The sequence below is a fragment of the Streptomyces thermoviolaceus genome, from assembly GCF_045209695.1.
In the GTDB taxonomy this organism is placed as follows: domain Bacteria; phylum Actinomycetota; class Actinomycetes; order Streptomycetales; family Streptomycetaceae; genus Streptomyces; species Streptomyces thermoviolaceus.
Map to the genome: position 1 here is coordinate 5,887,091 of NZ_CP109280.1, position 57,283 is coordinate 5,944,373.

At 71.6% G+C, this 57,283-nt stretch carries 51 protein-coding genes, 2 pseudogenes and 2 CRISPR repeat arrays (2 of these 55 cut by a window edge); of the genes and pseudogenes, 31 read left to right on the forward strand and 22 right to left on the reverse strand.

Going from position 1 to position 57,283, the window contains the following annotated elements:
• Both OG899_RS25715 and OG899_RS25720 read left to right on the forward strand, forming a co-directional pair.
• Positions 1-1,211, forward strand: partial view of a SpoIIE family protein phosphatase gene (locus OG899_RS25715; protein ID WP_125500709.1) — the 3' portion only. The gene continues 907 nt to the left of window position 1, outside the view; 1,211 of the gene's 2,118 nt are visible here — the last part of the coding sequence; its start codon lies beyond the left edge, outside the window; its stop codon occupies positions 1,209-1,211.
• A gap of 273 nt (positions 1,212-1,484) precedes the next feature.
• Positions 1,485-1,760, forward strand: coding sequence for a hypothetical protein (locus OG899_RS25720; RefSeq protein ID WP_125500710.1), 276 nt, complete (start codon positions 1,485-1,487; stop codon positions 1,758-1,760).
• 30 nt (positions 1,761-1,790) lie between these two features.
• Here the strand turns inward: OG899_RS25720 and OG899_RS25725 are convergent, their stop codons facing one another.
• The 5 genes from OG899_RS25725 to rpmG all read right to left on the reverse strand — a co-directional run bounded on the left by OG899_RS25725 (position 1,791) and on the right by rpmG (position 4,766).
• Complete coding sequence (locus OG899_RS25725) at positions 1,791-2,603, reverse strand: alpha/beta fold hydrolase (protein ID WP_168132407.1); 813 nt, start codon at positions 2,601-2,603, stop codon at positions 1,791-1,793.
• Positions 2,604-2,796: 193 nt separating this feature from the next.
• Positions 2,797-3,039 (reverse strand): 30S ribosomal protein S18, encoded by a 243-nt coding sequence (gene rpsR / locus OG899_RS25730; protein WP_125500813.1) that lies wholly within the window; start codon positions 3,037-3,039, stop codon positions 2,797-2,799.
• A gap of 148 nt (positions 3,040-3,187) precedes the next feature.
• Positions 3,188-4,342, reverse strand: coding sequence for a GTP-binding protein (locus tag OG899_RS25735; protein ID WP_125500812.1), 1,155 nt, complete (start codon positions 4,340-4,342; stop codon positions 3,188-3,190).
• On the reverse strand, positions 4,339-4,596 hold the full coding sequence (locus OG899_RS25740) for a type B 50S ribosomal protein L31 (protein ID WP_125500811.1): 258 nt from the start codon (positions 4,594-4,596) through the stop codon (positions 4,339-4,341). The genes OG899_RS25735 and OG899_RS25740 overlap by 4 nt, the downstream gene beginning before the upstream one ends.
• Positions 4,597-4,601: 5 nt before the next feature.
• Positions 4,602-4,766 (reverse strand): 50S ribosomal protein L33, encoded by a 165-nt coding sequence (rpmG, locus tag OG899_RS25745; RefSeq protein WP_125500810.1) that lies wholly within the window; start codon positions 4,764-4,766, stop codon positions 4,602-4,604.
• A 73-nt stretch (positions 4,767-4,839) separates the two neighbouring features.
• Here rpmG and rpmB point away from each other — a divergent pair, with 73 nt between their 5' ends.
• Together rpmB and rpsN are read left to right on the forward strand one after the other, a co-directional pair.
• Positions 4,840-5,076: a 50S ribosomal protein L28 gene (gene rpmB / locus OG899_RS25750; protein WP_125500809.1), complete on the forward strand. Its 237-nt coding sequence runs from the start codon at positions 4,840-4,842 to the stop codon at positions 5,074-5,076.
• Entirely contained in the window at positions 5,076-5,381 is a 306-nt protein-coding gene (gene rpsN, locus OG899_RS25755; RefSeq protein WP_125500808.1) for a 30S ribosomal protein S14, read from the forward strand. Before rpmB ends, rpsN begins: the two co-directional genes overlap by 1 nt.
• A gap of 51 nt (positions 5,382-5,432) precedes the next feature.
• Here rpsN and OG899_RS25760 read toward each other — a convergent pair whose 3' ends face one another.
• The 8 genes from OG899_RS25760 to OG899_RS25795 all read right to left on the reverse strand — a co-directional run bounded on the left by OG899_RS25760 (position 5,433) and on the right by OG899_RS25795 (position 14,638).
• Positions 5,433-6,377 (reverse strand): NAD-dependent protein deacetylase, encoded by a 945-nt coding sequence (locus OG899_RS25760; RefSeq protein WP_125500807.1) that lies wholly within the window; start codon positions 6,375-6,377, stop codon positions 5,433-5,435.
• Between the two features lie 113 nt (positions 6,378-6,490).
• Positions 6,491-7,033, reverse strand: a complete 543-nt coding sequence (locus OG899_RS25765) for a hypothetical protein (protein ID WP_125500814.1) — start codon at positions 7,031-7,033, stop codon at positions 6,491-6,493.
• A gap of 225 nt (positions 7,034-7,258) precedes the next feature.
• A complete protein-coding gene (locus OG899_RS25770; RefSeq protein WP_168132406.1) occupies positions 7,259-9,154 on the reverse strand; it encodes a DUF2264 domain-containing protein in 1,896 nt (631 codons plus the stop codon).
• Between the two features lie 11 nt (positions 9,155-9,165).
• Positions 9,166-10,146 (reverse strand): hydroxyacid dehydrogenase, encoded by a 981-nt coding sequence (locus OG899_RS25775; protein WP_125499808.1) that lies wholly within the window; start codon positions 10,144-10,146, stop codon positions 9,166-9,168.
• A gap of 23 nt (positions 10,147-10,169) precedes the next feature.
• Positions 10,170-11,033 carry a carbohydrate ABC transporter permease gene (locus OG899_RS25780; protein WP_125499809.1) on the reverse strand — a complete coding sequence of 288 codons (864 nt, stop codon included), beginning with the start codon at positions 11,031-11,033 and terminating at the stop codon, positions 10,170-10,172.
• Positions 11,030-12,013, reverse strand: a complete 984-nt coding sequence (locus OG899_RS25785) for a carbohydrate ABC transporter permease (RefSeq protein WP_168132405.1) — start codon at positions 12,011-12,013, stop codon at positions 11,030-11,032. Before OG899_RS25785 ends, OG899_RS25780 begins: the two co-directional genes overlap by 4 nt.
• A gap of 31 nt (positions 12,014-12,044) precedes the next feature.
• Positions 12,045-13,397, reverse strand: coding sequence for an ABC transporter substrate-binding protein (locus tag OG899_RS25790; protein ID WP_125499811.1), 1,353 nt, complete (start codon positions 13,395-13,397; stop codon positions 12,045-12,047).
• 131 nt (positions 13,398-13,528) lie between these two features.
• On the reverse strand, positions 13,529-14,638 hold the full coding sequence (locus OG899_RS25795) for a substrate-binding domain-containing protein (protein WP_125499812.1): 1,110 nt from the start codon (positions 14,636-14,638) through the stop codon (positions 13,529-13,531).
• A 387-nt stretch (positions 14,639-15,025) separates the two neighbouring features.
• Between OG899_RS25795 and OG899_RS25800 the strand changes: the two genes are divergently transcribed.
• A complete protein-coding gene (locus OG899_RS25800) occupies positions 15,026-15,604 on the forward strand; it encodes a TetR/AcrR family transcriptional regulator (protein ID WP_125499813.1) in 579 nt (192 codons plus the stop codon).
• A 625-nt stretch (positions 15,605-16,229) separates the two neighbouring features.
• On the opposite strand, the gene OG899_RS25805 is transcribed toward OG899_RS25800, so the two are convergent.
• Positions 16,230-16,910 (reverse strand): GntR family transcriptional regulator, encoded by a 681-nt coding sequence (locus tag OG899_RS25805; RefSeq protein WP_125499814.1) that lies wholly within the window; start codon positions 16,908-16,910, stop codon positions 16,230-16,232.
• 169 nt (positions 16,911-17,079) lie between these two features.
• Between OG899_RS25805 and OG899_RS25810 the strand changes: the two genes are divergently transcribed.
• The 3 genes from OG899_RS25810 to OG899_RS25820 are packed head-to-tail and all read left to right on the forward strand — an operon-like array spanning position 17,080 to position 19,927.
• Positions 17,080-17,859 (forward strand): (Fe-S)-binding protein, encoded by a 780-nt coding sequence (locus tag OG899_RS25810; RefSeq protein WP_125499815.1) that lies wholly within the window; start codon positions 17,080-17,082, stop codon positions 17,857-17,859.
• Entirely contained in the window at positions 17,856-19,295 is a 1,440-nt protein-coding gene (locus OG899_RS25815; protein ID WP_406311177.1) for a LutB/LldF family L-lactate oxidation iron-sulfur protein, read from the forward strand. The genes OG899_RS25810 and OG899_RS25815 overlap by 4 nt, the downstream gene beginning before the upstream one ends.
• Positions 19,292-19,927: an LUD domain-containing protein gene (locus tag OG899_RS25820; protein WP_125499817.1), complete on the forward strand. Its 636-nt coding sequence runs from the start codon at positions 19,292-19,294 to the stop codon at positions 19,925-19,927. Before OG899_RS25815 ends, OG899_RS25820 begins: the two co-directional genes overlap by 4 nt.
• 662 nt (positions 19,928-20,589) lie before the next feature.
• Here the strand turns inward: OG899_RS25820 and OG899_RS25825 are convergent.
• Positions 20,590-20,880 (reverse strand): annotated as a pseudogene (locus tag OG899_RS25825) (MFS transporter); the annotation flags it as partial.
• Positions 20,881-21,951: 1,071 nt separating this feature from the next.
• Positions 21,952-23,051: a CRISPR direct-repeat array (repeat unit 29 nt; unit sequence CGGAACACCCCCGCGTCGGCGGGGAGAAC).
• A 189-nt stretch (positions 23,052-23,240) separates the two neighbouring features.
• On the opposite strand from OG899_RS25825, the gene OG899_RS25830 reads away from it, so the two are divergent.
• From OG899_RS25830 to OG899_RS25880, 11 genes and pseudogenes are all read left to right on the forward strand, one after another.
• Positions 23,241-26,084: an HD domain-containing protein gene (locus OG899_RS25830; protein ID WP_168131684.1), complete on the forward strand. Its 2,844-nt coding sequence runs from the start codon at positions 23,241-23,243 to the stop codon at positions 26,082-26,084.
• Between the two features lie 665 nt (positions 26,085-26,749).
• On the forward strand, positions 26,750-27,286 hold the full coding sequence (locus tag OG899_RS25835) for a type I-E CRISPR-associated protein Cse1/CasA (protein WP_406311178.1): 537 nt from the start codon (positions 26,750-26,752) through the stop codon (positions 27,284-27,286).
• Positions 27,171-28,349 carry a type I-E CRISPR-associated protein Cse1/CasA gene (gene casA / locus OG899_RS25840; RefSeq protein WP_406311200.1) on the forward strand — a complete coding sequence of 393 codons (1,179 nt, stop codon included), beginning with the start codon at positions 27,171-27,173 and terminating at the stop codon, positions 28,347-28,349. Before OG899_RS25835 ends, casA begins: the two co-directional genes overlap by 116 nt.
• A 161-nt stretch (positions 28,350-28,510) precedes the next feature.
• Positions 28,511-29,059 carry a type I-E CRISPR-associated protein Cse2/CasB gene (gene casB / locus OG899_RS25845; protein WP_189428089.1) on the forward strand — a complete coding sequence of 183 codons (549 nt, stop codon included), beginning with the start codon at positions 28,511-28,513 and terminating at the stop codon, positions 29,057-29,059.
• On the forward strand, positions 29,056-30,183 hold the full coding sequence (gene cas7e, locus OG899_RS25850; RefSeq protein WP_125499820.1) for a type I-E CRISPR-associated protein Cas7/Cse4/CasC: 1,128 nt from the start codon (positions 29,056-29,058) through the stop codon (positions 30,181-30,183). Before casB ends, cas7e begins: the two co-directional genes overlap by 4 nt.
• Positions 30,180-30,971, forward strand: coding sequence for a type I-E CRISPR-associated protein Cas5/CasD (gene cas5e, locus OG899_RS25855; protein ID WP_125499821.1), 792 nt, complete (start codon positions 30,180-30,182; stop codon positions 30,969-30,971). Before cas7e ends, cas5e begins: the two co-directional genes overlap by 4 nt.
• On the forward strand, positions 30,968-31,618 hold the full coding sequence (locus OG899_RS25860) for a type I-E CRISPR-associated protein Cas6/Cse3/CasE (protein ID WP_125499822.1): 651 nt from the start codon (positions 30,968-30,970) through the stop codon (positions 31,616-31,618). The genes cas5e and OG899_RS25860 overlap by 4 nt, the downstream gene beginning before the upstream one ends.
• Positions 31,619-31,674: 56 nt before the next feature.
• Positions 31,675-32,628: a type I-E CRISPR-associated endonuclease Cas1e gene (gene cas1e / locus OG899_RS25865; RefSeq protein ID WP_168131683.1), complete on the forward strand. Its 954-nt coding sequence runs from the start codon at positions 31,675-31,677 to the stop codon at positions 32,626-32,628.
• Positions 32,628-32,945 carry a type I-E CRISPR-associated endoribonuclease Cas2e gene (gene cas2e, locus OG899_RS25870; RefSeq protein ID WP_125499823.1) on the forward strand — a complete coding sequence of 106 codons (318 nt, stop codon included), beginning with the start codon at positions 32,628-32,630 and terminating at the stop codon, positions 32,943-32,945. Before cas1e ends, cas2e begins: the two co-directional genes overlap by 1 nt.
• Positions 32,946-32,962: 17 nt before the next feature.
• A CRISPR array of direct repeats spans positions 32,963-33,784; the repeat unit is 29 nt; unit sequence GTCCTCCCCGCCGACGTGGGGGTGTTCCG.
• Positions 33,785-34,488: 704 nt separating this feature from the next.
• Positions 34,489-34,614 (forward strand): annotated as a pseudogene (locus OG899_RS25875) (coenzyme F420-0:L-glutamate ligase); the annotation flags it as partial.
• 70 nt (positions 34,615-34,684) lie between these two features.
• Positions 34,685-35,380, forward strand: coding sequence for a coenzyme F420-0:L-glutamate ligase (locus OG899_RS25880; protein WP_268249210.1), 696 nt, complete (start codon positions 34,685-34,687; stop codon positions 35,378-35,380).
• Positions 35,381-36,351: 971 nt separating this feature from the next.
• Here OG899_RS25880 and OG899_RS25885 read toward each other — a convergent pair.
• The 3 genes from OG899_RS25885 to OG899_RS25895 form a co-directional block, all read right to left on the reverse strand.
• A complete protein-coding gene (locus OG899_RS25885) occupies positions 36,352-36,594 on the reverse strand; it encodes a hypothetical protein (protein ID WP_229814567.1) in 243 nt (80 codons plus the stop codon).
• 179 nt (positions 36,595-36,773) lie between these two features.
• Positions 36,774-37,109: an MFS transporter gene (locus tag OG899_RS25890; RefSeq protein WP_206345495.1), complete on the reverse strand. Its 336-nt coding sequence runs from the start codon at positions 37,107-37,109 to the stop codon at positions 36,774-36,776.
• Positions 37,110-38,054: 945 nt separating this feature from the next.
• On the reverse strand, positions 38,055-39,287 hold the full coding sequence (locus tag OG899_RS25895) for an FAD-dependent oxidoreductase (protein ID WP_125499485.1): 1,233 nt from the start codon (positions 39,285-39,287) through the stop codon (positions 38,055-38,057).
• A gap of 730 nt (positions 39,288-40,017) precedes the next feature.
• Here OG899_RS25895 and OG899_RS25900 point away from each other — a divergent pair.
• Complete coding sequence (locus OG899_RS25900) at positions 40,018-41,145, forward strand: ricin-type beta-trefoil lectin domain protein (protein WP_406311179.1); 1,128 nt, start codon at positions 40,018-40,020, stop codon at positions 41,143-41,145.
• A gap of 175 nt (positions 41,146-41,320) precedes the next feature.
• Here the strand turns inward: OG899_RS25900 and OG899_RS25905 are convergent, their stop codons facing one another.
• Entirely contained in the window at positions 41,321-42,247 is a 927-nt protein-coding gene (locus tag OG899_RS25905) for a LysR family transcriptional regulator (protein ID WP_168131675.1), read from the reverse strand.
• Positions 42,248-42,505: 258 nt separating this feature from the next.
• Here OG899_RS25905 and OG899_RS25910 point away from each other — a divergent pair, with 258 nt between their 5' ends.
• Both OG899_RS25910 and OG899_RS25915 read left to right on the forward strand, forming a co-directional pair.
• Entirely contained in the window at positions 42,506-43,249 is a 744-nt protein-coding gene (locus OG899_RS25910) for an alpha/beta hydrolase family esterase (RefSeq protein ID WP_406311201.1), read from the forward strand.
• A 392-nt stretch (positions 43,250-43,641) separates the two neighbouring features.
• A complete protein-coding gene (locus tag OG899_RS25915) occupies positions 43,642-44,817 on the forward strand; it encodes a sialidase family protein (RefSeq protein ID WP_229814135.1) in 1,176 nt (391 codons plus the stop codon).
• A gap of 183 nt (positions 44,818-45,000) precedes the next feature.
• On the opposite strand, the gene OG899_RS25920 is transcribed toward OG899_RS25915, so the two are convergent.
• Positions 45,001-45,438 (reverse strand): hypothetical protein, encoded by a 438-nt coding sequence (locus tag OG899_RS25920; protein WP_229814137.1) that lies wholly within the window; start codon positions 45,436-45,438, stop codon positions 45,001-45,003.
• 756 nt (positions 45,439-46,194) lie between these two features.
• On the opposite strand from OG899_RS25920, the gene OG899_RS25925 reads away from it, so the two are divergent.
• From OG899_RS25925 to OG899_RS25960, 8 genes are all read left to right on the forward strand, one after another.
• Complete coding sequence (locus OG899_RS25925; protein WP_168131674.1) at positions 46,195-47,217, forward strand: LacI family DNA-binding transcriptional regulator; 1,023 nt, start codon at positions 46,195-46,197, stop codon at positions 47,215-47,217.
• Between the two features lie 80 nt (positions 47,218-47,297).
• Complete coding sequence (locus tag OG899_RS25930) at positions 47,298-48,596, forward strand: sugar ABC transporter substrate-binding protein (RefSeq protein WP_168131673.1); 1,299 nt, start codon at positions 47,298-47,300, stop codon at positions 48,594-48,596.
• Positions 48,593-49,528, forward strand: coding sequence for a carbohydrate ABC transporter permease (locus OG899_RS25935; RefSeq protein WP_125499479.1), 936 nt, complete (start codon positions 48,593-48,595; stop codon positions 49,526-49,528). The genes OG899_RS25930 and OG899_RS25935 overlap by 4 nt, the downstream gene beginning before the upstream one ends.
• A 1-nt stretch (position 49,529) precedes the next feature.
• A complete protein-coding gene (locus OG899_RS25940) occupies positions 49,530-50,432 on the forward strand; it encodes a carbohydrate ABC transporter permease (RefSeq protein WP_229814139.1) in 903 nt (300 codons plus the stop codon).
• 8 nt (positions 50,433-50,440) lie between these two features.
• A complete protein-coding gene (locus tag OG899_RS25945) occupies positions 50,441-51,517 on the forward strand; it encodes a glycosidase (protein ID WP_125499478.1) in 1,077 nt (358 codons plus the stop codon).
• Complete coding sequence (locus tag OG899_RS25950; RefSeq protein WP_168131672.1) at positions 51,514-52,731, forward strand: Gfo/Idh/MocA family protein; 1,218 nt, start codon at positions 51,514-51,516, stop codon at positions 52,729-52,731. The genes OG899_RS25945 and OG899_RS25950 overlap by 4 nt, the downstream gene beginning before the upstream one ends.
• Positions 52,728-54,350, forward strand: coding sequence for a glycoside hydrolase family 13 protein (locus OG899_RS25955; protein WP_125499476.1), 1,623 nt, complete (start codon positions 52,728-52,730; stop codon positions 54,348-54,350). The genes OG899_RS25950 and OG899_RS25955 overlap by 4 nt, the downstream gene beginning before the upstream one ends.
• Positions 54,334-55,722, forward strand: coding sequence for a phosphomannomutase/phosphoglucomutase (locus OG899_RS25960; protein ID WP_189428060.1), 1,389 nt, complete (start codon positions 54,334-54,336; stop codon positions 55,720-55,722). Before OG899_RS25955 ends, OG899_RS25960 begins: the two co-directional genes overlap by 17 nt.
• A gap of 75 nt (positions 55,723-55,797) precedes the next feature.
• On the opposite strand, the gene OG899_RS25965 is transcribed toward OG899_RS25960, so the two are convergent.
• Both OG899_RS25965 and OG899_RS25970 read right to left on the reverse strand, forming a co-directional pair.
• Positions 55,798-56,226, reverse strand: a complete 429-nt coding sequence (locus tag OG899_RS25965; RefSeq protein WP_168131671.1) for a RidA family protein — start codon at positions 56,224-56,226, stop codon at positions 55,798-55,800.
• A 75-nt stretch (positions 56,227-56,301) separates the two neighbouring features.
• Complete coding sequence (locus OG899_RS25970; RefSeq protein ID WP_125499473.1) at positions 56,302-56,991, reverse strand: HD domain-containing protein; 690 nt, start codon at positions 56,989-56,991, stop codon at positions 56,302-56,304.
• A gap of 72 nt (positions 56,992-57,063) precedes the next feature.
• Here OG899_RS25970 and OG899_RS25975 point away from each other — a divergent pair, with 72 nt between their 5' ends.
• A protein-coding gene (locus OG899_RS25975; RefSeq protein WP_189428061.1) for a GlxA family transcriptional regulator crosses the window boundary here: on the forward strand, positions 57,064-57,283 show its beginning. It continues 734 nt past the right edge of the window; 220 of the gene's 954 nt are visible here — the first part of the coding sequence; the start codon lies at positions 57,064-57,066; the stop codon falls past the right edge of the window.

The window sequence follows — 57,283 nt, forward strand, 5'->3', positions numbered from 1 at the left end:
ACCGGGCGGTCCTGGTCTCCATGACCGGCCTGCTCGCCCAGTCCCTCGACCGCGCACGCCACTTCGAGACCGAACACACCGTGGTGCGCAGACTGCAGCAGGGACTGCTGCCCCACATGCTGCCCCACCTCGAGGAACTGGACACCGCGGCCCGCTACGTGCCGGCGCCGGGAACCGATGTGGGCGGTGACTGGTACGACGTCCTCACTCTCCCTGACAAGAACGTGGGGCTGGTCATCGGAGACGTCGAGGGACACAGCCCGGCCGGCGCGGCGGTCATGGGACAGATCCGCAGCGCCGTGCGCGCCTACGCCACCGAAGGGCACGGACCCGCCGATGTGCTCGGCCGGACCAACCGGCTGCTGGCCGAACTGGGCACGGAACTGTTCGTCACCTGCACCTGCATCTGGCTCGACCGGGCCGCCGGAACCGCCGAGATCTCCCGCGCCGGCCACCCGAGCCCGCTGCTGCGCCTGCCCGACGGCACCATCGAGGTGGCGGCCCCGGAGCCGGGCCTGCCGCTCGGCGTGGTCCCCGACGCCGTGTACCACTCCGAGGAAGTGATCCTGCCTCCCGGCACCCTCCTCGCCCTCTACACCGACGGGCTGATCCACTCCCGCGACACCGATCTGGTCGCCGGGACCGACGCCCTGTGCCGTCTGCTGGCCGAGGCCGACGAACTGCGCCTGGAGCAGCTCGCCACCCGGCTGCTCGGCATCACGGGGGAAGGGTCGGGCCGGACGCGGGAGGACGACGCGGCCCTGCTGCTCGCCCGCTACGACGGGGCGCTGCCGGGCGCACACCGCCGCGTGAGCCGGATGTCCGTCCCGCGCCACGACCTGCAGGGCGTGCGGGAGGTGCGGGCCTTCCTGCACGAGAAGCTGCGGCTGTGGGGCTGGAGGGGGGTCTCCTACGAGGTGGAACTGCTGGCCACCGAGCTGGTCACCAACGCCCTGCTGCACGCCGACAGCGACGTCGACGTCCGGCTGCGCGAATACCCCGACCGCATCCGGGTCGAAGTGCGCGACTGCGATCCCCGACCGCCCCTGCCCGCTCCCATCACGGTCACCGAGCAGGGCGACATCGACGCGGAGCACGGTCGCGGACTCGTCATCGTGGAGGCGATGGCATCCGCCTGGGGCAACTCGCCCAGCGGCCGCGGCAAGTCGGTGTGGTTCGAGATGACCGCCACGATCATGGACGGCCCGTAGACACCGGGGGACCGCAGGCACCGCCCGGTGGGCGCGGCGGCGTGCGTCGGTCACTCTCGGTGCCCGGAGCGCGCCTCGATGCCCCCCCCGAGCGCGCCCCGGGTGTCAGAAGCACTCCCCGGACCCCGCTGCCGGCCGGCTGCGCGCACGGAAGCGACGCCGGACAGGAGCGACGCCGGACGGAAGTGACGTCGGACAATGGACACACGTACGCACGCCCCGGCACCGGCCTGCGGCCTTCCGACCGCCTGACCGCTGGGGGAGGGACACGCGATGGGTCCGATCCACCACTTCCACCTGGACGTCAGGGGGCACTCGGTCACGGTCAACCTCGACTGCGGCCGGCACGGGACGGCCGAGCTGCTCATCGACGGCAAGGAGACCGGTCGCGCGGAGGCTCACGGCACCCGCGCCCTGCTGATCCGAGGCGAACTGCCCACCGACCCGCCGGTGCCGGTCAGGGTGGACATCACGCTCGGCCCCGATGAGCCCTGCTGCGTCGCCTTCGTCGACGGCCGCCCCACGCTGATGCCGGCCCGCCCCTTCTGACCCCGCGCACCGCAGGCCCGCCGCACCGGATCACGACGAGGTCCCGGTGACCTCGTCGAGGAAGTCACGGATCACCCGGCTCAACAGGTCGGGGCGTTCCAGATGCAGGTCGTGTCCGGTACCGGGAACGCTCACGCCCCGCAGTCCGGGCTGCCGGACGAACATCTCGTCGACCTCCCGCGACTCGACGATGCCGCGCTGCGCCCACACGGCCAGCGTGGGGCAGGTGATGCCGCTCCACTCCTGCCAGAAGGAGCGCCGGGCGTTCTCGGCCAGCGACGCCACCATGACGTCCCGGTCGAAGCGCGGCCACCATCCGTCGTCCCGCTGCTCCAGCCCGGCGGCCCAGCCCGCGCCGACGGCTCCGCCGCCGAAGAAGCGGGCCGCGGCATCGCGCGACGGGAAGGGCACCGGCCAGCTGTCCAGCCAGCCACCGATGCGGGACGGGACGTCGGGACCGTCACCGCCGGGCCCCGCCTCCACGCACACCAGCGCCCGGACCAGGCCCGGGTGGGCGGCAGCGGTGAGCAGGGCGGTGTGCCCGCCCAGGGACTGGCCGACGAGCACGGGCCGGTGCAGCCCGAGCCGTGCGGCCACGGTGACGACGTCGGCGACGTAGGCGGCGCGGCTCACGTCCCCGGGGTGGCGTTCGCTGGCCCCGTGGCCGCGCTGGTCGACGGCGACCACGTGATACCGGGGACTCAGGGCGCGGGCGATCCCGTCCCACTCGCCCGCGTGCCCGGCCAGCCCGTGGAGCAGGAGAACATCGGGTCCCCGCCCCGGCCAGTCACGGCAGACGAGACGTGTGCCGTCGCGTTCCACGGTGCGCTGCGTCCAGGCCATGGCGTGTCCCCTCCTGGGCTCGGTCGGGTCTCCTGCGCTCGGTCGAGTCGTCGACGCTGCCTGGACATGATGACGGCCGGCGGGCGGAGGGGCAGGGGGCGGTCCGGGACGCGGGGCCGGGCGGCCGCGGACGCTTCGCGGCCGCCCGTGCCCGCGGCGGTCGGCCTGCCGTGCCGTGGCACGGCAGGCCCGGTCACCGGGTGGGCGGGGGCAGCAGCGCCATTTCCCGGGCGTTCTTGACGGCCTGTGCCATGCGGCGCTGCTGTTGGCGCGTCAGACCGGTCACCCGGCGGCTGCGGATCTTCCCGCGGTCGGAGATGAACTTCCGCAGCAGGTCGGTGTCCTTGTAGTCGATGTAGGTGATGCCGGCCGCGTCCAGCGGATTGGCCCGCCGACGCTTGGCTGCCTTGCGCCGGGCGGCGGTGGAGGGGGACATGATGAGCCGGTCCTCTCTGTCAGGTGACGTCGTCGCAGGACGGGTTCTCGTCAGGTGACGGGTGTTCGTCGGACGACGCGTCGGGGTGACGGGTGTTCGTCGGACGACGGGTCCGGGTGACGGGTGTTCGTCGGACGACGGGTCGTCGTCAGGCGGCGAAGTCGAGCAGGTCGTCGAAGGCGTGGGGGAGGTCCTGCCAGCCGTCCCGTCCCGCCGCGTACTCCTCGTCGGTGAGCAGGCAGGAGTCGAGCAGGTGCAGCAGACCGTCCCGGTCCAGGCCCGGTGAGGTGAAGGTGAGGTACTGGCAGCGGTCGCCGTGCTCGGGGTGCCAGTCCAGGGACGCGGCGAGCCGGCGTTCGGCGGGCACCAGGTCCCAGGCGGCGTCGGGCAGAGCGGCCAGCCAGGGACCGGCCGACTCCACGCACAGCGCACCGCCCGCCGCGTCCCAGGACAGCAGGGCGTCCGGGCGGTCCGCCAGCCAGAAGCGGCCACGGCTGCGGGCGGCCGCGCACGCCAGATCCTCCAGCGCCGCGTACAGGCGCTGCGGGTGCAGGGGTCGGTCGCGCCGCCAGACGACGGTGCGCACGCCGTGCGCGTCGCACTCCTGGGGCAGCAGTGCGGACGCCGGATGCACCCGGGCGGCGGCCGTGGTCACGTCGAACCCGGCCAGCAGCGCGGGCCCCAGCAGGCCGCTGCCCACGCGCACCGTGTCGGCGCCCGGCGTGAGCTGGGCGAGCAGTTCGAGATCGCTGTCCGCGGTCTCGCCGGCTCCGGCGAGGGCGAGCACCGTGGGGTACTCCAGCTGCCGGGCGAAGGTGTCGGACACCGTCCGCTGATCGGTCGGTGCGGCGGCCAGCCCGACGTCCGCGAGGTCGTCGCCGCAGGACAGATACGGCAGCACCAGGGCCGGGTCGACGGCGGTGGCCACCCCGGTGAGCCGCAGCGCCGCGCCCGCCCCGGCGACGACCGAGGCCATGGCTTGCGGCTCGACGGAGTCCCACAGTTCGACGACGGCCATCCGGTGCCGGCCGGCCTCGGCGAGTCGTACCAGTTCGGGGACCAGGTCCTCGCGCAGCGCACAGCACGCGCAGTCGTCGACCAAGGGCGCGGAGCCGCTGTCCAGCAGCCCGCCGGCGTCCCGGACGGTCCGGCGCACCGCACGGTCGGCGGCGTGCGTCAGATCGTGGTGCAGGGCCACCGAGCCGGGGACCGTGCCCAGGATCTCCTCGACCGCCGCCCGGCGCGCGTCGGCGTGCAGTCCGGCGACGAGCGCGACCGGCAGCCGCGTGTCCTCGCCGCTCACCGCCCGCTCCGTCCGTGGCCGTAACGCCGCTCGAAGCGTTCGACGCGTCCGGCGGTGTCCACGACCCGCCGGTTGCCGGTGTAGAAGGGGTGGCTCGCCGAGGAGATCTCGACGTCGATGACGGGGTAGGTGTGGCCGTCCTCCCACTCGACGGTCTTGTCGCTGGTGGCGGTCGAGCGGGTCAGGAAGGCGAAACCGGCGGCCCGGTCACGGAAGACGACGGGCCGGTACGCGGGATGGATACCGGACTTCACGGATCTCAGCGCTCCTCACGGAAGTCGACGTGGCGCCTGACGACCGGGTCGTACTTGCGCAGCGTCAGCCGGTCCGGGTCGTTACGACGGTTCTTGCGGGTCACGTAGGTGTAGCCGGTGCCTGCGGTGGACCGCAGCCTGACGACCGGCCGGAGTTGGTCACGGGCCATGCCAGGAACCATACAGGATTGATTTTCATTTTCATCTAGGGCTAGGGTGCGGGCACTCGATCCGAGGAGGAACATGTCCGCCCACTGCCAACTCACCGGCCGCAGCCCCGGCTTCGGGCACCGCGTCTCGCACTCCCACCGACGCGGCAAGCGGCGCTTCGACCCCAACATCCAGCGTCGGCGCTACTGGCTGCCGAGCGAAGGCCGCTACGTGCGGCTGACCCTGTCGGCCAAGGGCATCAAGACCGTGGACGCCATCGGCATCGAGGCCGCGGTGGCCCGTATCCGCGCCCGGGGGGAGAAGATCTGATGGCGAAGAAGAGCAAGATCGCGAAGAACGAGCAGCGACGCCGTGTCGTGGCCCGCTACGCCGCGCGCCGGGCCGAACTGAAGGCGGTCATCGCCTCGCCCCACGCCTCCCCGCAGGACAAGGCCGCCGCACAACGGGAACTGCGCAGGCAGCCCCGGGACGCCAGCGCCACCCGGGTGCGCAACCGCGACGCCGTGGACGGGCGGCCACGGGGCCATCTGCGGGCCTTCGGCCTCTCCCGCATCCGGGTGCGGGAGATGGCACACGCGGGCGAACTCCCCGGGGTCACCAAGAGCAGCTGGTGACCCGCCGCCCGCGCGCGGCGTGCCGGGGTGCGGGGCGCGGGCCGGGGCGGGTCACTCCGCCGGTGTCCCGCCGGCCTGGGCCGGCACCCCGGCCGCCCGGTGGGGCGGGGCCTCGTCCCCGGGGATGCCGAGCAGCCCGGCCACGGTGGTCAGGGCCGTGCCCAGGGGCAGTGCGATCCGCGCGGCGGCGTAGCGATCGCCGCGGGTCACGTCCCGGTTGACGATCAGCACCTGCTTGCCCTCCTGGGCGGCCTGCCGGACGAACCGCAGGCCGGACATCACGGTCAGCGAGGAACCCAGGACCAGCAGCGAGGTCGCCTCGCGGACCAGCGCGCGGCAGCGTTCGACCCGGTGCTGCGGAACGGCCTCGCCGAAGAACACCACGTCCGGTTTGAGGACGCCCCCGCACCGGGCGCAGGACACCACCCGGAAGTCGCCGACCTGCTCGTCGGTGAGGTCCGCGTCGCCGTCCGGGTTGATGCCGGCGGCCACCGGGTTGAAGCCCGCGTTGGCCTGCTCCAGCCGCCGGGCCAGCTCCCTGCGGGATACGACCGCGCCGCAGGACAGGCACACCACCCGCGCCAGGCTGCCGTGCAGCTCCACCACGCTCCGGCTGCCGGCGGCCTGGTGCAGGCCGTCGACGTTCTGCGTGATCAGGCCCGAGAGCAGGCCGTGCCGCTCGAACGCGGCCACGGCCCGGTGCCCGGCGTTGGGGCGGGCACGGCCGAAGCTGCGCCACCCGAGGTGGCTGCGCGCCCAGTAGCGGCGCCGGGCCTGCGGGTCCGCGACGAACTCCTGGTAGGTCATCGGGGTGTGCCGGCTCAGGGTCCCGCCCTCGCCCCGGTAGTCGGGGATGCCGGACTCGGTGGAGATGCCGGCCCCGCTGAGCACCAGCACGCCGCCGGCGCGCAGTGCCTCGACGACCGGTCGCAGATCCGTGGTGGCGCTGGGCAGGTCCTCGTCGGGGATCCAGCTCAGGGTGGGCCGCATACGCATGCCGCCAGGGTACGGAACGGGCCGCGACCGGTGGCCGCCCGCGTCGTCGTCCGGGCCGGCCGCGGTGTGTGCCGGGGGCACCGGCCGCGCCTTTCGTGATGCGCCCGCCCGCGTCATCCGAGACCCTCCTCCGACCGGGACAGCGCATCGGCGATCATGCGGGTGGCGAAGGCGTGGTCGTCGGTGATGCGGTTGATGTGCTCCGCGAGCAGGAAGGCGGTGGCCTCCAGCGCGGTCAGCTCCTCGTCGGACCAGTCCCCGTACTGCCGGCGCCACAGGCTGGGGCTCAGACCCGTCCCCGCGGCCACGACCAGGCCCGCCATGGTGGGGATCACCTCGGGCCGCACGCTCTTGGGCATCCTGCGCATCGTCGCCACGAGGCTGGGCACCACACCCGCGATGACGTCCTCGTCGTGGTCCTCGTAGGCCATCCGCAGCCACTGCATGAACATGAAGATGAGGGTGCAGACGCCGTCCAGCACGCCGTCGACCCCCTCGGGCCCCAAGGACGCGGCGAACTGGCCGACCAGCTTCTGCTGCACGGGATCGGCCTGCGTTCTGCCGTCGCGCACGGCCGTGAGCCGGGAGTCGATCAACAGCAGGGCCGCGCCCACATCACCGGCGGGGGCGTATTCGGGATCACAGGGCGACGACAACGGGTTCCTCCCTCGTGCGACCGCGGTGGGCAGCACCATGTGCTCCGTACCGTAGACCGGCCGACCGCCGGCGGTCCGGCGAATCGGGAGAAGAACGGACGGTGGTGTGAAGCGTCGCCGACCCGGGACCACCGGTACGGCCCGCGGACAGGACCCGCCCCGCACCCGGCCGGGGGAAGGGGCCGGGGGAGAGGGGACGGGCCCGCCCGCCCCGCCCACCACGCCTCAGGGCCTCTCCTGCGTCACACGCACCGGGTCGAAGGTCACGACGGTCACCGGGCCCCGCGTCCAGTGCACGCGCACCACCGGGCCGTCCACGGTCACGCCCGCGACGGCCTCGGCGGTCGGCGCGCCATCGGCGTCCCCGCCCAGCGCGGCCAGCGCCACGAACACCGCCGTGCCCTCGACTCCGGCGGACAGCCGGGGCACCCGCACCCACGGTTCGTACGCCGTGCCCTCGGGCGCGCGCACCCGCTCGGCCCCGCCCCAGCCGTGCAGGCCGGCCAGCTCGGACCGCAGCGTCTCCGTGGCCCAGCCGGTGAGGGTGACCCGCGCCCCGTGCGGCGCCCCGACGACACGGTGGACGCGCAGCTCGTGCCGCCCACGGGCCACGGTCACGCTCTCCACCCGCAGGCCCGGCACCATCGGCGGCCCGGAGACGAACACCGGACGGTGCCAGGACGCCGCCCAGCCCCATCCCTCGCCGTCGCCGGCGCCCAGCGGGTGGATGCGCCGCCGCACGCTCGGCACGCCGGAGACCTCCACCGACAGATGGTTGTCGGCCACGTTCGCCCGCGAGGTGGGCCCGGTGTGCGTGGAGTACGCCTGCCGCCCGTACAGCGGGTCGTCCCCGGCCGCCGTCTCGCCCTCGTGCGGCCGCACATGATCGCTGCCGTGGTTGTGCAGGCGCACGATCCCGTCGGCCCCGGTGGACTGCACCAGCAGCCCGGGCGCGGGCAGGGCCTTCACCCGGTCGGGGCCCTCGCTGGGCGCCCGTTCCTCGATCGCCGTCCACAGCGGATCGTCCTCGGGCGCGAGCAGCGCCACGAACGCCTTCGACGCCCAGTACGGGGACGCCGGACCCGAGTAGGGCTGGAGCGTGGCCGCGTGCGGGCCGTGCCAGCCCAGGCCGAGCAGCCCGTCGCCGGTGACGGCGCCCCGGTCCAGGAAGTAGCGCAGGCTGCCGCTGATCAGGCGGCGCGAGGTGCCCGGGGTCAGCGGGGTGTTCCCGGTGACGGCGCCCAGGCCGACCGCCGCGGAGGCCGCGAACCGGTAGGTCAGCGAGCGGCCGAAGTGGATCGGTGCCCCGTCGGCGCTGAACAGGAGCGAGAAGCTCTCCAGGTGGGTGCGCAGCCGCGGCCCGAAGCGGTCCAGGAGCGCCTCGTCGCCGCACAGGTGGGCGATCAGCACGGGATACAGGTGCAGTGCCCATCCGTTGTAGTGGTCGAACGCCCGTCCGTCGCCGTCCGCGTACCAGCCGTCGCCCCGGTACCACGTCTCCATCAGCTCCAGCGCCCGCTGCCCGGCCCGCTCGGTCGCCTCGTCGCCGCGGCCCACCGAGGTGAGGAACGCGGCGACCGTGAAGGGGAAGAGGTACCAGTTGTTCGGGGCCGGCGTGTGCGTCAGGGCGCCGCGCAGCCAGGCCTCGGCCCGGTCCTGCACCTCCTCGTCGAGCCGGTCCCACAGCCAGGGCCTGGTCAGCAGCAGGCCGAGCGCCACCGACGCGGACTCCACCATCGGCTGGCCCTGCACATCGTGGTCGAGGATCAGCGGCCAGGACTCCGTGTCGTCCCGGCCCGGGGTGCGGGTTCCCGCAGCCAGCCCGGACGCGTACCGCTCCAGCCAGCCGTGCGGGTCCTTGCCGCCGGCGCCCGCCACCCGGAAACCGGCCGCCAGGAACGTCCGGGCGTAGCCCTCCAGGCCGTCGGAGCGGACACCGGACCGGGACGGACGGCCCGGCAGATCGAGCAGGGCACCGCCGGGAGTCGCCCAGCGCCAGGCGGCACCGAGCAGCCCGTCCGCGACCGCCTCCCAGTGCGCCCGCACATAACCGGTGTACGGGCTGCGCGTACGGTCCTCGGCGGGCAGAGCGAAGGGGATGCCCGGACCGGGAACGTTCATGCCAGCAACGCTCATGCCAGGAATGCCAGCCTTTCGCGTCGTACGGGATGGGCGAAGCCGTCGCCCGCGGCCCATCGGGCCACCTCGGCGACGGCCGTCTCGGCGAGCCGCTCCCACTCGTTGCCCTGGGAACCGGCGAGATGCGGGGTGATCAGCACGTTCGGGCAGTCCCACAGCGGATGACCGGGAGGCAGCACCTCCGGGTCCGTCACGTCGAGCACCGCACGGATACGGCCCGCGCGCACCACGTCGGTCAGCGCCTCCTGGTCGACGACCGCGCCGCGCGAGGTGTTGATGAGCGTGGCGCCCGGCCGCATCGCGTCCAGCAGAGCGCGGCCGACCAGACCGCGGGTGGCGGGCAGCAGCGGCGTGTGGATGCTCACCAGGTCGCTGCGGGCGAAGAGCGTCGGCAGATCCACCCAGCGCGCGCCCAGTTCGGCGGCGTCGGCCTCGCTGACGTACGGGTCGTACAGCAGCACCTCGAGGTCGAAGGGGCGCAGCAGCTCGATCACCCGCCGGCCGACCAGGGAGGCGGACACAATGCCCACCGTGCTGCGGTAGTTGCCCACGGTCCGCGGAAGGCTCAGCCAGTCGTCGCGCCGACGGGTGTTCCGGAAGGCACGGGCCCGCTCCAGCACCTGCTTGCCGTACAGCAGGATCATGCCGAGGGTGTACTCGGCGACCGGCAGGGCGTTGGCCGCGGCCGCCGACGACACCTCGATGCCGCGCTCCCAGCAGGCGTCGGTGACATGCCCGCGCACCGAACCGGCCGCATGCACGACCGCCTTCAGGTGCGGAGCGGACGCGAGGACGCCGGCGTCCAGCGGCGGGCACCCCCAGCCGGTGACGAGCACCTCGACCTCGGCGAGGATCTCGCGGGCACGCGCGGTGGTCAGATCGTCGAGGGCCGGCAGCGGGGCCAGGTCGCACACCTTCCCGAGCGCGGTCAGCGCCTGCGGCGGGAAGACGGCGGCGGCCGCCTGCGGGGACATGGCGAGAGCCGTACGCGGTGTCCTCACTTGACCGCCCCCGCCGTCAGACCGGACCGCCAGAACCGCTGGAGCAGGACGAACGCGAGGATGAGGGGCAGCACCGCGAGCAGCGAGCCGGTGATCACCACCGGGTAGTACTCGGGGGAGACGGTCGCCTGGCTGTTCCACTGGTAGAGCCCCAGACTCAACGGATACAGGTGCTGATTCGACAACATCACCATCGGCAGGAAGAAGTTGTTCCAGATCGCTGTCAGCTGGAAGAGGAAGACGGTGACCAGCCCCGGCCCCAGCATCCGCAGCGACACTCTCAGATACGTGGTCAACTCGCCGGCTCCGTCCACCCGTGCCGCCTCCAGCACCTCGTCGGGCACATACCCCTGCGCGAAGATCCGGCCCAGGTACACACCGAACGGGTTGAACAGCACCGGGACGAACACCGACCAGAAGGTGTTCACCACACCCGTCTCGGACGCGATGAGGTACAGCGGCAGCGCGAGCACCGTCTGCGGCACCATCACGGCCGCCAGCACCAGGCCGAACAGCTTCTCCTTGTGCCGGAAACGGTACTTGTCGAAGGCGTATCCGCAGGCGACGCTGATCATCGCGCCGAGCGCCGCGCCCAGCACGGCGTACAGCAGGCTGTTGCCGTACCAGCGCCCGTACAGCCCGCCGTCCGTCGTCAGCAGATCCCTGACGTTGCTCAGCAAGGAGAAGTCGCGGAACGACAGGAGGTCGCTGGTGAACACGGCGTCACGGGACTTCGCCGCCGCGAGCACCAGCCACAGCACCGGCAGCAGCGTGTACAGCACACTGAGCGCGACGACGACGTTGACGGTGGCCCGGCCCAGCAGGCGCGGGCGCAGCGGGGCGGGGTGTGCGAGGCTCATCGGGCGTTCTCCTTCGCCGCGTCGACCCGGTTGGTGAAGCGGGTGACCGCGTAGGAGACGGCGATGGTGACCACGAGCAGGATCACCGACGCGGCAGCCGCCAGGGAGTAGTTGGTGCGGCTGAAGGCCGCGTCGTAGATGTACATGCTCGGCGAGAACCGGCTGCTGACCATTGGTGAGGCCTGATGCAGCAGCATCGGTTCGGTGAACAGCTGCAGGGCCCAGATCAGCGTGAACATCGACACCATCACGATCGAGGACCGCACCAGCGGCGCCTTGACCCGCACCGCGGTGCGCACCGGCCCCGCGCCGTCGACCACGGACGCCTCCAGCACCTCCCGGGGGATCGCCTGCAGGGCCGCGCAGAAGACGACCATGTTGTAGCCGAGGTTGCTCCACAGGGCGATGTTCACGATCGACGGCAGCGTGGTGTGCAGGCCGAGGAAGTCCACCGTGATGTCGGCCTCGGCGAGCGCCGCGACGACCGGGCTGATCCCCGGGGTGTACAGGTACAGCCAGATCAGGGCGGCGATGATGCCGGGCACCGCGTGCGGCAGGAACAACCCCAGCTGCGCCCATGAACGCAGCCGCACCACACCGGAGTCGAGCAGCAGGGCGAGCGCCAGGGACCCGAGCACCATCAGCGGAATGTAGAGCACGCAGTACAGTGCGACCGTACCGATCCCGGACAGGAACGTCGGGTCGGTCAGCACCGCGGCGTACGACCGCAGTCCGACGAACACGGTGCGCTCCGGGCCGAACCCGAGGCCGGGCTCGTCGGCACTGAACAGGCTCAGCCACACCGCCGTGCCCAGGGGCACCAGGAAGACGAGGACGAGAAGGAGGAAGAACGGCGTCATCAGCACACCGGCGGCGGCGTTGCGGTGGCGCCGGGCCGAGCGCTGTGCCGCGCGCCCGACGGTACCCGCCGCACGGGGCGGTGCGGTGCGCGGCGACGCGGCGTGGGTGGTCGCGGTCATGGTGTCACCTGCCTGTCGGCGTGCGGGGGGTTCACGTCGAGTGCTGGGTGGTGGCCAGGCCCAGTGCCTTCAGATCGGGCATCGTGCCGGCCTGCGCGGCCCGCATCGAGGACAGCAGGGTGCCGGAACCGGCACCGGCCCGGGCGAACGCGTCCTGCATGATGGAGCCGGTGGCGGTCATGCGCGGCCCCCACACCCAGCCCTTGCCGATCGTGCGGGCCTCCTGCTCGAACAGCCCGTAGATGTCCTGGCCCCCGTAGTACGTGCGGTCGAACGCGGCACGGCCCACCGGCACCAGCCCGGTCGCCGCCGGATACATGCTGCTCGTGCCGCTGGACAGCCGGGCCTTGAGCGCGTCCGGATGCGACACCTGCCAGGCGATGAACTCCATGGCGGCCTCCGGATGCCTGCTGTCCTCGGTGACCGCGAAGGTCGAGCCGCCGTGCATGCCGAGCGCCGGCCGGGAGGGGTCCCACTGGGGCAGCGGGGCGATGCGCCACTGTCCCTTCTGCTCCGGGTGCGCGTTCATCTGCGCGCCCGCATCCCAGGCGCCGCTCAGCCGTGTCAGGATCAGGCCGTTGCCCACCTGCGCGTCGTACAGGCGCGAGCCGGTGGCATTGCAGTGGACGAGGTCCTCGTCGATGAGCCGCTGCCAGTACGCGGCCACCTTCCGGGTGGGTGCGTCCGCCATGGACACGTTCCAGGCACCCCGGGAGATGTCGAACCACTGCGCCCCGGCCTGCCAGCACAGGGCGGCCATCAGCGTCATGCCGTCGGTGGGGAAGACGGTGATCCTGCGGTCCCCGCCCGTGCGGCGCACCGCGCGGGCCACCTCGGCGAACTCGTCCCAGGTGGTGGGCACGTCCAGGCCGAACCGGTCGAACAGGTCCTTGCGGTAGTGCAGCACCATCGGCTCGACGTCGAGCGGCACGCTGTAGACGCGCCCGTCGAAGGTCGTCTGGTCCAGCGACTGGGGCAGCAGCTCGGCCCGCAGCTCGTCGCTCACCGCACCGGTGATGTCCCGGACGACGCCGTCGATCACGAAGCCGGGCAGCTGGGGATACTCGATGGTGGCGATGTCGGGCGCGTTGCCCGCCCGCGCCGCGTTGCTCAGCTTCAGATACCCGCCCTGACCGCCGGCGGGTATCTGCTCGAAGTCGACCCGGATGTGATCGTGTGTCCTGTTGAAGGCATCCACCACCTCCTGGCTGCCGCGCAGCGCGGACCAGAAGGTGACGGTGGTTCTGCCCTTGGTGCCGGATGTTTCGCCACTCCCCGCTCCGGTGGACGCGCTGCCGCTGCCGGAACAGGCGCTCAGGGCGCCCGTCAGCGGCAGCGCGCTGATGGCGGCGAGCACGGATCGACGACTGTGTCGACCGGGCATGGGCGCCTCCCGCGGCTCCTGCGTGTCGAGTCACGGGAATACTGATCGGCTGCCCCGGTCAGGTCAATAGATCGATCAGGAGAAACCGAAAGCGGTCAAACGCTCACCTCGTGGGGAGTGTTCGACCCCGGTCAGCCCTGACGAGGTGCCGTCGAACCGCGCACCTGCAGCGTCGGCAGCAGCTCCACCCGCTGCACCGGCGCGCCGCCCGCCCGGGACGTGCCCGCGTCCAGCCGGCGCAGCAGCAGTTCCGCAGCCGTCCGCCCGACCTCCGCCTTCGGCGGGGACACCGCGGTCAGCGGCGTGCTGCCCAGCGCCGCGACCACATCGTCGTACGCGATCACGGAACAGTCCTCCGGGACCCGCACCCCGTTGTCCCGCAGCGACTGCACCAGCATCAGGGCGTCGACGTCACCGTGCAGCACGGCCGCCGTGGCCCCCGTCCCGGCCATCAGGGTGTGCAGCGCCACCGGCTCCGCCGTGCCCTCGTCCGCCGGATCGGGCGTCGCGGCGGGCGAACTGAGCGTCACCGCCCACGCGTCGACGTCCGGATGGGTCTCGGCGATCTCGGCGAACGCGGCACGGACCGTGCGCGCGGTCGGACTGTCGTCACGGGCGGCGAGCACGATACGGCGATGGCCCAGCCGCGTCAGATGCTCCACGGCGAGATGCACGCCGTACCAGTGGTCCGTGCACACACTGTCCAGGGCGTGCAGCGCGCTGCCGCGCCGCGGCCGGCGTTCCATGAGCACGGCGGGCACGTCCAGGTCCGACAGCCAGGCGTAGTCCGCTTCCTCCGTGGCGAGCGCCCGCCACCGCGGAGCAATCAGAACCCCGCGCGCACCGTCCGCCAACGCCCGCTCCACCAGCGGACGTTCGGCCCCTGCGGCGGCCGGTGCGATGTGCAGCGCGATGCGCACCCCGGCCTCCTCCAGGACACTGCGCGCACCGTGCAGCGCCTCGTACAGATACGCGTGACGCTCGGGCACGACCACGGCGACCGGTCCTCCGCCGTCGGCCGCGGGCTGCGGCTCGGTGCCCTGTCCGGCCTCCGGCAGCACCGACCGGGCCACGCCGTGCCCGCGGCGCAGCTTGCCCTCGCGGGCCAGGTGCTCCACGTCGCGGCGCACGGTGACCACCGACACCTCCAGCTCCGCGGCGAGATCGCTGACCCGGATGGCACCCCGGGACTGCACGGCCGCGAGTATCCGCTGCCGCCTGAGCCCGACCGGTTCGCGCATGCTGCTGGTTCCCCTCACAACCCGCTGTTCGTTTGATCGAATGCGCTGTGCGCTTCGCCGGGGCAGCATATCCAGCCGCCACCCGGCGCCGGAGTGTGCGCCGGGGCTCGGACCTCGGGCGGGCGGCGGCGAGGTGGTGCACCCGGATCCGCTCCGCGTGCGGCCCGAGCAGGCCCCGCAGGTCGTCGACCGCGGTCGCGAAGACACGGCCGTCGCGGGTGGCGTGCACGCTCTGGCAGGACGAGGACGACACGGGTGGCGTCCTCGGTGAGCACGGCCGCGTGCGTCCACGGCACGGCAGCACCCTGCACTGGTAAAGTGGAGGTATCCCTCCACTGTAGTGGAGGTTTTCCTCCGGTTCGATCGTGCCCGCCCCGGGAGGCAGCCGTGACGCCCCAGCCGTTCCCCGTCAGCGAGATCGTGGCGTCCAGGCGGCCGCACCGGAAGGACGCCGCCCGCAACTTCGACGCCCTGCTGGCCGCGGCACGCGCCGCCTTCGCCGAGCACGGTGCGGAGGCATCCCTGGAGGACATCGCCCGGCGCGCGGGTGTCGGCATCGGCACCCTGTACCGCAACTTCCCCACCCGTCGCGATCTGTTCGAGAGCGTCTATGCGGACGAGGTGAACGAGCTGTGCCAGGTCGCCGAGGAGGTCGCCGGGCTGGAGCCGTGGGAGGCGCTGACGGCCTGGCTGGACCGGTTCACCGGCTACACGGTCACCAAGCGTGCCGTCCGTGAGGCCCTCGACGGTGACGCGGAGATCTTCCAGGCCTGCCGGAAATCGATGGAGGCGGCAGGCGGTCCGCTGTTCGAACGGGCCCAGCAGGCCGGTCAGGCCCGCCGGGACATGTCCTTCGACGACCTGCTGAGGATGATCGCGGGGATCGCCGCGACCGCCTTCGACGACGAGGACCAGCGCCGCCGGGTGCTGTCCATCGCCCTGGACGGGGTCCGCGCGAGCCGCTGAACGCGGCCTTCGCCGGCCAGGAGCGGGACGGCACGCTGCACGTCCACGGCCTCGACTGCGGCGGCTCGTTCACCTCGTACGCCTCGTTCGGCACGATCGCCCCCGGCAAGGCATCCGTGATGGACGTCCTGTTCGACGCCGGGACGCAGCGCACCGTCGCGACCTGTGACAACACGGTGATGACGGCGCGGGGTGACGTTTTCACCCGGTCACCCGGTCACCCGGTGCACGGGCAACAGGACGGGGGAAGCACGACCATGTGTCCCGACGGGCGGTTGCCCCTGTCCACCCTGACGAGGCGTCGCCCGTCGGCCGACCCGCGTGCTGAGGCTCCCTCACCCGTCCGACGCTCAGGACGCGCGCGCCGCGCGGCGGGGCCTTACTGTCGAAGTGCCTGCGGTGACAGGACGCAGGGTCAGGGCGGTCCCCGCACGCAGCGCCCTGGGCTGGGACCGCCCTCTGCGTCCACGCTGCCGGACACCGGCGGCGGGCGCCACGCCGCGGGCCCGGCCGGCGGAGGACCATCCGCCACGGCTGGGAAGGGGCGACCCCACGGGCGGAAGGATGGCGCAGGACCTCCCGGCCATGGCGCAGAACCTCCCGGCCATGACGCAGGACCTCCCGGCTATGCGGAGGCCGACGTGCCCGCCTCCGGCGGCAGGCTGGGCCGTCCGCTGAATCCCGAACGGTGGAGCACCGCCGCGAGGTGATCGGCGAGCAGCCGCCGGGCCTCGGCCGGGCGCTGTTCGTGCAGAGCCGTGGCGATCGCGGCGTGTTCCGCCACGTCCTGGGCGGCGTGCGCGGAACCGGCCGTGGCCGCGGCGGCGATCCGTTCCTGCTGGTTCCACAGCGTCTCGTACAGACCGGCGACCACCGGATTGCCGGCGGAGCCGACCAGCCGGCAGTGGAAGGTGCGGCCCAGCTCCCGTGCGCCGGACGGTGTGGTGCCCTGCTGCTCCTGCTCGCAGTCCCTCAGCAGTGCCCGACCGGTCTCGCGCACCGCCTCGGCACCCCGGGCGGCCAGCGCGTCCAGGGCGAACAGCTCCAGCAGCAGGCGAGCCTGCAGCACCCCGTGGGCGTCCTCGGGGCCCACCGGGACGACCACCGCGCCGCGCTTGGGGTACACGCGCAGGAATCCTTCGTTCTGCAGGCGCTGGAACGCCTCCCGCACGGGGGTGCGGGAGATCCCGAGATCGGCCGCGACGGTGCCCTCCGAGAGCAGGTCACCGCTGGTGTACACGCCGTCGAGGAGGCTTTCCCGGATGTGCGCATAGGCGCGGTCCGCGGCTTTGGGCTGGGTGGTCATGCAGGCATTGTGCCGCATACCGCTCCACGAAGTCCTCCACGTGGTGCACTTGCTTGCATACAAGTTGGCGTCTATGGTCGTATGCATACCGTCGGTGACGTTCCCCGAGGCGTCGCCCCCGGGCGTGTCCGCAGTCCGCCGGCGACCGTCAGCGAGAAAGGGCGAGGCCATGCGCACCGCGCTGTTCGTCACATGCCTCAACGACACTCTGTTCCCGCGCACGGGGCAGGCCGCGGTCAAGCTGCTGCGGCGGCTCGGTGTCGAGGTCGAGTTCCCCGCCGCGCAGAGCTGCTGCGGCCAGATGCACTACAACACCGGCTACCGGGCCGAGACCGCGAAGCTGGCCCGCCACTTCGTCGAGGTCTTCGGCGACTACGACCGGATCATCGTCCCCTCCGCCTCGTGCGGCGGGATGCCCTCGGAGGCGTACGCGATCGCGGCGGAGTCCGTCGGGGACGACGGCCTGCTGCGCGACGTCCGCAGCATCGCGCCACGGGTGCACGAACTGACGAGCTTTCTGACCGACACGCTCGGCGTGGAGGACGTCGGCGCGTACTTCCCGCACCGCGTCACCTACCACCCCACCTGCCACAGCCTGCGTGCCTCGGCGCTCGGCGACCGGCCCTACCGGCTGCTGCGGGCGGTGCGCGGCATCGACTTCGTCGAGCTGCCCGCCCAGGAGGAGTGCTGCGGCTTCGGCGGCACCTTCTCGGTGAAGAACGGGGCCGTCTCCGGGGCGATGAACGGGGACAAGGCCCGGCACGTGCTGGAGACCGGGGCGCACGTCCTGGCGGCGGTGGACAACTCGTGTCTGATGAACATCGGAGGCCGCCTCGCCAAGGACGGCCACCCGGTACGCACCATGCATCTGGTGGAGATCCTGGCCAGGACCGAGGAGGACGGTCCGCTGGACGGCGTGCCGGTCACGGAAGGGGAGAAGGTGCGATGAGCAAGGTGTTCCTCGACTGGCCGACGTTCCCCACGGCGGCCGAACGCGCCACCAAGGACGAGCAGTTGCGCGCCAATGTGCGCCGGGCCACCCACACCATCCGCGCCAAGCGGGGCGCGCTGGCCGCGGAGCGCCCCGACTGGCAGGACCTGCGCGACAGCGCGGCCGCGGTGAAGGACGAGGTGCTGCGCCACCTCGACACCTACCTCGAACAGTTGGAGGCCAAGGTCCGCGAGGCCGGCGGTGTCGTGCACTGGGCTCAGGACGCCGAGGAGGCCAACCGGTTCGTCACCGGCCTGGTCCAGGAGACCGGCGAGACGGAGATCGTCAAGGTCAAGTCCATGCTGACCGAGGAGATCGGCCTCGACTCCGCACTGGAGAAGGCCGGCATCAGCGCCCGCGAGACGGACCTGGCCGCCGCCATCGTGCAGCTCGGCGACGACCTGCCCTCCCATGTCGTGGTCCCGGCCCTGCACCGCAACCGCACGGAGATCCGCGACGTCTTCCGCCGCGAGATGGGCAAGCACGGCCGGCCGGCACCCGAGAACCTCGGCGACGACCCCGAGGAACTGGCCGAGGCGGCACGCCTGCACATGCGGGACAAGTTCCTCCGGGCGAAGGTCGCCGTCTCCGGGGCCAACTTCATGATCGCCGAGACCGGAACCCTGGTGATCGTGGAGTCGGAGGGCAACGGGCGCATGTGCCTGACCCTGCCCGAGACCCTCATCTCGGTGGTCGGCATCGAGAAGGTCCTGCCCACCTGGCGCGACTTGGAGATCTTCCTGCAGCTGCTGGCCCGCAACGCCACCGGTGAGCGGATGGCACCCTACACCTCCAGCTGGACCGGGACCACGGACGGCGACGGGCCGCGCACCTTCCACCTGGTCCTGGTCGACAACGGCCGCACCCGCGCCCTGGCGGACCCGGTGGGCCGGCAGGCCCTGCGCTGCATCCGCTGCGGAGCCTGCATGAACATCTGCCCCGTCTACGAGCGCACCGGAGGCCACGCCTACGGCTCGGTCTACCCCGGCCCCATCGGCGCCATCCTCAATCCCCTGCTCAAGGGGCCCGACGACCCCCAGACCGCCTCCCTGCCCTACGCCTCCAGCCTCTGCGGCGCCTGCAACGAGGTGTGCCCGGTCCGTATCCGCTTCACCGACGTCCTGCTCAAGCTGCGGTCGGACGTGGCCGAGGGCGACGCCGAGGTCAAGCACCCCGCCGAGAAGGCGGCGCTGAAGGCCGTGGCGGGCGTCATGCGGCACAACCCGCTGTGGAACGCCGCCGTCAAGTCGGCCGGCCGGGCCGGGGCGGTGCTTCCCTCGGACATGAACCTGCCCGGCCCGCTGCACGGCTGGACCGACAGCAGGACCATCCCCGAGATCCCCGCGCAGTCCTTCCGCACCTGGTGGAAGCGGACCGAAGGAGGTACCCGGTGAGCGCCCGCGAGGCCATCCTGGGCCGCATCCGCGCGGCCGTCGCAGACCTGCCCGACGACCCCGCCGAGGTGCCCCGCGCCTACCTGCGCGGCGCCCCCGGCATCACCCCCGGCGACCGTGACGCCGCCGTCGAGCTGTTCGTCACCCGCGTGACGGAGTACGGCGCGACGGTCCGCCGGGTGCCGGAGGCGGACCTGCCCGCCGCGGTGGCCGCGGCCCTCGACGAACGGGGCGCACGCACGGCGGTCGTCCCCGACGGCCTCGACCCGGCGTGGACGGCCGCATGGAACGGACAGGTCCGCCGTGACGTGCCCGCGCTGTCCACGGCGCAGCTCGATGCGACCGACGCCGTGGTCAGCGCCTGCGCGGCGGCCGTCGCCGACTCCGGCACGATCGTGCTGGACGCCGGCCCAGGGCAGGGGCGCCGTGCCCTCAGCCTGGTGCCGGACGTCCACGTGTGCGTCGTGCGCGAGGAGCAGATCGGTTCCGCCCTGCCCGAGGTGATCGGCCGGCTCGACCCGCGGCGGCCCATCACCTGGATCAGCGGCCCCTCGGCCACCGCGGACATCGAGATGATCCGAGTCCAGGGCGTCCACGGGCCGCGCAAGCTGACCGTGCTCGTCACACACTGAACCGCCTGCGCACCCCGCCCTTCGGCGGCCCCGGCGCCGGAGGCGTTCTTCCGAGCCGTCGGCCGCGGCTGACGGGCCGTACGGATCCGTGAGGAAAGCCGGGTCGGTGTTCCGGACCGGCAGGCGGGCGGGGACGATCCGAGGGGCACTGCCGACGGACGGGAAACACCGCGATCGGGGTGTTTCCCGTCCGGTCTGCCCACTCCGCGCCGTGACCGGACAGCGACCGCGAAGCGGCCCGCCGGCGAGGCGCCCATGACACCCACCGTGTCGCACGCGGGGTCACCGACAAGGGCGCCGACCACCGCTTTGTGGTCTTCGGTGATGGTGCTGAAGTCCCGCTCACTGAGGACCAGTTGAACAAAAGTGCTTGGCTTCGGGGGCGGAAGGCATCCTGGCCGCGTGCGAGGGGAGTACGGCGCCCCCGCGGGCGCCTGAACAGCGAAACGACTGGAGACCGTTCCCACCGCGTTCCGGAAACGGCAACAGACATTGCCCGGGCCGAGCCACCTCCGCACCCTCGCGGCGGCGGTGATCGCCATCATTCGCCGGTTCCGGGACGACGTCGACGGCGGCCGGATCTCCGACGGGCGCCCCCATGCAGGGTCGCCGCGTACCCCACCTACAGCTGTGGCCGCCTCAAGATGCGCAGTTCGCGCACGCACACTGGGCGCCTGCGCGGCCCGGGTGGCGAGCGCGGCGACGCCCGTGGCGAGCACGCCGACAGCGGTGAGGGCGACGACCGCCCAGAAGCCGCCCCGCCAGGAAGTGAAGTGGCTCAGCAGTGCACCGGCCGGACCGCCGGCCACCATGGCGACGCTGAGCCCGCTGACCACCACACCCGGGGCGCGGGCGGTGCGGTCGGGTGTGACGAGGCTGATCGCGGTGACCGCGGCGACCGCCCAGAACCCGGCGTAGGCGAGACCGTACAGGAAGCGGGTCACCAGCAGCACCGCGAAGCGGATGGCGCACCTTCCACAGCATCGGCCCGGACACCATTTGGGACGACACGATCGACACAGCGACCTGGAACAGCTCCACCATGCTGTCCGGCCTCATCGGGGACTCGGACGATGTGGCCGAGCTCCAGCCTTTCCAGCTGGCCCGGCTCCTACGCACGCACGGGGTCCCGGTCATCTTCTGCGCCGGTTGCGGCAATCCCATCACCGACCGTCACCCGCGATGGAGCGGTGTGTGGGTCTCGCCCAGCAACGACTGCGGCCCGCTGTGCGAAGCCCCCCACCCCTGCCCTGCGGCTCCCGGCTCCCCGGCTCGGGTGGGTTACCGACGCAGAGTTCGGCCACCCACACCACCCCGCACACGTGGGCGACTGAGAGACATGTGAGGCAGGGCCCGGCGGGGATCCTGACCGCTCGGGGATGATCAGACCCATCCCCGGCACGGCCGCCTCCTCGTTCGGGGCGGGGTAGAGCTTCGCGAGCCCATCCAGCAGCTGCGCATACGACCGCCAAGGGCCCATTCTCGAACCGCGGATCGGTGCCGCCCGCCCGGGTACCGGCCGACGCCGCCTTCCTCGCACCTGGCCAGCGCGACGTCGACGCCGACCTCGAGGTGGGCGCCGGACGGGTCGCGGCAGTCGGAGCGTAGGTACGCTGATCAGCGAAGACCCTGGCATCGTCCCTGGTAGCCCTCTGAAGAGGGCAGGCCATACCCCCAGGGTTCAGGCTTAGCGAAGGCCACCCGGGTCCTCCGGGTGGCCTTCGCGCTGTGCGGCAGGCCATGGCTCAGGCCGTGATCCCCCAGCCGCCTGCTGCGCTGCGTACGACGGCGTGATCACGGGGCGCGCGGGCCCGCCGCTGACCAAACCTACTGGTCGGCGATCGGAGCGGCGCTATCAACAGAGTGGGTTGGTCTCGGCGGACCAGAACACATGCGCGGACGGCGAGCTCGTGCCCCGCTTGGTGCGCCTGCTGGCACGAAGGGGCGAATGGCCACGGCAGGAGCAGTCATCGCCGCGTCGAAGGGGAGAACGGCGACTGCCGGCACCTCGGCCCACGCCGCGCCGGAACACCCCCGCGTCGGCGGGGAGAACAAGACGGTGTGGAATTCCACGGTGCGGCCCGTCGGAACACCCCCGCGTCGGCGGAGAGAACTTGGAGCCAGCCGCGATCTTCATAGAGACTGCCGGAACACCCCCGCGTCGGCGGGGAGAACCAGCGCCCGAGCACCAAGAGCGTGCCGACCGCCGGAACACCCCCGCGTCGGCGGGGAGAACGCCGACGGGCGCGAGGTGCGGGTCACCCATTACGGAACACCCCCGCGTCGGCAGGGAGAACGACTCAGTGGAAGCGGCTGTCCGGTACCGCGACGGAACACCCCCGCGTCGGCGGGGAGAACCGTCATGAGGTCACCGCCTGGGTCGTGGCCCTCGGAACACCCCCGCGTCGGCGGGGAGAACCGAATCATCCGGGACTGCGCCTGGCGGGGAGAACCACTTGGCTCTCGGTGTACTTGCCTAATGTGCCGGAACACCCCCGCGTCGGCGGGGAGAACGAATGTGCCGGAAGTTGAGGTTGTCGGCCTTCCGGAACACCCCCGCGTCGGCGGGGAGAACCCCAGCCCGACCCGGGCGGGGCGGCCGAGGGGCGGAACACCCCCGCGTCGGCGGGGAGAACTGGAGGAGAGGCTGAACGAGACGATCCGGCTACGGAACACCCCCGCGTCGGCGGGGAGAACTGGAGCCGGGCGGCATCCGGTGCGAGATCCGGCGGAACACCCCCGCGTCGGCGGGGAGAACGCCGTCAGGCGGCCGGGCATGGCTATCACGCGCGGAACACCCCCGCGTCGGCGGGGAGAACTCCGGCCCTAGATCCACGACGCGATGAGAGGACGGAACACCCCCGCGTCGGCGGGGAGAACTGGGCCCGCGGCCGCCGACGGCGTAATCACGGCGGAACACCCCCGCGTCGGCGGGGAGAACCGGAAGCGGTTCGAGCGGGCGTGGGGGATGCCCGGAACACCCCCGCGTCGGCGGGGAGAACGGCAGCTCCTGGCTGGCGCTGACGCCCATCTGCGGAACACCCCCGCGTCGGCGGGGAGAACCAGCACTCAAGGTCGGCCTGGACAGCCTGGATCGGAACACCCCCGCGTCGGCGGGGAGAACCCTTCCTGACCAGGCACTCAAGAGGGGCTTTGCCTTTTCTTTGCTCTGGTGAGCATGTCATCTAGGGATGGCTGAGGCTGCACGTCGTCACTCTACCGGGGGCTGGATGGCGGTGGCGCTGTCACTGGGAAGTGCTTGAATGCCGCCTTCGGTACTGGGACGGCATCTGCCCCGGGGGTGAGGACGATGATGGCGAGGCGACCGGGAGCGCCGGATGAGTCGGTGTGGGGTAAGTCGAGGGGGCTGGATCCGGCGCTGCCGCCGTATCCGTTGATTCGGCATTGTCTGGATGCGGCTGCGATGGCGCTGCATCTGTGGGATGCGTATCTGTCCGAGAATCAGCGGGTGAGGATTGCCGAGGGGCTTGGGCTTGTCGGTGAGGTTGAGCGGGCGAGAAGTGTTGTGGGGTTGTGTGCGGGGCTGCACGATATAGGGAAGTTGTCTGGTTTTCAGTTCTGCTCCGTGCATGCAGGCCGGTACCTGAGTGCTGAGCTGGCCGGCGATCGCTCGAGGATGATTGCGGAGCGGTTCGGGCATGATGTGGCCGGCATGGCGGTGGCAGGTGAGGTGCTGTCAGCCCTGGGGTTCGCCGCTGAGGAGGATGTCCGGTTCGCGGACCGGCTGGCCGAGGTCATCGCTGGTCATCACGGGCGTTTCCACCGTCTTGAGGAGAGCGTTGCTCCGGCTTTTCTCGGCGGGACTGCGTGGGCGCGGCAGAGGGGTGCGCATGCTGCGTCGGTGTATGGGCTGCTGGGGGCGCCGCAGGTGCCGGGGGTGTTTGAGGCTCCGGCGGCGGTGCTGGTGGCGGGGGTGGTGATTCTTGCGGACTGGCTGGTCAGCCAGTCTGAGTACCTGCGTATGCGGCAGCGGGGGCTGGAGCCGCAGCTTGCTGATCATTTTGAGCGTTCTGTCAAGGACGCGCCCCGTTTGCTGGCCGAGGCTGGGCTGGCTCGGGTGGGTCTGCGGCGTAAGGGGTTTGTGGAGGCGTACGGGCTTCAGGGTGGGCCTAATCCGCTTCAGCGATCGGTATTGGAGGAGCTGCGGGGGGCGGTGGGCGAGGGGCGTCGTGGCGGCATCATGCTTATTACCGCGGCGCCCGGTGACGGGAAGAGCGAGACGGCTCTGGAGGCCGAGCGGATTTTGTCGGAGCGTTTCGGTACCGAGGGGTACGCGTTTTTGCTGCCGACGATGGCCACCAGCGATCAGATGTACGGGCGGGTGGCGCAGGCGTTGCTGCGTCAGTCGGGCGAGGGTGCGGGGCTGACGCTGGTCCACAGTATGGCCTGGCTGAACAGTGCGTATGCCGATGAGCAGCTGGAGGCGTCGGATGTGCTGGCCTGTGAGGGTGACGAGGTCCGGCAGAGTGGGCTGCGGGCGGAGGTGCACATGCGGCCGCAGCGGTGGCTGCGTGGGTCCAAGCGGCCATTGTTGGCGCAGTTCGCGGTCGGCACGATCGATCAGGCTTTGATGGCGGTGCTGCCGGTGCGGCATAACGCGCTGCGGTTGTTGGCGTTGTCGGGGAAAACGTTCATTGTCGACGAGGCTCACGCCTACGACCCTTACATGCAGGTGCTGTTGGGCCGGCTGTTGAACTGGCTTGGGGCGTACGGGGTGCCGGTCGTGCTGTTGTCGGCGACGCTGCCGGCGTCTGTCAGCGACCGGCTGATCAAGGAGTACCTGCAGGGCGCGGGCCACAAGAGAAGTCTGCTGAAGGGGCGCTCATTCGAGGCGCCTTATCCGGGGTGGCTGTATGTCGACTTCGACGGTGAGAGCGTGCGGGAGAGCCGGATCTCTGATGCCCGGGGCCGGGCGCAGGCGCAGGCGCGGAGCATGAGACTTGAGGTGGTGGTCGAGCCGGTCGTTCGTGGCGGCGGAGGCGCGCGGGCGCGCAGGGCGGTGATCGAGCGGGTTTTGCAGCCGGTGGGCGAGGGGGAGGGTGGTGTCGCTCTGGTGGTGTGCAACACCGTGGGGGACGCTCAGGACACCTACCTCGCACTGCGTGAGCGGTTCGACAGCCGCTCGCACGAGGAAGGCGGGATGGTGCAGTTGCTGCATGCCCGTTTTCCTGGTGACGTGCGTGAGGCCCGCATGCGGGAGGTCACGGGGGGTCTGGGGCGGGGAGGTCCGCGTCCGGTGCGCCGGATCGTCGTCGCCACCCAGGTCGTCGAGCAGTCGCTTGATCTCGATGCGGACATCGTCATCAGCGACCTTGCGCCTTTGTCACTGCTGTTGCAGCGGGCGGGACGATGCTGGCGGCACGAGAACCACTGGATGGTGCACGGTGCCCCTGGCGGTCGCGGCCGCCCGGTGTGGGCGGGCGGGCCGCGTCTTGTGGTGCTCGACCCGATCGCGTGCGGTGGGGGAGTGCCTGAACAGTGGGGCGAGGTGTATTCCGAGCATCTCCTCGCCACTACCTCCCGGGTCCTTGCCGGGATCGAGGGAGGGGCGATTTCCATCCCGGACGATGTACAGGGCTTGGTCGAGGCCGTCCACGGAGACAGCCCGGCCTACAACTGGAACGACCCAGGTGGCCGGGAGGCGAAGGCCTGGGCGGCCCACAAGGGCAAGGAAACGGCGGAGCGCAGCATGGCTCAGCTTCGCGCCATCCCGCGCGCACGGAGCGTCCGGGCGCTGCACGATCTGCACCGGCTGCCCGGTGAGGAGGATGAGTGGGAGGTGTCCACGCGGCTTGGCGCCGACTCGGTGCGCCTGTTGTGTGCCTATGTGCAGCAGGATGGCCGGGTCACGTTGGATGTGGAGGGTGAGCGTCTGCTTCCCGAGGCCGGTTTGGACGGCACGATGCCGGTCTCGTCTGTGCGGGAGGTGATGCGCCGCACGGTTCCTGTCCGCGCCGACTGGCTTGCCGGGGCGGATTGCGGCAGTTTCGCCCCACCGGAGTCGTGGGCGGAGCATCCGCTGCTGGGGGACCTGCGCGTTCTCCGCCAGCCCGTTTTGTCGGGGAGGGTTCAGGCGGTGAAGGTCGGCGACAGGACACTGCGTCTGGACGACGACCTGGGCCTTGTCCGGAAATAACTCGCGTCCACGCCAGCCGGACACCCCCACTTCGGTGGGGAAGGCGCGGGTGGAAGTCACCCTCCCTGCTCTTCAACCGGAACACCCCCACCTTGGTGGGGAGGGTGGCCTTCGGCGGAGGCCAACGACCACTGCAGGGAGACTACGGGACGGGGAGCTGCATGCCTCGGCCATTGTGGGGCCGGACGGCGGGCTGTGGAAGACGCGGCCCCGGGGGCAATCGACCGCCATGAGGTGGGGTGGTGGAGGACGGGCACGGCGCTGCGACGGCGGTAACCGGAAGGCATCTGCGCAGGCCGTGCCAGGTGACGCGCCGGTGCCGGCAGGTAAAGGCCGGTGAGCAGGTGCGTCGGCGCCGGCTGGCGGGGGCGGCTTTCAGACGGTGGCGTCGCCGTGATCGCTGGGGCCGGCGCCGTCGACCAGCTGGTGCGCGCCGGGCTGCTGACCGGTTCCTCGCGCGCATGGTGGTCCCAAACTCTTCCCCCTTGCTCTTCAACCTTGTGGAAGTGGCTTCACGGCAGGACTAGATGCGCTTTACTGGCGCTGCGCCCGGCGGAGTCGGGGCGTTGTCAGTGGCTGGTGCTTCAATGCCGGGCGATGGCATCAGAGGGCGCAGCGTGGCCTTGTCATGTGGGCCAAGGGGGCAAGACAGTGGGGAGGGGAGCATGGACGGGGGGTACGACCTGCAGGTCGAGCCGTGGATTCCGGTGCTTTTGCTGAGCGGGCAGCGGGAGCGCCTCGGTTTGCGGGATGTGTTCAAGCGGGCGCACGAGATCGACGAACTCGAGGTCCCGGTGCCGCCGGCGGCCGCAGGTCTGCTGCGGATTCTCGCGGCGATCACGGCGCGGATTGCCGGGGACGGCGAGGAGGGGAAGAGTCGGCTCGACGACCCGGACGTCGCGGAGGAGATCGAGGACTGGCTGGCTCTGAGAGAGCGGGTGCTGAGGGCGGGGCGGTTCGATCCCGATGCGGTGGATGCCTACTTCGACAGGGACGACCTGGCGGGCAGGTTCGATCTGTTCGACCCCGCGCGGCCTTTTTTTGCAGGACCCGCGGCTGCGTCAGGAATGTGTGGACGCCAAAGGATTGCCGAACACGTCCGGGGTGAACAAGCTGGTGCTGGGTCGCCCTACGGGGGTCAACGGCGCAGTGCTGTTTGGGCACTTCACGGACACCGCGCCTGTGCCGGTACCGGCCGCTGAGGCTGCCTGGCACTTGATCGCACAGTTGTACTACGGGCCGTCTGGTCAGTGCACGCCCCGGCGCAGCAGCGGCAAACGGATCGGGAACAGCACGGCGGGCCCGTTGCGCAAGTCCATCTCCTACTTTCCGTGGGGACCTGACTTGTTCACCACCCTGTTGTTGGCCGTGCCGAGCCCCCAGGTGGATGTCGACTGGGAGATGGAGGACACGTGCCCGTGGGAGACCGACCTCGGCGATCCCCTGGAACCGTTGCCGCCGCTGACCTGGCCGGGCCGCATGCTGACCGGGCGGTTCCGTCATGCCGCGCTGCTCGTGCCGTCTCCGGATGGCCGGATGGTGACCGACGCGTACCTCACCTGGGCGACTCATGAGCCGCCGCACGAGGTGCATGACCCGTTCCTGATTCTCGACCGGCGCGAGGACGGGGGCTTCCAGCCGCGGGTGGCCGACGGGGCACGAGCACTGTGGCGGGACCTCGACTCGCTGCTGCTGAAGGACAACCGCCAGAACGCCCTGCGCCCTCCGGCGCTCGAACATCTGCCCCGGGATCTGCTGCCGCGGCTGCGGGTACGGGCCTACGGCTTCGACCAGGACGGCCAGCAAAAGGACAGAGTCTGGTTCAAGGCGACCAGCCCGCAGGTCCTGCAGTGGCTGGAAGAGAACGACGCGGAGATGGCGCATCACATCAAACGATGCCACGTCGCCGCGGAGGAAACCGGCAAGCGCCTGGACTTCGCAGCGCGTGTCGCCTGGAAGCTCGCTACCGACACCAGCGCCGACCCGTCACCCAAAGCCAAGATCAAGCTAGACCCTAAGAATCCGGGCCCGTGGGCTGCTGCCGCGCTCACCCAGTACTGGCCGACTGCCGAGGCGGAGTTCTGGCGTCTGACCAAGTCCGGCCCCACCACCCACCGCGTCACCAGAGCCTTCGTCGACGCGGCCCTGGCCGCACTCGACGAGGCCATCGGGCAGGCTGGCCGCGCCGACATCCGGGTGGCACGCGCCCGCAACCGCGCCCGGAACCTGCTGATGGCCCTGCTGCAGCCGTCGACACCCGGCTGAGCCGCACGATCCGTACCCGCACCGGCGCCGCGCGCGGCGCCGCAGCACCTTCCTACGCGCATCAGGGATTCCTCATGACTGATCCCGTGCCGGCGGCCCCCGCTGCGGGGGCTACCGCCACCGCCTACCGGTCAGACCGGTTCGTCGCTCACGTCCACACACTGTGCGAGTCCAAGCAGGCGCGTGCGGCCCTCCGCCGTGGCCTGGGACTTCCAGTGGAGCGGTGCACACAGATGCACCGCTACCTCATGCCGTGGCTGCGTGACAACGGAGACCCGCGTCGCGCCGACGTCCGGCGCGCGTACTACGCGGTCGCCTCGCTGATCGCCGCCCGTCCCCGCTTGGCCCGCGACACCTGGCCGCACAGCGATGCGACCGTCCCCTGGTACGAGCGTGAGCGCGACAACCTGGGTGCCTCGCTCGGCCGTGCCGTCGCTGCGGGCGTGCTGAAGGCAAACTCCGCCGAGAGCGCGCTGCATCTGATGGCCCGGCAGAGCAGCGACAGCATCCACCAGGGCCTGCCAGCTCTCGTCCGCCAGCTCCTGGGCGGCGGCATCACTGTCGACTGGGTGGTGCTCCTGGTGGACCTCTCCCGCTGGAACCGCGACCGTGACGCCGTTGCCACCCGATGGCTAGAGAGCTACTTCCGCACCGCCGACGGCACGACACAACCCGACCTTTCCGACGCTGACGAGGAGAACCACCGATGACGTGCTACCTGGATTTGAGCGCTCTGCAGTCAGTGCCCGCCGCCAACCTCAACCGGGACGACCTCGGCTCCCCCAAACAGGTGCGGTACGGCAACGCCACCCGGATCCGGGTCTCCAGCCAGTCCTGGAAGCGTGCCATCCGCCTCGGCGTCGAGCAGGACCTCGGAGAAAAGGCGGCCCGTACCCGGCTGGTGCCGACGAAGGTGCAGGACGCACTGCAGAGCGCCGGCTGGCCCGCCGACCTCGCGGCATTCGCCGGATCACAGGTCGCCGCGAGCGCGGGCAAGAAGGGCATCGGCACGGAATCGGCCGGGCACACCTCCGTGCTGCTGTTCCTGCCGGAAGCCGCCATCGACGAACTCGCCGCCGTGTGCAACGAGCACCGCGACGCCCTGGAGGCCGCGCAGGGCAAGAAGAAGCCCGGCAAGGTACTGCCACCCGACAGGATCGAGGCGATCCTCAAGCGCCGCACCGCCTCCATCAGCCTGCTCGGCCGCATGCTCGCCGAGCTTCCGGACACCAACGTGGACGGGGCCGCCCAGGTGGCCCACGCCTTCACCACGCACGCCGCCGAACCGCAGCGCGACTACTTCACCGCGGTCGACGACTGGCTCGGCGAGGCCGAGACCGGCAGCGGCCACCTCGACACCGCCGAGTTCAGCGCCGGCGTGTTCTACCGGTACGCGACCGTCAACGTCGCCGACCTGGTCACGAACCTCAACGGCGATGCCAAGACCGCCCGTACGGTCCTCGCCTCCTTCGCCGAGCACTTCCTGCTCTCCCTGCCCCAGGCCAAGAAGAACAGCACCGCCCCCCACACCGTTCCCGACCTCGCCTACCTCGCCGTACGCGAACACCGGCCGCTTTCCCTCGCCGCAGCGTTCGAGACCCCCGTCACCAGCGAACCGGACGGCGGCTTCTCCCAGCCCTCCCGCAAGGCACTCGCCGACTACGCGGCCAACATCAACCGCCTCACCGGCGACCGCAACCGCCGCTTCCACGGCCACACCGTCATCGACCGCAACGAGAAGTACGCCAGCCTCGGCACCGCCTGCGACTCCTTCGACCAGCTGATCGACGCCGCCGTCGAAGCCGCCCTGCCCACCACCGAGGACCAGAAGTGAGCGGCCTGCTGCTGCGCCTGGCCGGCCCCCAGCAGTCCTGGGGAGAGCGGTCCGCGTTCACCCCGGTGCGGGACACCGCACCCTTCCCGACCCGCTCCGCACTGATCGGGATGTTCGCCGCGGCCGAAGGCATCGGCCGCGGCAAGGCAAACCTCGACCGCTACCACGATCTTCGGCTCACCGTGCGCGTGGACCGTCCGGGCGTACGCCTCGTGGACTACCACACCGTCGGCGGCGGATTCCCCAAGGACCGCACTGCGGCCACCAGCGGCGGCAACCACAAGGGTGCCGCGGTCGTCACCTGCCGCCACTACCTTGCCGACGCCGTGTTCGTCGTCGCGGTCAGCGGCAGCGACGAGAACATCGAGCGCCTGGCCGCGGCCCTGACCCGTCCGCACTGGGCCCCCTACCTGGGCCGCCGCTCCTGCGTCCCCGACGAGCCGTTCCTCCTGCGCCGCCACGTCGACGACCCCGAGGAGGAACTCCGTACCCGCGTGCCCCTCAGCCGCACCGCACCACGCACCCGCAACGGCCACGACGAGGACACCGACACGATCGCCGTGAACTTCCTGCGGGAACAGCCATACGCCACAAGCACTGCCGGGCCGTCGCCCGTCGACACCATCGACGTGAACGACATCCCCGTCAGCTTCGCCCAGCACGGCCGTGCGCACACCGGCCGCCGCCTCTACCGCACCGTGGAACTGCTGCCCCGCTCCCTCGCAGGCCCTGCGCACACCCAGATGCAGCGGCTGATCGACTACGCCCTCCTCGAGGAAAGCGCATGAACGACCACCCGGTGATCGCACGCATCCGCCTCAACCCATACAGCCGCGACGTGCAGCGGGACCTGCGCGACCCCACCCAGATGCACCGCACCGTCATGCGGATGGTCCCCGACAACCTCGGCGACTCGCCCCGGCACCGGTCGGGCCTGCTCTACCGCGTGGACGAGACCGAAACCTCCACCACTCTCCTCGTCCAGGCCGCCGGCCTCGACCCCTCCCGCCTGCCCGTCGGATACGGTCAGGCCGACGTCAAGAGCCTGACCCCCATGTTCACCGCCCTGCGTAAAGGACTCGGCGTCCGCTACCGCATCGTCCTCAATCCCGCCAAACGGGAAAGGCTCTCACTGGAAGAAAAAGGAAAACGCGGAAAAATCATCCCCCTCTCGGGTCCCGACGCCGATCAATGGTGGCTCCGCCGCGCCGCCGAAGCGGGACTCGACCTGCACGTCCTGACCCCCACCCCAATGGACCCGATCCGCCCCCGCGGCCGAAACACACCCCGCATGCGGCTCAGCCTGATCCGCTACGACGGCACCGCCGTCGTCACCGACCCGGACGCCCTGCGAGACGCCCTCACCGCCGGCATCGGACGCGGCAAACCATACGGCGCCGGACTGCTCAGCCTCGCCCCCGCGAGGAACACATGAGCGCGCCACGACGAAACGGCGACGCACGCAGGCGCCTCGCCGCTCCCACCCTAGCCATGCTCCCCCGCGTCGCAGACTCCCTGTCGTTCCTCTACCTCGACATGGTACGAGTGGTGCAGGACGACACCGGCGTCTGCGCCCAGATCAAGACCGATGGCGGCCGAACCGACCTCGTTTACCTACCGACCGCTGCCCTGTCCTGCCTGCTCCTGGGACCAGGCGTCTCCATCACCACCAGGGCCCTGTCCACCCTGGCTCGACACGGCACCAGCGTCGTCTGCGTCGGTGCCGGAGGCATCCGCGCCTATGCTGGCATCCTCCCGGACTCCCTCACCACCCGCTGGCTCGAACAGCAAGTCACCACATGGGCCGACCCAGCCAAGCGCCTCGACGTCGCCATCCATATGTACCGCATGCGCTTCCAAGACGCCGACATCCCTCATACGGTCACACTGGAGCAGCTACGCGGTATGGAAGGCCAGCGCATGAAAGCCTTCTACAAGATCCTCGCGCAGCAGCACGGCATCGGCCGCTTCCGACGCAACTACCGTCCCGACCAATGGGACAGTCAAGACCCCGTCAACCTTGCCCTGTCCGCCGCCAACACCTGCCTGTACGGAGTTGTCCACGCAGCTCTGCTCGCCCTCGGCCTCTCCCCGGCCCTCGGCTACGTCCACACCGGCACCCAGCACGCCTTCGTCTACGACATCGCCGACCTGTACAAAGCCGAGACCACACTCCCGCTCGCGTTCGCCCTTCACAGCTCCGACAACGCCGAGCAGGAGGCCCGCCGCCGATTCCGCGAAGACCTGCGGCTGCTGCGCTTGCTGCCCCGCATAGTCAGCGACGTCCAATCACTTCTTACCCCACGCCACAACGCCGCCGTCGGCACCGACGACGATAAAGACGAAGAACGCTCCGAACGGCAGGACGTACGCATGGTCCACCTCTGGGACCCGCACGCCGGGGTCCTCCCGGCAGGCGTCAACTACGCCGCAGGAGGCAACTGATGCCGTCCATGGTCGTCATCGCCACCACCGCGGTCCCCGCCCACCTGCGCGGCGCCCTCAGCCGGTGGACCAGTGAAGTAGTACCTGGCATCTTCGTCGGCAGCGTCTCAGCCCGCGTCCGCGACGAACTCTGGCTCCTTGTGACGGAGGTCGTGGGTAACGGCGCTGCCGTCCTTGTCCACCCGGCTGCCACGGAACAGGGATACGCCATCCGCACCGTTGGAACTCGCCGCAGGGTCCCCATCGACTTCGATGGTCTTACCCTAATTCGCATGACCCCCAACCCGAAGGCAAAGGAACTGCAAAGCCCTCCATAAGATGCAGGTCAGAAAGGGTCCTCCCCGCCGACGTGGGGGTGTTCCGTCGTCCAGCTTCCACGCCGACTTGCCGAGCAGGTCCTCCCCGCCGACGTGGGGGTGTTCCGGCAGCCGGGCTCGACGTCACCCCCGAGAAGCTGTCCTCCCCGCCGACGTGGGGGTGTTCCGAGTCCGGCCGCTGCCGAGACCAGATCGGGCGTGTCCTCCCCGCCGACGTGGGGGTGTTCCGTCGGTCGCCTCCCGGCCGCTGCTGTTCGACGCGTCCTCCCCGCCGACGTGGGGGTGTTCCGAACCTCGTCGAGTTCCTCCACCCGCCTCATCAGTCCTCCCCGCCGACGTGGGGGTGTTCCGACGACGAGTTCGTCGTTGGCGGTACGCAGGAAGTCCTCCCCGCCGACGTGGGGGTGTTCCGATCAGCCGCGGGCTGAAGAAGCTCGCCGGCGAGTCCTCCCCGCCGACGTGGGGGTGTTCCGCCCTATCAAGGCCGCCCCCTGTCATGATCCGGGTCCTCCCCGCCGACGTGGGGGTGTTCCGCCCTTCGGCCGCTCGTGCGGCAGGCCGTGGCGGTCCTCCCCGCCGACGTGGGGGTGTTCCGGCCTACGAACTCGTTCGCGACGACGCCTTCCCGTCCTCCCCGCCGACGTGGGGGTGTTCCGTTGCGCGGGTCGGACTTCTCGGTCCAGGTGATGTCCTCCTCGCCGACGTGGGGGTGTTCCGTCGCGGTACCGGACAGCCGCTTCCACTGAGTCGTCCTCCCCGCCGACGTGGGGGTGTTCCGGTACGTGAAGGGCTTCAAGCCGGCCCGCGACAGTCCTCCCCACCGACGTGGGGGTGTTCCGCACCGGGCCCAACGCGGGCCGCGCCGTCATGTCTTCCCACCGACGGCCGCTGAACGAAACCGATGGTGCTTGCCGTACCTTGTCCCTCTCCGACGACTCGGGGGTGATCCGCCCGCGTACAAGCCGGCGGCTGCCCGCCTCGCGTCTTCCCCGCCACGGTGATGACCGAGTGGTGGGGGGATGCCGGGACCTGATCGTCCTCGGCGAGAGCAATGACGGCATGGTTCAGGTGTGGTCGGGCAAGCCCACCGCCGCCGTCCGCGATCCGGCCCGGCACTCGCGTCGAAGCCCCAACGGGCCTTGGAGCCGTTCGCCGCCGGCCCTGCCCCGATGGCCCACATCGTGTGCGCCTCGCCGTGCACCCCGTCCTCGACAGGGCGTCACTGACACCCGCGGCACTGCGGTCGGTGAACGAACAACTGCGGTTGCACAAGCTGCTGGGCCGCTCCATCTCCGGCCTGCCCACATCACTGAACGGCGTGACCGGGGCTCCGTACGGGCCGGTGTGGCCGCTGGACCCCCCTGTGGCCGCACTACCTTTGGCGCGTCCGCGACTGGCTGACCCTCCAGCAGCACGCCACCACCAGGCAGTGGGCCGGACACCTCGCCGCCGCCCATGCGCAGGAGCCCGCCGATGACCGCCCCCTCCCCCCCCGGACCTCCGGCTTCTCGGCCTTCGCTCTGGAACCGTTCCCGAACTCCAGATGGGTGACGACCTCGCCGGGCCCATCACCGACGTCCTGCCCCGTACCGGAACCGCGCTCCAGGACGGGGACATCGTCGTCATCGCGAGCAACGCCGTGTCCATCGCGGAGAAGCGGTACATCGACCTGGGCACCGCCATCCCCGGCCCCGAAGCCCAGGAACTGGTGGGCCGGACGGGCAAGCCTGCCCCCGCTCGTGCAGCTGATCATCGACTCCGCCGACGACTACTTCCTGGCCACCCCCAACGTCCCGATCATCGCCCGGCACCGCCTGGGCCACCAGCTCACGTTCGCCGGGATCGATCACGCCGGCACCGAGGGCGCCTGGCTGCGGCCCGCCGACCCGGACGCCTCCGCCCGCGCCCTGCGCGACGCGTTGATCACCCACACCGGTGCCGACGTCGCGGTCGTCATCGCGGACTCCGACGGCCGCGCCGACCGGCGCGGGGCCACCGTCATCTCCATCGGCGCCGCCGGCATCGCCCCGCTGCGGATCACCGAACACGGCGGCAAGCGGCAGGAGGAGACCTTCACCGACCTGATCGCCGCCGCGGCCGGGATCATCCTCGGCCGGCGCGGGCGCGGCGCCCCTGTCGCCGCCCTGCGCGGCATCGCCCACTCCGCCAGGGCCGGGGAGTCGCAGCAATGCTCCACCACCGGCCATGACACTGCTGGTCACAGGGTCGCCGACACTATCGGCATCCGCCTGGCTGTCTGCCTCACCTGCGACACCTGCGAAGGCATCACCCTTCGTCTCCTCAACGGAGGCCGATACCGGGCCGCCGGTGCCAGGACGTCCAGGCATCCCACGCATGGCAAGGAGACAATGTCGCTGCAGGTCACCGAGGCGGCGTCGGCGGAGCCTGCGGAGGCGGTGCGGCGGGTGATCTAACCGGTGGTCCGCGAGAAGAAGGCACGACACTTGGGCACGGGTGAATCGTCCTCGGCATGCCTGCGGGCTGGCAGTGAGCTCCTTCCTGTCCATCCGCTACCGACAGGTATCCAACTGGCTGGAGACCGGAGCACTGACGGCCGCCCTTACGCGGCCTGCGCGTACAGCTCGCCGACGACGCCGTCTCCGCGCTCGCCCTCACCGGTACGTTCGCCGCCCTGGCGGGACTCGTGGTCGCGGACGCCTCCCAGCAGCCGCCGCCGGAACGGCCCTGTACGCCCTACGCACCGCAACAGCCGGACTGACGGCACTCACCCGCTCCGCCGCCCGCATCGTCCTCACCGGACTCTTCCTCGACGAAGCCGCCCGGCACCGCACCCTCCACATCATCAGCGCCCGCAGCCTGACCTTCATGACCCACGGCGGATCGTGGAGACTGGCACCTACCGTGACTCGCCCCGACGGCCTGTTCGCCGAACTGCACCGGCTGCAGGACGGCGCCGACGCCCATGAGCGGATCGCCAGTGCTCACGGAGGCTGTGGAGCGGCAAACCCGGGCGATGCACGTTCCTCAGCCGCCGTGCGTCCCCGCTCCCGTGGTCTGCTGCGCTTCGCAGACGGCCTGACTGAGAGAGAACGCGGGCGGCCCGTCGACCAGCGGGTCTCGTCACAGGCGGCCCGGAGCGCTCACGTCAGCGAGCTGATCCCCGGCGATGAGGCCGACCCTCAGCTGCGTCAGTACCAAGGACGCCAAGCGAGTCCGCATCCTACGGACGGCGACGCCACTGTCCTTTTGTTCTGCTGCTTCAGAACGCGCCGGTTCACCTGGTGCTACCGGGCCGGCTTTGTTATCCGTGCCGGGTGATAGTGCCGGCCTTGGCTTGTTCTGGCCTCCCAGAACGATCCGGTTTGGCTAGTGCTACCGCAAAGGTCGTGAGGGTGGCGCTGCGCCAGGAGTACAGCGCCTTCCCTCAGCCAGTGGCAGCGAGGTTGGCCAGCTGGGCGGCGAACCGGGCGCGTCGTTGCTCGGTGAAGCTCTCGGGGTCGGCGGCTCTGATCTCAGGCACCGCCATGGGAGAAGCAACCGCCCCGCCGGTCAACAGCGGGTGGAGCTGGTAGAGACCGTCCTCCAGGGCCCAGGCGAGTCCGCACTCGCGTAGCTCCTTGAAGCCGCGGTTCACGGTCGGCTTGCTCGCCCCCAATTCGCGTGCCATCTCGTTTTGGCTGATCGAGGCGGTACCGGTCTCCGGGTCACTGAGTACAGCAGCTGATCCAGGACGCGTCGACCCGCGGTGGAAACGTCGACCAGGGCCAGGAGACGCAGGACGTCACGAGAGATCATGACGGGGGCCTCGGTCGGAGGGCCGGGGACGTAAGAGCTGCTCACGGAGCCTCACCACTTCCGATCAGTCGGCGACCAGGCCGATCGCGACCGAGACGGCGAAGGGTCCCTGCGACGCCACAGGGTGCCGCGCCGAGGCCGGCGCAGGGTCAGGACGGCCAGCGGCGGACCGCCGATCACCACGCCGATCGCAAAGGTCGAGATCAGCGCGCCGGCCTCGGACAGGGACATCCTCGGGTCGTCGGCGATGTCCGGGAGGACGCCGGCGAGCAGGAACTCGGCGCCGTCCATCGCGAACATGCTGAACGCGAGCAGGGGGACACCGAGCGGCAGCCGGCCGGTGGTCGTGTGGTGGACTTCGTGGAGTTGTTCGGTCCGGATGCTCATCGGCGGCCGCCTCCGGGCTGCTCGGGGCACGTCTGCGCGGTGTCACAACGGCCGGCCCTGAAGTGGTCATACGCAGGGGCCAACTCCTCGTTCGGGGCGTTCGGGCGTGCGGACCGGGGCGGTGCGCGGCGGCCTGCCGGACGAGACAGCCGCGGCCACATGACCGGACGGTGCCTCGACGATCCGCGTGTTCGGGGTGATCACCGCTGGTGCCCAGGCTGGGACCGGGCGTCGCGGAGGGACAACCTTTGTTGCCGATACAGGACGTCACGGAGCAGCCGCCGGCCGGTCGTCGCCGGGCCTCGCCCCGGCCCGCTCCCGACGGCCGTGCGACGGCTGCGTCCCGCGCCCGGCCGGGCGTCGGCCGTGGCGTGGCGCGAGCCGAACGCGACGGAGCCGACGGGCGCCGAGCGGAACACGCGATCACCTGTCCGTGGAGCCGCTTGTTCGTCGGTGGACCGGTCGTGAGGCTGCTTCAACGACCCGGCGAGGCCGGACGTCGACCACGTCGTGGCGCTCGAGAGGCGCGGTCCTGTCCTGTCCCGTGCGCGACGAGATCCACGCGATCCGCTTCCACCCGTTGTGGGAGCGGGTGAACGGGCCGAAGACCCGGTACACCTCTCGGGCCCGCAGCATGGCGTCACTGCCGTACTCGGGGGAGCGACCCCCTCGCCTCCTGCTCGGAGCCGAAGACCTGCTCCGTGCCCTCGCTCGTGCGGATCCTCCACTCCGGCATCGGAATCTGCGCCGGGCCGAACATGCGTCCCGCCCTCTCGACGACTGTGACTGTGCATCGAGTTCTCGACAGCGTAGATCGACCGGCTGCGGCCGGCGGGCGGGTTGCCGCCCCTCGTCGGGGCCCGGCGCTCACGGCCCCGACGGGCATGCCCCGCGTCGTGCGGGCCCGGGACGGGGCGCCGTACGCTGGACGATCGCCCTCGGCCCTCAGCGCAGCGAGCGCTCCGGCGGGTGCTCGCGCAGCGCACCGTAGCCGATGAAGTAGGCCGGCACACGTGTGAGCCAGGGCGCGCCGGTCAGCAGCTCGCTCATCCGCTGCACCCGCCGAGGCCCGCCGAGCGGCGGCCGACCGGCCAGCACGGGCTCGAAGAGCCGGGCGTGCGCGATCCGCTGCAGCGTCTGCGCCCCGGCCGCCGTCGGCCACCGCCGCAGCTGGACGGCGCGCACGTCCCCCAGCCCGACACGTCCCCGGCGCAGCGGCTCGACGAGATACCGGGCGGCCGCCACCGCGTCCTGGACGGCGAGGTTGATGCCGATGCCGAACACCGGTGACATCGCGTGTGCCGCGTCCCCGATGCACAGCAGCCCCGGGCGGTGCCAGCGCCGCAGCCGGTCGAGCCGGACGTCCAGCATCCTCACCTCGTCCCAGGTCTCCAGCGTGTCCACCCGGTCCGCCAGCCAGGGGACGGCGGACGCGAACCGGCCCCGGAACCGGTCGAGACCGGCGGCGCGGCGCTCGGCGTCCGTGCCCTTGGGGATCAGCGCGGCGCACTGCCAGTACTCCCCGCGGTCGATCAGGGCCACGATGAGTCCCTCGCCGGCGCCTCCCACCAGCCCTTGCGGGTCGTTCTCCCGCCTGGGCAGCCGGAACCACCAGGCGTCCATGGGGCAGGCGAACTCCCGCAGCCCCAGCTCGGGCAGGGACCGGGCCAGGGACCACCGGCCGTCGCAGGCCACGGTGAGTGTGGCCCGCAGCTCGCCGGTGCGTCCGTCCGCGGTCCGGTAGCGCACGCCGGTGACCCGTCCGTGTTCGATCACGAAGGAGGTGGCCTCGGTGTTCATCCGCAAGGAGAACGCCGGTTCCTTGCGCGCCTCGTCGGCCAGCAGGTCCAGCAGGTCCCACTGCGGCACCATCGCCACGTAGTTGTACGGCCCGGGCAGAGAGCCGAGATCGGAGACGGTGACCAGGGAGCCGTCCGGCCCGAGCGGCAGCTGCACGGAGGTGACCCGGCGCTGCGGCAGACGCCCGAACCGCTCCGCCAGGCCGAGTTCGTCCAGCAGAGACAGCGTGGAGGGGTGCACCGTGTCACCCCGGAAGTCGCGCAGGAAATCGCCGTGCTTCTCCAGGACCGTCACCTCGACGCCGGCCCGGGCGAGCAGCAGGCCGAGCACCATCCCGGCCGGCCCGCCACCCAGCACACAGCATGTCGTGCGCTCCATGACCACCCCTTCCCTCACGCGACGCGCCCGCACCCGTGATGTGCGTGTGCACATCACCACGATGCCCGAAACAGGCCGTCCGTGCGCCGTGCACCGGCCGGGTGGCGCAGCGTCGCGTCGGGCACCGGACGTAGAGGGCGCCGGGAGCCGTGTGCCGGCCGCCGCCGTCTCGATGCGGGGGCAGACCTGCGGCCGGAGCCGGTCGGGGACAGGACACGGCCGGCGGCCGGGCGGAGCACCGTGTCGTGCGGCCACGTCGTCCGACCACCGTGCCCTCGCCGCGGGGCCGCCGCCCGCGCGCTGTCGCACCTGCGAAAAAGGAGGGGGCCGTCGACCGGCCCTGATGGCAGTCCACTTGCGCGCTGTCGGGCGGTGCCGAAGCGACGACAGGCGAGTGTCGTGAGGCTTTTGCGGAGGAACTTCCCGCAGGGTTGGCCGCGCTCCTGACGCCCGCTATGGTCCAGACCAACCAAGTGCTGTCTGGCCGGGTACGAGCGCGAGGCACTGCCGTGCTCCCGGCCCCCGGGAAGGGAAAGTCTTGACAACTTCGGACAACACGAAGCGCACACGCGCGCGGCTGGCCGTCCGCGCGGCGTGTGCCGCAGCCGCGGCGTGGGTCGCGGCTGCCGCCGTCACGGCGACGAACGCCTCGGCGGCAGAACCGACACGGACAGGGACGCAGGACCGGATCGGTGTGCAGGCGGCCGGCGGAGGCCTCGACTACGTCGCGATGGGCAGCAGCTTCGCGGCAGGCCCGGGCATCCCGCCGGTGCAGGACAGCCCCGGCGCCTCGGCGTGCTCGCGGTCGGTCAACAACTACCCGAGCATCGTGGCCCGTGATCTCGGGGCCGACCTGACGGACGTCACGTGCAGCGGCGCGACCACCGCCAACATCCTGACGGCCAGTCAGAACGGTCAGCCGCCGCAGGTGCAGGCGGTGACGTCGGACACCCGCGTGGTCACCGTCACCATCGGTGGCAACGATGTCAACTACCTGGGCAGCATCAACGTCTACTCCTGCCAGACCAGCGGCGGTACCAACTGCGGCTCGGTGGACCGGAACAAGATCGAGCAGACCTTCACGGAGCTGCCCGGCCGCATCGCGAACGTCGTCGACGCCGTCCACGACAGGGCGCCGCAGGCGCACGTCTACCTCGTCACCTACTTCACCATCCTGCCGGACGCCGGTGTGTGCCCGGACGTGCCGCTGACCGACGAGCAGGCCGCCTACGAGCGCAGCATCGCCTCCCGTCTGGCCGACGCCACCGCGGCCGCCGCGTCCTCCACCGGGGCGACGCTGGTCGACCTGGCCGGCGCGAGCCGCGGTCACGACGCGTGCTCCGCCGACCCCTGGGTGGAGTCGTTCCGCCCGGCCTCGGGCCGTGCCACCTACCACCCGAACGAGGCGGGGATGCGGGCGGCGGCCGCCTTGGTGGAGTCCGCGCTCGCGGCCGCCGGTGAGACCCGGGCGGCGACGTTCCGCTCGGGCATCGAGGGCAAGTGCCTCGACGTGCGCAACTCCGGGACCGCCGACGGCACGCCCGTGCAGCTGTGGACGTGCAACGGCACCGACGCCCAACGGTGGACGTACGTCCCCGAGGCGGGCGGCACGCTGCGGGCCTTCGGCAAGTGCCTCGACGTGACCGGCAACGGCACCGCCAACGGGTCCAAGGTGCAGCTCTGGCCGTGCAACGGCGGCGGCGCCCAGCTGTGGGTGCCGGGCCCCGACGGCTCGCTGGTGAACCCGCAGTCCGGCCGCTGCCTGGACGACCCGGCGAGCACCACCCAGGACGGCACACAGCTGCAGATCTGGGACTGCAACGGCTCGAACGCCCAGCGGTGGACCCCGACCGCCTGACCTGACCCCGGACCACACGCAGGAGGCGCCCACCTCCGGGCGCCTCCCGCGTGTGTCTCCGGCGCCTCCTGCGCGCGCGTCTCCGCCCGGCCGGACCTGGTTCCGGCAAGACACCGGGACACGTACCGCGTCCGACCCCGCCGCCGTCGCCTCCCCGGGCACCGCCGGCCCCCGGTCACAGGGCACTCGGCGTCGGACCCTCCGTGGCACGACGGGCGAACGCCGCACCGACCTCCTGGGCGAAGGCCCGTGCCGCCAAAGTCGCCGGGACCCGGCTGAGCAGGCAGATGCTGCGGGTGACCGTGGGACCGGTCAGAGGGCGGAACACCAGGTCCTGGAAACCGAGCAGGGGGAGCACCGACGCCGGCACGGCGCTGACCCCGATGCCCGCCGCGACCAGCCCGGCCACGGTGGTCACTCCGCGCGCCGTCACCAGCGCCTGCGGTGCCGTGCCCGCCGCCGCGAACCCGGAGTCCGTCAGCGCGCGCACGCCGGTGCCGCTGCGCAGGGCCACGAACGGCTCCCGGCCGAGGTCGGCCCAGGTGACCCCGGCCGACGCGGCCAACCGGCTGTCCGGAGGCAGCACGGCGTACAGATCGTCCGTGGCCAACACCTGCGACTCGACGAACGGACCCGCGTCGGCGGCCTGTTCGGCGTCACAGATCGTCAGGTCGGCCTTGCCCTCCTTCAGCAGCGCCACGCCCTCGTCGGCGGGAACGTCGTACACCGTCACGGAGCGGCCCGCCGTCGCCCGGGTGAACTCCCTGACCGCCTCCGGGAGCACCGTGGCGGCCACCGAGGGAAGGACGGCCACGGTGACCGAGCCCCGCTCGCCGGACCTGTACCCCTCCCACTGTCTCCTCCCGTGCTCCGCGGCCGCCAGGACCTGACGGGCGATCGCCACATAGGCACGGCCGGCGTCGGTGAGTTCGACCGCGCGGGTGGTGCGGGAGAACAGCGCGGTGCCGAGCAACCGCTCCACGAGGGCGATCGTCCGGGACACCACGGGCTGCCCCACGTGCAGCTCGCGCGCCGCGCGACTGAAGGAGCCGTGCCGGGCCACGGCGTCGACGACGGCCATCTGGGACAGGGAGACGTCCATGTCGCCAGAGCATAAGTGCATGCGTGATCCATGTCTTCCGAGAGGTGAGCCTCCCGCGTAGCGTCGGTCGGCGACGCACACCTTCGCACCACCGACGATCGGACCGACCGTGACCGTGAACTCCCGCCCCCTGCCGTCGGCGCAGGAGACCCTCCGCGTCCAGGGACGGACGCGCACCATGACCGTGCTCGGCGCCCCGCCGAGCAGCCGGCGCCCGTCGTCCTGCTCTTCCACGGATCGAACCAGACAGGAGCGAAACTGCGCGCGTTCACCGGTCACGCCTTCGACCGCCTCGCCGCCGGCGGAGCCGTCGTCGCCTACCTCGACGGCCACCGGGGGCACTGGAACGACGCCCGCGTCTCGAACACCTTTGCCGCCCGCACCGAGGGGTACGACGACGTCGCCTTCACCCGCAGCGCCGTCGAACGGCTCGTCGGGGAGCACCACGGTGACCCCGACCGGGTGTACGCGGTCGGCTTCTCCAACGGCGGGCAAATGGTGATCCGGCTCGTCCACGAGATCCCGGACCTGCTCGGCGGAGCCGCGATCATCTCCGCGACGCAGCCCGCCCCCGAGAACTTCGCGCCCACCGAATCGCTCAGTCGCCCTTTGCCCGTCATGCTGGTCCACGGCACCAAGGATCCGCTGGTGCCCTACCACGGCGGCATGGCCTCCATGTGGGGACTCAGACCCCGGGGACTCGGCCTGTCCGCCCCCGAGACAGCCCGCTACTACGCCGAACGCAACGGCATCACCGCCGAGCCCGTCACCGAACACGTCCACTCCGCCGTGCGGGGGGCCAGGACCTCCGTGACCGCCTCGCACCACCGCCGGCCCGGCCGCCCCCCGGTCAGCCTGTACACCGTCACCGGCGGCGGTCACACGATCCCCGGCACCCGGAAGGCGCCGTTCGTCATGGGCCGCACCGACATGACCTTCGACACCGTCGAGGCCGTCGCCCGCTTCTTCCAGCTGCACACCGGGCACCCGACGCCCGCCTGACCGGCCCTGGCCGGCATCGCCGGGCACCCGCGCCCTCCGCGGGCGGGCGCGCCGCACCCAGGTCCGAAGGTGCCGGACGCGACCGGCGGGACGGACGCAACCGGTGACGACGAGCCAGGTGACGGTCTGCGAGCCGGGTGGGTTCCAGGTCGGGCATCCGCCGTCGGTCCCGGGCGCGCCGACGCGGGTCTCGGTCCTCGCGAACCCCAGCACCCCGCATCTTGGGCGCATCAAGCGCATCACGCGCATCACACGCATCACGGTGCAGTGGAGCGAGACGCGTTTACATCGATGTGCATTCGGCTCTAGCCTTGCGCGCGACCCCCCGATCGGAAGGAACACCTATGGTGATCCGGCGAGTTCGGCATGCCCTGAGACGGCGTTCGCTTCTCGTGCTCGCACTGAGCGGCACCCTGGGGCTGCTGGCGACCACCCCGGCAGCGACATCCCCCTTGATCACCGAAACCGCGGCCCCCGGTCCCACCGCCGCCGCGGCCACGGGCACACCGCTGCAGGATGGAACGGCCCTGTATCCGCGGGTCGTCCGCCTCGCGCACAACGGGGACGCCAACGGGCGCATCCTGGCGAGCGTCGTCACCTTCGACGGCGACGACGGCATCGGCGCGATCCACGAGAGCACCGACGGCGGAGCGACCTTCCGCCAGGTCGGCAAGGTCGCCGACCCCGACTCCGCGGCCGGCCAGGGACTGTGCTGCACCACCCTGTTCGAGCTGCCCCGCCAGGTCGGCGATCTGCCGGCGGGCACTCTGCTGTGGGCCTCCTCCGCCGGCCAGGACGAGCAGGACCGTCGCATGGCACTGCGCATCTGGCGGAGCAACGACGTGGGCCGCACCTGGTCCTACCTGTCGTCGTGCGCCGTCGCGGGCGGCACGGGCGGGCTGTGGGAACCGGAGTTCTCCGTGGCCGCCGACGGCGCTCTGGTCTGCCACTACTCCGACGAGACGGACCCCGCGCACAGCCAGAAGCTCGTCGCGGTGCGCTCGTACGACGGCATCCACTGGCAGGACCGTCACGACACCGTGGCCAGCAGCTGGCAGCCCGACCGGCCCGGTATGCCGGTGGTGCGTCAGCTGCCGAACGGCACCTACTTCATGACCTACGAGATCTGCAACCCCGGCGGTCAGTACCAGTGCGTCGTGCACTACCGGACCTCCCCCGACGGCTGGGACTGGGGCGACCCCACCTATCTCGGCATCCGTCCCGAGACGGCCGACGGACGGTACTTCCGCGCCACACCGACCATCGCCTGGGCCCCGGGCGGCGGACCGAACGGCCGCATCCTGCTGATCGGCCAGCGCCTGCTGAACCGGGACGGCTCGGTCGCCGACGGCAGCGGCCGCACGATCCTCACCAACGCGAACAACGGTGAAGGACCGTGGACCGCGGTCGACGCACCGGTGAACGTGCCGAACCCCGAGGTGAACTACTGCCAGAACTACAGCTCGCCTCTCCTGCCGTCGGAGGACGGTACACAGGTCCTCGAACTGGCCAGCGACTTCGACGGCTCGGTGTGCCGGACGTACTACGCCACGGGCCCGCTGCCCTAGCATCCGGCACCCCGCATCCGGCATGCGACTCGGGCCGGCCGGGGACACACATCCCCGGCCGGCCGCGTCGTGGTCGATGCCAGTCGGACGTGACCCTCGGCGACGACGGCCCGGGAGACGCCTCCGGAGGGCCTCGGTCGTCCTCAGAGTGTCCGTCGGCGAGGCATGACATCGATGTAACCGTCACAGCCGGAACGCCGCGGTCACCTGCTCGACGAGAGCGTCCTGCGTCATCCCGGTGTCGACCCGGACGGTACGCAGCCGGAGGCGTTCCGCCTCCTGGTCGATGTGCTGGGTGAACAGGTGATCGCGTGCGGCGAGGTTGCGAGCGGCTCGCGAGGGGTCGCTGGTCTTCCGGACGAACCCTCCCCCCGGCACCGAACGGCTCTCGAAGGCGGCCCGCCGGAGGGCGGGCGCGGGGAGCAGCCGGACGCCACGCTCGGAAGCGGCCGGAAGGGGCTCGACGAGGCGGGGCGGCAGCCGGAATCCTTCGACGACGACGCACGGCTGTGCCGGCAGGCACAGGAGGTCTTCGACGATCAGGTCGAAGGCCTCGCCCAGGAACCAGGGGAACGTGGAGAGCATGACCTCGGGGCTGCGGTTCACCCACCGCTCGTCCATGTCCATGAGCATGAAATCGTGCAGGAGCGGGGCCTGCGCACGGGTGGTCCGGTGTGTGTGCTCATGCACACGTCATCGGTCGCATACACGCGCCGGCCATGGCGGTCGGCCGGGCGGCGCGCGATCGTCGACTTGCCCGCGCCGCTTCCGCCCCCGATCCCGTAGATGTGCCGCAGTCGTGCCGGTAGATCTGCGGCCCCGACGCCCTTCGCGTGTTCGTCGGTCGGCGCCTTCGCATGTTCGTCGCTCGGCATCTGTCTCTTGTCAGCGGGAACGGCCACGATGCGCATCCTGCGGTCGTCGTCGGCGGCCCCGTCCCACGCTACCTGCGGGAGGCTGTTCGCGGGGTGCGCATCGTCGAGGGTGCCGGTGAACTCCGCTCAGCAGTGCGATGCGGCGGGCTTCGGTTGCAGGGGGACGCCGAGCCCCGGCAGCCGGGAGCGGGGGCGGACCGCTGCCACCCCTGGCACCGCTGGTCCCACGCCTGCGGAGGGAGTGCACGCGGGTGTGCGGCGGTGGGCGGCCCGGCGGTGCGCGGGCAGGGCGTCACACGTGTCCACGGCGGTGGCGAGGCGGCCACCGACGGACTCCCGGCCTCCCCCTGTGACGCAGAGCACACACATCCAGCCATTGACGCCCTCCTGTTGAACCGGTTCAGTAGACGTCGATCCGGTCGCCTAAACCGGTTTGAACGGCCGTACCGGCCTCGGGACCCTGTCCGCACACGGCCCCGGCCCACGGAGAACGGAATGCGTCATGGTCCGCAAACAGCCCACCATCGCCGATGTCGCACGGCTCGCCGGTGTCTCGCGCACGTCCGTCTCCTTCGCGCTGAACGACCGTCCCGGGATCGCCGAGGACACCAAGCGGCGCATCCTCGCCGCGGCCGCGGAACTGGGCTGGAAACCGAGCCGTCCCGCCCGCGCCCTGTCCCTGGGCAAGGCGGGAGCCTTCGGGCTGGTGCTCACCCGTGAACCGGAGGACATCGGGGCCGACCCGTTCTTCCCGGCGTTCATCGCGGGGGTGGAGGCGGCTCTCGGTGAGCGGGGCGACGGGCTCATGGTGCACGTCACCACGCCGGACCGGGAGCAGGCCGTCTACGAACGGCTCGCCGCGGACCGCCGGGTCGACGGAGTGCTGCTGACCGACCTGCGCCACGACGACCCGCGCCCGGCCCTGGTGCGCCGACTCGGACTGCCGGCGGTCGTGGTCGGCCAGAGCGAGTGGGGCGACGGGCTGACGTCGGTCAGCCTGGACGACCGTCCCGCCTACGTCGCGGCGGTCCGCCGCCTGGCCGAACTCGGCCATCGTCGTATCGCACACGTCGAAGGCCCGCAGAGCTTCCGTCACGCGCACCGGCGCCGCATGGCCTGGGAGGAGACCCTGCGCGACCTCGGACTGCCCGTGGGCCCCGTGCTCCCGGGCGGTTTCACCGCGGAGGGCGGTGCGCGGGCCACCCGTGAACTGCTGGCGCTGGCCGAGCCGCCCACCGCGATCGTCTACGGCAACGACCTGGCCGCCACGGCCGGTCTGTCCGTGGCCCAGGAACTCGGCGTTCCGGTACCGGAACGCCTGTCGGTGATCGGCTACGACGACACGCCGCTCACCCGCTACACCCATCCGCCGCTGTCCTCCGCCCGCGCCGATGCGCGGGCCTGGGGGGAGGCGGCGGCACGGGCCCTGGACGGGGTCCTCGCCGGCGAGGACGTGGCACACGTGGTGCTGCCGCCGGCCGAGTTCGTGCCCCGTGCCTCGATCGGCCCGGCGCCCCGTCCCTGAGGGCGGGGATCACGCCCGAGGGCGTGGCACAGATGTTCCGCCCGGCGACGAGGCCGGGTGTGCACAGTACGGAGATCTTCATGCTGAGGAGAACGGCGTACACGCTGCTGGTCCTCGCTGTCGCGGGAGCCGCGACGGCGTGCGGCCGGGCGGCCCCGGATGCCGAGATGGCGGCATCGAGCCGCGGTCCCATCACGGTGTGGCTGTCGAACAACGCCCAGGAGGTGGCCTGGGGGAAGAAGATGATCGCCGCCTGGAACCGGCTCCACCCCGACCAGCACGTCACAGCCCAGCAGATCCCGGCGGGCAAGACCTCCGAGGAGGCCATCAGCGCCTCGATCGTGGCGGGCAGCACCGCGTGCCTGGTCTTCAACACCTCACCGGCGTCGGTGCCGACCTTCCAGAAGCAGAACGGCCTCGTGCCGCTCAGCGACTTCCCCGACGGCGACTCCTACATCACGGCGCGCGGCGGCGCCCTCACCGACCAGTACCGCTCCCCGGACGGCAAGTTCTACCAGCTGCCCTGGAAGAGCAACCCGGTGATGATCCTCTACAACAAGAAGATCTTCGCAAAGGCCGGGCTCGATCCGGAGCACCCCCGGCTGGCGACCTACGACGAGTTCCTGGACACCGCCCGCACCCTGGTGCACAGCGGCGCCGCCAAGGCCGCGATCTGGCCGGCGCCCAGCAGCGAGTTCTTCCAGTCCTGGTTCGACTTCTACCCGGCCTTCGCCGCGGAGAGCGGCGGCAGGCAGCTCGTCGAGAACGGCACGCCGCAGTTCGACTCGCCGGCCGGCCGCAAGGCCGCCGCGTTCTGGCGCACCCTGTACGCGGAGAAGCTCGCCCCGCAGGAGTCGTATCCCGGTGACGCGCTCAACGACGGGAAGGCCGCCATGGCCACCGTCGGTCCGTGGGCCGTCGCCGCCTACCAGGACAGCGTCGACATCGGGGTGGTCCCGGTGCCCACCTCGGGCGGCACGCCGCCGCAGGACACCTACTCCTTCAGCGACGAGAAGTCGGTGGCCATGTTCAGCGCCTGCCGCAACCGGGCCACCGCCTGGGACCTGCTGAAGTTCGCCGCCTCCGAGCAGCAGGACGAGGCGTTCCTCGACGTCACCGGGCAGATGCCGCTCCGCGAGAACCTGCTCGCGAGCTACCCGGACTTCTTCGCGGAACACCCCCTCTACAAGCCGTTCGCCCGGCAGGCCGAGCACATCGTCGAGGTTCCCAACGTGCCGGGATCCATCGACATCTGGCAGGCCTTCCGCGACGCATGGACCAAGTCCGTCGTCTTCGGCGAGGAGCCCACCGGCACCGCGCTGCGCAAGGCCTCCGACAGGATCGGCAAGCTGCTCGACGAGTACGGGGACCCGGCATGACACACCTCAGCCCCGCCGCCGACGGCGGTCGCACCTCCCGCAGGGGCGCAGCCGCCCGCCACGGCCGGATCCGTTCCCTGACCGGCGTGCTGTTCGTCTCGCCGTACGTGCTGTTCGTTCTCGCGGTGTTCGCCGTGCCGTTGGTGTACACGGTGTGGATCTCCGTCCACCGCTTCTACTTCACCGCCCCCGGCACCCACGCCGACTCCCCGTGGGTGGGGTTGTCCAACTACCGGGACGTCTTCACCGATCCGGTGGTGGGCCGCGCCTTTGTGAACATCGTGGTCTTCCTCGTGATCAACGTGCCCCTCACGGTGATCCTGTCGCTGGTGCTGGCCTCCGCCCTCAACGCGAAGATACGTTTCCGCAGCTTCTTCCGCGCCGCCTACTACCTGCCGTACATCACGGCGAGCGTCGCCCTGGTCGCGGTCTGGCAGTTCCTGTTCGGCACGGACGGATTCGTCAACCACGCCCTCGGCCCGCTGGCGCCGGACCCCTCGTGGCTGGTCAACGCGCACCTCGCGATGCCGATGATCGCGTTCTTCGTCACCTGGAAGCAGCTCGGCTTCTTCGTGATGCTGTACCTGGCCGCCCTGCAGAACGTCGGCAAGGAGCTGTACGAGGCCGCCGCGGTCGACGGAGCGGGCCGTATCCGGCAGTTCTTCTCGGTCACCGTGCCCGGGGTACGGCCGGCGACCACCCTCGTCGTCATCTACGCGATCATCACCGGCGCCAACCTGTTCAGCGAGCCCTACCTGTTGACCGGCGGCGGCGGACCCGACCACGCCTCCGTCTCGCCCGTGCTGCTCATGTACCAGAAGGGCATCGAACAGGGACACCCGGACTTCGCCGCCGCGCTCGGTGTGGTGCTGGTCTGCTTCGTCCTTCTGATCTCGCTGGCCGCCCGCAAGCTCACCGAGAGGGGCACCTGACATGAGCGTCTCCACCCCCGCCGCCCCGAACGGCACCCCCGGGCACACCGTGGACGAGCCCCGCTCGGCCCGGCGCCGCACCCCCTGGGCGACGGCCGTCACCTACCTGCTGCTCGCGCTCGGCGCGGTCGTCTTCCTGTTCCCGTTCCTCTACATGGTCGTCGGATCCCTGCGGAAGACGACCACCGGAGACCTGTCCTCCGCCGTGCCCCGCGGGATCACCGGCTCCAACTACACCGCCGTCAACGGTGCCATCTCGCTCGGGCGTTCCCTGCTGAACTCCGGGGTCGTGACCATCGGTGTCCTGCTGTGCACCCTGGTCTTCGGCCTGCTCGCCGGATACGCCCTGGCCCAGCTGCACTTCCGCGGACGCGGCACCGTGTTCGCCACGCTGCTGCTGGTGCAGATGGTGCCGTTCCAGCTGCTGACCCTGCCGCTGTACGTCCTCGTGGTCCGCGACTACGGTCTCGGCGACAGCTACCTCGGCATGATCCTGCCGTTCGCCGTCAACTCCACGGCCGTCTTCCTCTTCCGGCAGTTCTTTCTGCAGATGCCGCGGTCCCTGTTCGAGGCCGCCCGCCTCGACGGGGCGAGCGAGCTGCGCATCCTGGTCCAGGTCGCGCTGCCCATGGCACGCCCGGCCGTGCTCACCGCGATGCTGCTGACCTTCATCGGCCCGTGGAACGAGTTCCTGTGGCCGTTCCTGGTCACCAAGGACACCGCCATGCAGCCACTGGCCGTCTCCTTGGCGAGCTTCCTGTCCAATCTTCAGGGCACGGTCTCCAACCCGACCGGGGCCCTGCTGGCCGGCGCCTGTGTGCTGGCCGCCCCCGCGGTGGCGCTGTTCCTGCTGTTCCAGCGCCACTTCACCTCGACCGACATCGACTCCGGAGTAAAGGGCTGATTCCCTTCATGAGCACCACCGGCGCCGCTGCGCGCATCCCCTACCGCCTGGTCCGCAAGGGCGTGGTCATGTCGCCGCTGCCCGGCGAACCCAACGAGGCGGAAGGCGTCCTCAACCCCGCCTCCGGACGCACCCCCGACGGCCGTGTGCACCTGCTGCCCCGCCTCGTCGCCGAGGGCAACGTCTCCCGCGTCGGCCTCGCCGAGGTCACCTTCACCGACGGCGTCCCCAGCGGCGTCGAGCGGCGCGGCGTCGTCCTCGCACCCGACGCCGGCTGGGAACGCGGCAAGAACAACGCCGGCGTGGAGGACCCGCGCATCACCTGGATCCCCTCCCTCGGCAAGCACGTCATGTCCTACGTCGCCTACGGCCCGCTCGGCCCCAAGCCGGCCCTCGCCGTGTCCGACGATCTGACCGACTGGACCCGGCTCGGTCCCGTCCAGTTCGCCTACCAGCCCGACCTCGACACCGACCTGAACCTCTTCCCGAACAAGGACGTCGTCCACTTCCCCGAGCCGGTGCCCGGACCCGACGGCGAGCCCGCCTACGCGATGCTGCACCGCCCGATGTGGGACCTGGGCTGGTTCCGGCCCGGCGAAGGCGTCCACCTGCCCGCCGGCCTCGACGACGAACGGCCCGGCATCTGGATCTCCTACGTCCCCGTCGCCGAGGCGCAGGCCGACATCCGGGCCCTGACGCGGCCGCGCGACCACCGGCTCGTCGCCCTGTCCGAGCACCCGTGGGAGGCGCTGAAGATCGGCGCCGGCCCCGCCCCGATCCGCGTCCCCGAGGGCTGGCTGCTGCTGCACCACGGTGTCTCCGGGCACATCGAGGACCCCTTCGAGCAGAACCAGCGGGTGTCCTACGCGGCCGGCGCCATGCTCCTCGACCCGGCCGACCCCGCGAAGGTCCTCGCCCGCACCGAGGAACCCCTGATGGCGCCCGAGACCGAGGAGGAGAGGGCCGGCACGGTCCCCAACGTCGTCTTCCCGACCGCCATCGAGGAGATCGACGGCCGGCTGTACGTGTTCTACGGAATGGCCGACGCCCACATCGGTGTCGCCCTGCTGGAGCGCACCGCATGACCGGGGCGACCACCCCCCTCGGTCTCGGCCTCGTCGGCTGCGGCGGCTTCGGCGCGTTCCTCCTGGACGCCGTGGCCGGCCTGCCGGGACTGCGCCCGGTCGCCGTCGCGGACCCCGACCCGGAGCGGGCCGGGGCACTCGGACAGCGCCACGCCGTCCCCGCCCTCGCCGGCCTGGACGACCTGCTCGCCCGCGAGGACGTGGACGTGGTGGCCATCGCCACCCCGCCGGCCACGCACGCCGCGACGGCCGTCGCGGCCCTGCGCGCCGGCCGTCACGTCCTGTGCGAGAAACCGCTGGCCACCTCGGCGCGGGACGCCGCCGCCGTGGCCGGCGAGGCCGAGCGGGCGGGCCGGGCCCTCGTCGTCGACCATGTGCTGCGCTACAACCCGCTGCTGCGGGCCGTGGAACGCCTCACCGACGAGCACCTGCTGGCACGCCCGCGCCGCTTCCTGTTCGAGAACGACGCCTCCGACGAGGATCTCGGCCCGGACCACTGGTTCTGGGACCGCGAGCACAGCGGCGGCATCTTCGTCGAACACGGCGTGCACTTCTTCGACGCGGCGCGCGCCCTGCTGGGCTCCGACCCGGTCAGTGTGCGCGCGACCGCCGTGCGCCGGCCCGACGGCGGGCTCGTCGACATGGTCAGCGCAGACGTCCTCCACCCGGGCGGCGTCCTCGCCTCCCACCTGCACTCCTTCACCCACGCCCACCGCTGCGAACGCCAGCTGATGCGCCTGGACCACGGCTTCGCCGAGACCAGGATCGAGGGCTGGATCCCGGTCCGCGCCGAGATCACGGCCTGGACCGACGAGGAGGGCGCCCGCGCCTGGGAGCGGCTGCCCGAGCGGACCGTCGCCCTGCTGCACGTGGACGGCTTCCGCCCGCACGGCGGCGAGCGCGTCAGCGTGGCCGTACGTCGCGACGCGGGCAGCCCCGGCCCGGTCCGCGGGCGAGGCGAGCTTCGCAGCGTGCCGCACCAGGTGCGGGCCGTGCTCGACCTCGGCGGCGGGGAGCGCAAGCCGTACGTCTACCGGGAGAGCGTGCGGGCGGCCGCCGCCGACCTGCTCCGTGTCGCCCGCGACGGCGGCACCCCGGTCGCCGACGCGCTCGCCGGTCTCACCTCCGTCGCCGTCGCCGAGGCCGCCACACGGGCCGCCGACACCGGCGCCGACCAGACCGTGCCCGGCTTCCACCCGAAGGAGCCTGCGTGAGCTGGTGGCAGGACGCGGTGTGCTACGAGCTGTACCCGCGCGCCTTCGCGGACTCCGACGGCGACGGCATCGGGGACCTCGCGGGCGCCGCAGAACGGCTCGAGCACGTGGCCGAGTTGGGCGCCGACGCGGTATGGATCACGCCGTTCTACCCGTCGCCGCTGGCCGACGGCGGCTACGACATCAGCGACCACACCGGTGTCGCCGCCGACCTCGGCACGGACGCGGACTTCGACCGGCTCGTCGCCCGCGCCCACGCCCTCGGCCTGAAGCTCATCGTCGACCTCGTACCGAACCACACCTCCGACCGGCACCCCTGGTTCCGGCAGGCGCTGAAGGCCGGGCCCGGATCGCCGGAACGGGCGCGCTACCTGTTCCGGCCCGGGCGTGGCCCGGCCGGCCAACTGCCGCCCAACGACTGGCAGTCGGCGTTCGGCGGCCCCGCCTGGACCCGGGTGGCCGACGGCGAGTGGTACTGCCACCTCCACGCCCCCGAACAGCCCGACCTCGACTGGCGCAACCCCGAGGTGCGGTCGGCCTTCGCCGGCATCCTGCGGCACTGGCTGGACCGGGGCGTGGACGGCTTCCGCGTCGACGTCGCCCACGCCCTGTTCAAGGCCGAGGGCCTGCCCGACGCCGGGCCCGGGCAGCACACCGACCCGCTGCGCAACCACCTCATGCCGTACTACGACCAGGAGGAACTGCACCCGCTGTACCGCGAGTGGCGCGCCCTGCTGGACACCCGTCCGGCACCGCCCGGCGCGGTGCCGCCCACGCAGCGGGTGATGGTCGCCGAGGCCGCCGTGTTCGACCCGGCCCGGCTCGCTCGGTACACCCGCCCCGACGAGATGCACCAGGCCTTCAACTTCGCCTTCCTGGAGGCCCCGTGGGACGCGGTCGCACTGCGCCGGGTCATCGACTCCTCCCTGGCGGCGCCGGGCGGGGGACCGGTCACCTGGCTGCTGTCCAGCCATGACGCGGTCCGCCCGGTCACCCGCCTCGGCTCGGCCGCGAGAGCCCGGGCCGCCGCCCTGCTCATGCTCGCGCTGCCCGGCTCCGCCTACCTCTACCAGGGCGAGGAACTCGGCCTGCCGCAGGCCGACATCCCCGACGACCGGATCCGCGACCCCCTGTGGGAACGCTCCGGCCGCACCGACCGGGGCCGCGACGGCTCCCGGGTGCCCCTGCCCTGGTCCGGTGAGCATCCCCCGTACGGCTTCACCACGGCCGGTCCCGACGACACCTGGCTGCCGCAACCCGACGGCTGGGCCTCGCACACCGTGGCCGCCCAGACCCAGGACCCCGACTCGACCCTCGCCCTGTACCGAGCCGCCCTCCGGCTGCGGCGCGCCCACCCCGCGCCCGACCCGACGGCCCCGCCCCACTGGTACTCGGCTCCCGGCGACGACCATCTCGCCTTCCGCCGCTCCACGCTGACCTGCGTCGTCAACCTCGGCGAACGGCCCCTGCGCTGGACCGGCCTCGGCCTGACGGGCCGCCCCGTCCTCGCCAGCGGGCCCACCGACGGCGACCGGCTGCCGCCCGACACCGCCCTGTGGCTGGCGGACGCGCCCGCCGCACCGCATCACGAAAGAGACAGCCATGACCGCCCCCGATGACCGCGCCCCGCGCACCGACCTGTCCGCCCTCGTCAAGGCCTACGACGTGCGCGGCACCGTGCCCGACCAGTGGGACACCGGCACGGCCGAACTGTTCGGGGCCGCGTTCGTGAAGGTCACCGGCGCACGCGCGCTCGTCACCGGCCACGACATGCGGCCCTCCTCCCCGGACCTGGCAGGCGCCTTCGCCCGCGGAGCCACCGCCCAGGGCGCGGACGTCGTCGCCACCGGCCTGTGCTCCACCGACCAGCTGTACTACGCCTCCGGCGCGCTCGGCCTGCCCGGTGCCATGTTCACCGCCTCCCACAACCCGGCCCGCTACAACGGCATCAAGATGTGCCGGGCCGGAGCCGTGCCCATCGGCCAGGACAGCGGACTGGCGGACATCCGCAGCCTTGTCGAGCAGTGGACGGGCGCGGGCGCACCACCCGCGCCCGCCGCCCGCACCGGCACCGTCACCCACCGCGACACCTTGCCGGACTACGCCGCTCACCTGCGCACCCTCGTCGACCTGACCGGCATCCGCCCGCTCAGGGTCGTCGTCGACGCGGGCAACGGCATGGCAGGACACACCGTGCCCACCGTCCTGGCCGGCCTCCCGCTGGACATCGTGCCCCTGTACTTCGAGCTGGACGGCACCTTCCCGAACCACGAGGCCAACCCGCTCGACCCGGCGAACATCGTGGACCTCCGGCAGCGCGTCCGGGCGGAGGGCGCCGACCTGGGCCTCGCCTTCGACGGCGACGCCGACCGCTGCTTCGTCGTCGACGAACGCGGGGAGCCCGTGTCCCCCTCCGCGATCACCGCGCTCGTCGCCCTGCGCGAACTGCGCCGTCGTCCGGGCGCCACCGTCCTGCACAACCTGATCACCTCGCGTGCCGTCCCGGAGATCGTCCGTGAGGCCGGCGGCACCCCCGTGCGCACCCGTGTCGGCCACTCCTTCATCAAGGCCGAGATGGCCCGCACGGGTGCGGTCTTCGGCGGCGAGCACTCCGCGCACTACTACTTCGCCGACTTCTGGAACGCCGACACCGGCATGCTCGCCGCCCTGCACGTCCTGGCCGAACTCGGCGCCCGGCAGGAGCCGTTGTCGGCCCTCACCCGCCGCTTCACCCGATACGCCGCCTCCGGGGAGATCAACTCCGTCGTCGACGACCCGCCGGCACGCCTCGCCGCCGTCCGCGCGGCCTGGCAGGACCGCCCCGGCGTCACGGTCGACGACCTGGACGGCCTGACCGTCAGCGGCCCCGACGGATGGTTCAACCTGCGGCCGTCCAACACGGAGCCGCTTGTCCGCCTCAACGTCGAGGCCCACGACGCGCAGACCGTGCGGGAGCTGCGCGACGAGGTGCTGCGGCTCGTGCGTGCCTGAACACTGCGGCACCCTGCGGATCGGTGCCGAGGGCCCGGGGCGCGCGTGACCGCGGACCCCTGGCCCTCGGCGACGTCACCGACGCCCTCGGCAGTCGGGGTAGGCGGCGGTCGCCTGGATCTCGACCAGGAGGTCGGGGCCGGCGAGGCCGCTGACGCCGATGATCGTCCAGGCGGGGTGGGGAGCCTTGACGAGGCGCTGCTTGGCGGCGAGGAAGCCGGCCATGTTCTCCCGGATGTCGACGTGGTAGCTGGTCACGTCGACCAGGTCGGCGAAGGTGAGATCCTCCAGGCGGAGGATCTCCTCCAGACGCCGCAGGGCGAGTTCGGTCTGCTCCTCGGCGGTCTCACCGGGGACGCCGTCGGGGCGGCGGCCGATCTGCCCGGAGATGAACAGCAGCCCGTTCGCCCGGACCGCGGGGGCGTGCCCGAAACGTGCGAAGGCGCTCGTGGTCTCACCGAAGACCGGTGATCCGTCGGGGACCTGTACGTGATGGATGGCCATGGTGGCGATGCGTCCTGTTCTCCGGTGTCTGTCTGGTGCTTCGGGTGCGCGTCGGCGGCGGGCCGGACGGGCGGGTCAGTTGCCCCACCGCGAGGAGCGGAAGGCGTGCTCCATCCGGGTCCGGCCGTAGGTCTGCCGTTCGTGCAGGAACTCACCGGGGACCGAGTAACGCGGCGCGTTCTGCGGGTTCTTGGCGGCCTGCGCGACGATCGCGTCGGTGAGAGTGCGGATCATGTCCCACCGCGGGTAGGCGGCGTGGACGATGCCGGCCTGTGCGTCGCTGAGGACGTCGGCGTAGGTGGTGCCCATCGGCCCGCCGAAGTCCAGCGCGACGCCCTCGCGGACGAGCCGGCACAACGTGCTGCGGCGCTCCGCGATGCCCGCCGAGGTGTGCAGGGCGATGGCCTGCCAGACCTCGTCGGCGTCCGCCGCGGACCGTCCGTGCTCGACGAGGAACGCGGCCGCCCGGTCGGCGCCCTCGACCTCGAACCGCTGGGTGTGCGGGCCGTCCGCGGCCACACCCATGTCGTGCATGACACACGCCGTGAACAGCAGCTCCTCGTCGTAGTCCTGCCCGGCGCCCAGATCGAGGCGTGCGGCCACGAGACGAGCGAACAGGTAGGTGCGCACACTGTGGTTGAACAGGGAGGGCGAGAGCGCCGGTTCGACGAGCCGGACGACAGCGTCGGTCAGGGGCGTGCCCGGCAGCGCGATCAGGCCGGTGGCCACCTCGGGGTCCACCTGGCCGGGGATGGGTTCCGTCATGTCCACCAGGCTGGCACCCACGCCTGTGACCAGGTGAGAGGCAACATTGCCGAGTGTCGTTAGAATATTGCCATGTCTGCCACGCCGGAACACCGTGTCGCGATCCTCGCTCTGGACGGCGTGACGCCGCTCGACCTGTCGATCCCCGCGCAGATCTTCACAACCCGCCCGGAGACCCCGTACGAGACCACCGTGTGCGGGCTCGGCGACATGGTGGCCACCAGCGGTGGCTTCTCCCTGACGACCGGGGGCGGCCTGGACCGGGTGCGCACCGCCGACACCGTGATCGTCC

Coding starts and splice junctions, on each gene's coding strand:
- OG899_RS25930 (WP_168131673.1), top strand. CDS start 47,298: ATGCTGAGGAGAACGGCGTACACGCTGCTGGTCCTCGCTGTCGCGGGA.
- OG899_RS25805 (WP_125499814.1), bottom strand. CDS start 16,910: ATGACCACCCAGCCCAAAGCCGCGGACCGCGCCTATGCGCACATCCGG.
- OG899_RS25970 (WP_125499473.1), bottom strand. CDS start 56,991: ATGACGGAACCCATCCCCGGCCAGGTGGACCCCGAGGTGGCCACCGGC.
- OG899_RS25895 (WP_125499485.1), bottom strand. CDS start 39,287: ATGGAGCGCACGACATGCTGTGTGCTGGGTGGCGGGCCGGCCGGGATG.
- rpmG (WP_125500810.1), bottom strand. CDS start 4,766: ATGGCCCGTGACCAACTCCGGCCGGTCGTCAGGCTGCGGTCCACCGCA.
- OG899_RS25790 (WP_125499811.1), bottom strand. CDS start 13,397: ATGCCCGGTCGACACAGTCGTCGATCCGTGCTCGCCGCCATCAGCGCG.
- OG899_RS25830 (WP_168131684.1), top strand. CDS start 23,241: ATGGCGAGGCGACCGGGAGCGCCGGATGAGTCGGTGTGGGGTAAGTCG.
- OG899_RS25775 (WP_125499808.1), bottom strand. CDS start 10,146: ATGTCCCCGCAGGCGGCCGCCGCCGTCTTCCCGCCGCAGGCGCTGACC.
- OG899_RS25950 (WP_168131672.1), top strand. CDS start 51,514: ATGACCGGGGCGACCACCCCCCTCGGTCTCGGCCTCGTCGGCTGCGGC.
- OG899_RS25810 (WP_125499815.1), top strand. CDS start 17,080: ATGCGCACCGCGCTGTTCGTCACATGCCTCAACGACACTCTGTTCCCG.
- OG899_RS25890 (WP_206345495.1), bottom strand. CDS start 37,109: ATGAGCATCCGGACCGAACAACTCCACGAAGTCCACCACACGACCACC.
- OG899_RS25935 (WP_125499479.1), top strand. CDS start 48,593: ATGACACACCTCAGCCCCGCCGCCGACGGCGGTCGCACCTCCCGCAGG.
- OG899_RS25905 (WP_168131675.1), bottom strand. CDS start 42,247: ATGGACGTCTCCCTGTCCCAGATGGCCGTCGTCGACGCCGTGGCCCGG.
- OG899_RS25900 (WP_406311179.1), top strand. CDS start 40,018: ATGGGCAGCAGCTTCGCGGCAGGCCCGGGCATCCCGCCGGTGCAGGAC.
- OG899_RS25920 (WP_229814137.1), bottom strand. CDS start 45,438: ATGGACGAGCGGTGGGTGAACCGCAGCCCCGAGGTCATGCTCTCCACG.
- OG899_RS25960 (WP_189428060.1), top strand. CDS start 54,334: ATGACCGCCCCCGATGACCGCGCCCCGCGCACCGACCTGTCCGCCCTC.
- cas2e (WP_125499823.1), top strand. CDS start 32,628: ATGCCGTCCATGGTCGTCATCGCCACCACCGCGGTCCCCGCCCACCTG.
- OG899_RS25965 (WP_168131671.1), bottom strand. CDS start 56,226: ATGGCCATCCATCACGTACAGGTCCCCGACGGATCACCGGTCTTCGGT.
- OG899_RS25785 (WP_168132405.1), bottom strand. CDS start 12,013: ATGACCGCGACCACCCACGCCGCGTCGCCGCGCACCGCACCGCCCCGT.
- cas1e (WP_168131683.1), top strand. CDS start 31,675: ATGCTCCCCCGCGTCGCAGACTCCCTGTCGTTCCTCTACCTCGACATG.
- OG899_RS25860 (WP_125499822.1), top strand. CDS start 30,968: ATGAACGACCACCCGGTGATCGCACGCATCCGCCTCAACCCATACAGC.
- OG899_RS25815 (WP_406311177.1), top strand. CDS start 17,856: ATGAGCAAGGTGTTCCTCGACTGGCCGACGTTCCCCACGGCGGCCGAA.
- OG899_RS25770 (WP_168132406.1), bottom strand. CDS start 9,154: ATGAACGTTCCCGGTCCGGGCATCCCCTTCGCTCTGCCCGCCGAGGAC.
- OG899_RS25795 (WP_125499812.1), bottom strand. CDS start 14,638: ATGCGCGAACCGGTCGGGCTCAGGCGGCAGCGGATACTCGCGGCCGTG.
- rpsN (WP_125500808.1), top strand. CDS start 5,076: ATGGCGAAGAAGAGCAAGATCGCGAAGAACGAGCAGCGACGCCGTGTC.
- rpsR (WP_125500813.1), bottom strand. CDS start 3,039: ATGTCCCCCTCCACCGCCGCCCGGCGCAAGGCAGCCAAGCGTCGGCGG.
- OG899_RS25760 (WP_125500807.1), bottom strand. CDS start 6,377: ATGCGTATGCGGCCCACCCTGAGCTGGATCCCCGACGAGGACCTGCCC.
- rpmB (WP_125500809.1), top strand. CDS start 4,840: ATGTCCGCCCACTGCCAACTCACCGGCCGCAGCCCCGGCTTCGGGCAC.
- OG899_RS25780 (WP_125499809.1), bottom strand. CDS start 11,033: ATGAGCCTCGCACACCCCGCCCCGCTGCGCCCGCGCCTGCTGGGCCGG.
- OG899_RS25925 (WP_168131674.1), top strand. CDS start 46,195: ATGGTCCGCAAACAGCCCACCATCGCCGATGTCGCACGGCTCGCCGGT.
- OG899_RS25725 (WP_168132407.1), bottom strand. CDS start 2,603: ATGGCCTGGACGCAGCGCACCGTGGAACGCGACGGCACACGTCTCGTC.
- OG899_RS25940 (WP_229814139.1), top strand. CDS start 49,530: ATGAGCGTCTCCACCCCCGCCGCCCCGAACGGCACCCCCGGGCACACC.
- OG899_RS25945 (WP_125499478.1), top strand. CDS start 50,441: ATGAGCACCACCGGCGCCGCTGCGCGCATCCCCTACCGCCTGGTCCGC.
- cas7e (WP_125499820.1), top strand. CDS start 29,056: ATGACGTGCTACCTGGATTTGAGCGCTCTGCAGTCAGTGCCCGCCGCC.
- OG899_RS25885 (WP_229814567.1), bottom strand. CDS start 36,594: ATGGCACGCGAATTGGGGGCGAGCAAGCCGACCGTGAACCGCGGCTTC.
- OG899_RS25720 (WP_125500710.1), top strand. CDS start 1,485: ATGGGTCCGATCCACCACTTCCACCTGGACGTCAGGGGGCACTCGGTC.
- OG899_RS25835 (WP_406311178.1), top strand. CDS start 26,750: ATGGACGGGGGGTACGACCTGCAGGTCGAGCCGTGGATTCCGGTGCTT.